Consider the following 57,438-nt stretch of genomic DNA (forward strand, 5'->3'; position numbering starts at 1 on the left):
CACTCCACCGTGGTGCCGAAGACCGCCGCAGCGGTCACTTTCGGCTGGAAGACCGGGCGCTGTGCTGTTGGCGTACTCATGGGACTCCCTTGTCACTTACGAGTGCCACCTAGTGGTACTCTTGTGCCGCTAGATGGTTCCGTGATGTTATGGGTAGGCCGACCCCCTGACAAGGGGGGTTGCGCCACCGCACCGAAAGGCGACTCATGCCCGAAACCGACTCCGCCGGCGTGCGGAGCGTGCGCCGCGCCCTGGAACTGCTGGGGATGTTCGACTCCGAACACCCCGCGCGCACCGTCCGCGAGCTGATCGACGCCACCGGGCTGGCGAAGTCCACGGTCGTCCGGCTGGTGCACACGCTCCAGCAGGAAGGTCTGCTGTGGACGCGCCCCGACGGGCTGCTGGCGCCGGGCCCGGGACTGCTGCGCTGGGCACACCTGGCGCGCGAAGCGTGGAAGCCGCCGGAGGAAGCGCTCACCTGTCTCAAGGAGCTGTCGGAGTCCAGCGGTGGCGAAACGGTGAACATCTACGTCCGCACCCACACCACCCGCATCTGCATCGCCCAGCACGAAGGCACCCAGAACCTGCGCCACGTAGTCCGGGTCGGCGACACGCTACCCCTCTGGGGTGGTGCCGCCAGCCATGTGCTGCTCTCCCGCAGCGAACGCGAGGACGTCGTGGCGGTGGCCGAGACGTCCCCTAGGGGCGCGGAGCACGCGGACGACCTCTGGAAGCGGAGCCGGGCAGCGGCCGAGTCCGGCTGGTCGGTCAGCCACGGGGAACGCGAGGCGGGTGTCTCCGGCATCGCCGCCCCGATCTTCGCCCGCACCGGGGAAGTAGCCGCGGCCGTGGCCCTCGGCGGCCCCACCACCCGCTTCACCGACGCGCAGGTGCGCGACTGGATCCCCGTGCTCACCGGCGCCGCCGCACGGCTGACATCCCTCGACTTCATCGGAGCCGCGCAATGACGACCGCGACCAGGAAGCTGCTGGACGGCGTGCGGGTCCTCGACCTGACCAACGTCCTCGCCGGCCCCTTCGCCAGCTACCAGCTCGCCCTGCACGGGGCCGACGTGATCAAGATCGAGATCCCGCACGTCGGAGATCTCGCCCGCAGGCTCGGCGCCGACCGCGACCTCTCCGATGAACTGCTCGGCGCATCGTTCCTCGCCCAGAACTCCGGCAAGCGGTCCATGACGCTCAACCTGAAACACGAGGCGGGCCGGAAGATCCTGCTGCGCGCGGTCACCCGCGCCGACGTCCTGGTGGAGAACTTCCGGCCCGGCGTCATGGAACGCCTCGGCGTCGGACCCGACCGGCTGCGCGAGGAGAACCCGCGGCTGATCTACTGCGCCATCTCCGGCTTCGGCCAGAGCGGACCGCTGCGCGACCGACCCGCCTACGACCAGATCATCCAGGGCCTTTCCGGCATGATGAGCGTGACCGGGAACGAGGATGACGCCCCGCTGCGCGCGGGATTCCCCGTCGCGGACACCCTCGGCGGGATGGCCGCCGCCTTCGCGATCAGCACCGCCCTCGTGCACCGCGAGCGCACCGGCGAAGGAGCCGTGCTGGACGTGTCCATGCTGGAGGCCGCCTTGACCGCGATGGGCTGGGTCACCTCCAACTACCTCGTCTCCGGCACCGATCCGCGCCCGATGGGCAACGAGAACTTCACCGCCGCCCCCTCCGGCACCTTCGCCACCGCCGATGGCCACCTCAACATCTCCGCAAACCAGCAGCACCAGTACGCCACCCTGTGCCTCCTGCTGGACCGCCCCGACCTCGTCGACGACCCGCGCTTCGCCCACCCCGCCGACCGCAAGAACAACCGCACCGGGCTCCGCGGCGAACTGGAGCGGTCGCTGCGGCTGCGAACGGCCAAGGAATGGGAGGAAGTGCTTTCGGCTGCCGGTGTTCCAGCCGCCCGGGTGCTTTCCGTGCCCGACGCGCTGGACCTGGAGCAGATCGCCGAACGCGGTTTCGTGCACCACCTGCCGTTCCCCGATGGACGCGATCGCCGGCTGTCCGTGCTCGGCAGTCCTGTGCGCGTGAACGGCAACGCCGCGGGCCCGGCCGGCACCGCGCCGCTGCTCGGCGAGCACACCCGTGACGTGCTGGCCGAACTCGGCTACGCGGACAGCGAGATCACCGAACTGCAGGAACGAGGCACCGTATGAGCACCCCCGACGCCGCCGACTGGTGGTCCACCGCGATCAGCCGCATCCGCCCCGGCGAAATCCTGCTGCGCGGCTACCCCGTCGAGCAACTCATCGGTCGGGTCACCTTCGCCGAGCAGATCTGGCTGCTGCTCCGCGGAGAACTTCCTTCCGCCGCCCAGGGTCGCCTGCTGGAGGCCGCCCTCGTCGCCGCCGTCGACCACGGCCCGCAGGCGCCGTCGATCGCCGCCGCTCGCATGGCCGCCACGTGCGGTGTCGGCCTCAACAGCGCCGTGGCCACCGGCGCCGGGCTCCTCGGCGACACCCACGGCGGCGCGGGCCAGCAGTGCATGGCGATCCTCGCCGACCTCGCCGAAGCCGACGATGTGCGCCGAGCCGCCCGCGATCTGGTCGCCTCCTACCGCGCCGAACGCCGCCACATCCCGGGATTCGGCCACCGCTTCCACCCCCGCGACCCGCGCCGCGATCCGCTCCTCGAACTCGTCGCGGAAGCGATCGAAGCCGGCGAAGTGCCGGGCCGCGCCTTGGAAGCAGGCCTCGCACTGGAAGCCGCGCTCGCGGAAGGCCGCTCCCGACCGGTACCCATGAACATCGACGGAGCAACCGCCATCGTCTATTCCGAACTCGGGTTTCCCCCGGAACTGGGCCGAGGGCTGTTCGTCCTCTCCCGCAGCGTCGGCATCCTCGCCCACGCCTGGGAGGAGACCCAAACCGGCGCCCGCATCAAGGGCCCGCTGCCGAAGTCCGTCCTCGCCGGATACCACGGGGAACAACCACGGCACCTGCACCGCTGATCCGGCCCGCCGGCGAACTTACAGTGAAGCTTGCGCATCACCCGGTCACTGGTCGGCCTGCTGCCGGTGACCTGCCCGAAGTGGCCGCCTAGAGCCGTGAGTACTTTTCGGTGCTATAACACCGAAAAGTACTCACGGGCCTGTTGAGGTGCCGGTCGGCGCACCGGGAGGGGGAGAAATGCGCCGACCGATCAGGATTCAAGCTTGGTGAGCCAGTCTCACCGCACAAACGGGTGGTGATCGTTGTGCCGACGAGGACGCGTTTGTACCTTTCGTCTTGCTAACTGCATGCCACGGCATCAGGAGGACGAATGTCCCTGCACGGACCGCGTCGACGTAGTAGGTGGTTGTTCGGTTCGACGGCGTTGGCGGCGGCACTCGTCGCCGGGCCCGCCGTGCAGCCTTCCCCCGCGACCGCGCAGGACGCGAGCGCCAGCCTGCGCTTCTGGGAGCGCGCGCTGCAGCAGGAGGTCGACGCGGACAGCGCGGCGCGCATGAGCGAAGCGATGTCCGCCTACACCGGCAGAGTCGGAACCGACGGCGCCACGCGCAGGGCGCAGTACTCGATGAACAAGCTGGCCGAGTGGGGCTTGCACCCGAGGCTGGAGAGCTACGGTGTCCACGCCTCGGTGCCGCGCGACATCTCGGCGACCATGACCGGGCCCGAACGGCGGGAACTGGAGGTGAAGGAACCTCCTTTCCCGTGGCACGAGGGATTCGACGACGTAGTCGTCGGGTACAACGCCTATTCCCCGCCTGGGGACGTCACCGCGGACGTGGTCTACGTGAACTACGGCCTGCCGGACGACTACGCCGAGCTGGCGAAGATGGGCGTCGACGTCCGGGGCAAGATCGTGCTGGCCCGCTACGGGCAGAGCTTTCGCGGCGTGAAGTCGAAGGTGGCCGAAGAACACGGCGCCGCAGGGGTAATCCTGTACTCCGACCCAGCGGACGACGGCTTCACCAAGGGCGCCGTCTACCCCGACGGGCCGTGGCGCAACGCCGACAGCATCCAGCGCGGCAGCGTGCAGTACATCTTCCAGTACCCGGGCGACCCGCTCACACCCGGAAAACCGGCCACCCCGGACACACCACGCATCGCTCCGTCCGAAGCGGACAACATGACGAGCGTGCCGACCACACCGATCTCCTACCGCCAAGCGCAGCACCTGTTGGCGGCGCTGCAAGGCCCACCTGCGCCCGAGGGGTGGCAGGGCGGTTTGGACCTGGACTACCGGGTGGGTCCCGGACCGACCCGCGTCGACCTCGACCTGGACATCGACTACCAGCAGATCCCGGTCAACGACGTGATCGTGGAGATCCCCGGTTCCAAGCACCCGGAGCAGAAGGTGGTCCTCGGGGCGCACTTCGACTCGTGGACCTACGGCACCGAGGACGACGTGGCCGGGTGGACCACCCTGATGGAAGCGGCTCGGGCGCTGGCCGAACTGCGCGATCGCGGTTGGCAGCCGGAGCGGACCATCGTGCTCGCCGGCTGGGACGGCGAGGAGTACGGGCTGCTGGGGTCCACCGAATGGGTCGAGCAGCACCGGGCCGATCTGTTCAAGAACGCGTTGGTGTACCTCAACATGGACGGCGCGGGCGGCGGCGAGAACTTCTCCGCCGGGTCCGTTCCGGCACTCGACCGCGTGCTGACCGACATCGCCAAGGACATCCGGGATCCCGAGCACGGCACGCTGTACCGCAACTGGCAACAGTCTTCGGGCGAGCAGAACCCGGTGCCGGAGCGGTTGGGCAGCGGATCGGACTACACGGCATTCCTGGACCACCTCGGCATCGCCTCGGCCGAGTTCGGCACGTCGACACCGGGCGGCGAGTACCACAGCGCCTATGACGACCTGCACCTCATGCGCAACTTCCTCGACCCGGGTTACCGCTACCACGAGGTGTCCGCCGCGTACGCGGGCACTTTCGCGCTGCGCCTGGCCGGTTCGGCGACCGCACCGCTGGTCTACTCCGACTACGCGGCCGCAGTCGCGGGTCACCTGCGGGATCTCGACGAGAAGCAGACCGGCCAGCAGATTGTCGATCTCACCCCCGCCTACGCCGCCGCTCGGGAATGGGAGAAGGCGGCCAAGCAGTTGGAGAACGGACGACACGTCCACGCCGATGCCGTCTACGACGCGCTGATCGCCCAGGAGCGTGCGTTGACCCAACAGGAAGGTCTGCCCGGCCGGGACTGGTACAAGCACATGGTCTACGCACCGGGCCTGTACACCGGTTATGCGGTGCAGCCGTTGCCGGCGATCGATGACGCCATCACCGACCGCGATACCGCAACGGCCGAGAAGTACCGCGATCTGCTGATCGATTCCCTGCACAAGGCCGCCGAAGCAGCCCGGGGAGCTGCGGGCTAGCACGGCCCGGATGTATTGAGGGTGCCGCCGATTTCGCGCGAAATCGGCACCCGGCAGGCGTGGGCAGTGGCGATTTCGCGCGAAATCGCCCGTCGGCACGCGTGGGGAACGGCGATTTCGCGCGAAATCGGCACCCGGCAGGCGGCCTGCGAAATTGGCGCCTCTCCACGGCGGCCTGGATGGTGGGGGCCTGGGAGCGAATGGTGATCAATAGGGCGATCAGAGTTCGTAGCCGCGGCACTACACGTCGTAGTAAAGCTCGAACTCGTACGGGTTCGGGCGCAGTCGCAGCGGGTCGATCTCGTGCTCACGCTTGAAGGCGATCCAGGTCTCGATCACGTCCGGGGTGAAGACGTCACCGCGCAGCAGGAAGTCCTGGTCGGCCACGAGGCTTTCCAGCACGGCGTCCAGCGAGGACGGAACCTGGACGACGTCGGCGGACTCCTCCGGCGGTAGCTCGTAGAGGTCCTTGTCGATCGGGTCGGGCGGCTCGGTCTTGTTCGCGACGCCGTCCAGGCCGGCGAGCATCATCGCCGCGAAGGCCAGGTACGGGTTCCCGGAGGAGTCCGGGCAGCGGAACTCGATGCGTTTGGCCTTCGGGCTGGCGCCGGTCACCGGGATGCGGATGCAGGCCGAGCGGTTGCGCTGGGAGTAGACCAGGTTCACCGGCGCCTCGAAGCCGGGCACCATGCGGTGGTACGAGTTCACCGTCGGGTTGGTGAACGCCAGCAGGCTCGGCGCGTGGTGCAGGATGCCGCCGATGTAGTGCCGCGCGAGGTCGGAGAGCCCCGCGTAGCCCGTCTCGTCGTAGAACAGCGGCTTGCCCTTCTTCCACAACGACTGGTGGGTGTGCATGCCGGAACCGTTGTCGCCGAACAGCGGCTTGGGCATGAACGTGGCCGTCTTGCCGTGCCGCCACGCGGTGTTCTTCACGATGTACTTGTAGAGCTGGAGGTCGTCCGCGGCGTGCAGCAGCGTGTTGAAGCGGTAGTTGATCTCGGCCTGACCCGCGGTGCCGACCTCGTGGTGGGCCTTCTCCACGGTGAAACCCGCATCGATCAGGTTCAGCACGATCTCGTCGCGCAGGTCCGCCAGGTGGTCGGTGGGCGGCACCGGGAAGTACCCCGCCTTGTACTTGATCTTGTATCCCTGGTTGCCCCCGTCCTCGGCGCGACCGGTGTTCCACCAGCCCTCGATGGCATCGATCTCGTGGAACGAGGTGTTCTCCGCATTCGCGAACCGCACTGAGTCGAAGAGGTAGAACTCGGCTTCCGGCCCGAAGTAGGCCAGGTCGGCGATGCCGGAGTCGGCGAGGTACTGCTCCGCCTTGCGCGCGATGTTGCGCGGATCGCGGCCGTAGGGCTGTAGCGTGAACGGATCGTGCACGAAGAAGTTGAGGCTCAACGTCTTCTTGGTGCGGAACGGGTCCAGTCGAGCGGTGTAGGGGTCGGGCAGCAGGAGCATGTCCGACTCGTGGATCGCCTGGAATCCGCGCACCGACGACCCGTCGAAGGCGATGCCCTCGTCGAAGATCTCGGCGGCGAACGACTTGGCGGGCACCGCGAAGTGCTGCATAATGCCCGGGAGATCGCAGAACCGGACATCGATGAACTTCACGTCCTCATCGGAGATGAACCGCAGGACCTCCTCCGGGCTGTTGAACATCGCTACCTCCAAAATTCTCGGTCTGGTTTCAGGAAGCGAGCGCCCGGCGCAGGAACTGCCCGGTGTAGCTGGTCTCGTCGTCGGCGACCGCTTCGGGAGTGCCCGTGGCGACCACCCGGCCACCGGCCGATCCGGCCTCGGGCCCCAGGTCGATGATCCAGTCGGCGGTCTTGACGACCTCGACGTTGTGCTCGATGACGATGACCGTGTTGCCGACGTCCACCAGCCGTTGCAGCACGTCGAGCAGCTTGTGGACGTCGTCGAAGTGCAGTCCCGTGGTGGGCTCGTCCAGGATGTACACGGTGCCGCCGTTCGAGCGCCGGGTGAGCTCCGTCGCGAGCTTCACCCGCTGCGCCTCACCACCGGACAACGTCGGCGCGGGCTGCCCCAGCCGCACGTACCCCAGCCCGACGTCGACCAGCGTGCGCAGGCGGCGGGCGATGCCCGGCAACGCCCCGAAGAACTCCAGCGCCTGTTCGATGGGCATGTCCAGGACCTCCGCGATCGTCTTCCCCTTGTAGCGCACGTCCAGGGTTTCGCGGTTGTAGCGGGCCCCGCCGCACTCCTCACACGGCACGTACACGTCGGGGAGGAACTGCATCTCGATCCGGATGGTTCCGGCGCCGGCACATGCTTCGCAGCGTCCACCCGGCACGTTGAAGGAGAACCGCCCCGGCCGGTAGCCGCGAACCTTGGCCGTGGTGGTGGCGGCGAACAGGTTGCGGATGGGATCGAACGCCCCGGTGTAGGTCGCGGGGTTGGAACGCGGCGTGCGGCCGATCGGCGACTGGTCGACGTGGACGACCTTGTCGATGCTGTCGATTCCGGTGATGGAGCCGTGCTTTCCCGGCACCGCGCGGGAGCCGTGCAGCTTCCGGGCCAGCCCGTTGTAGACGATGTCATTGACCAAAGTGGACTTCCCCGAACCGGAAACGCCGGTTACGGCGATCATGCAGCCCAGCGGGAAGGACACGTCGATGCCGCGCAGGTTGTGCTCCCGCGCCGCGTGGACCGTGAGGACGCGGTTGCGGTCGACCGCACGTCGCACGGCCGGTACCGGGATCTTGCGGCGACCCGTCAGGTATTCGGCGGTCAGCGACTTCTGGTTGGCCAGCAGGGTGTCCAGCGGACCGCTGTGCACGATCGTCCCGCCGTGCTCACCCGCGCCGGGCCCGATGTCCACGACCCAGTCGGCGGCGCGGATGGTGTCCTCGTCGTGTTCGACGACGATCAGCGTGTTGCCGAGGTCGCGCAGCCGGGTCAGCGTTGCGAGCAAGCGGTGGTTGTCGCGCGGGTGCAGGCCGATCGAAGGTTCGTCCAGCACGTAGAGGACCCCGGCCAGCCCGGAGCCGATCTGCGTGGCCAAGCGGATCCGCTGGGCCTCTCCCCCGGCGAGCGTGCCCGCCGCCCGATCCAGCGACAGGTAGTCCAGCCCGACATCCAGCAGGAAACCCAGGCGCGCCTGGGTTTCCGAGAGCACGCGGCCGACGATCGCGCGTTCGCGGCGGCCGAGCACCAGGCCGCGCAGGAACTCCGCGCAGCCCGCCACCGACAGCGCGGACACCTCGGCGATCGAGCGCTTTCCCAGCGTCTTGTGCTCCAGCGTGACGGCGAGGACTTCCGGTTTCAAGCGGGCGCCCGCGCATTCCGGGCAGGGCACTTCCCGCAGGTAGCCCTCGTACCGCTGGCGCAGGTAGTCCGACTCGGTCTGCTCCAGGCGGCGTTCCAGGAACGGAATCACTCCCTCGAAGCGGGCGTAGTAGGACCGCCGCCGGCCGTAGCGGTTGCGGTACTGCACGTGGATCTGGTCGTCGGAGCCGTAGAGCACCGCTTTCTGGACCCTCGCGGGCAGCCGTCGCCACGGGGTGTCCACCGAGAAGCCCCGGGCGTCGGCCAGAGAGCTCAGCAGGCGCTGGAAGTACTCGCTGGTCTGACCGCCCTGCCACGGCGCCACGACACCATCCGCCAGCGACAACTCGGGATTCGCGATCACCAGTTCCGGGTCGACCTCGCGGCGCACCCCGATCCCGGTGCACACCGGACATGCGCCGTACGGGGAGTTGAAGGAGAAGGACCGCGGCTCGAAGTCCTGCACGCCGATGGGGTGGCCGCGGGAGCACGCGAGGTTCTGCGAGAACGACCACTGCCGGTCCAGCGACCGCGGCGGCTGGTCGACGAACTCCATGATCACGACCCCGTCCGCCAGTCCCAGCGCCGCCTCCACCGACTCCGTCAAGCGCTGCCTCGCCTCCGGTTTGACCACGAGCCGGTCGACGACCACTTCGACGGAGTGCTTCTCCTGCTTCTTCAGCTTCGGCACGTCGTCGAGGTGGTGCACCTCGCCGTCCACCGACACCCGCGCGTAACCCTGCGATCGCAGGCGGGCGAAAAGTTCCGCGTACTCGCCCTTGCGCCCCCGCACCACCGGCGCCAGCACCTGGAACCGGGTGCGCTCGGGCAGGGCCAGCACCTGGTCGACGATCTGCTGCGGGGTCTGCCTGCTGATCCGCTCGCCGCAGACCGGGCAGTGCGGCTCGCCCACGCGGGCGTACAGCAGCCGCAGGTAGTCGTAGACCTCGGTGACGGTGCCCACCGTCGACCGTGGGTTGTGGCTGGTGGCCTTCTGATCGATCGACACCGCGGGCGAGAGTCCTTCGATGACTTCCACGTCCGGCTTGTCCATCTGGCCCAGGAACTGCCGCGCGTACGCCGACAGCGACTCCACGTACCGGCGCTGGCCTTCCGCGAAGATCGTGTCGAACGCCAGGGAAGACTTCCCGGAACCGGACAGACCCGTGAACACGATCAAGCTGTCCCGGGGCAGGTCGACACCCACGCCGCGCAAGTTGTGCTCACGCGCGCCACGCACGACCAATCGGTCAGCCACGGCTCAAGAACCAGACCACGTCAGGACAACACAGCCAGTTTGGCACAGGGCCGCGCCGTGGCGCACCGCAGCGGCGGGCCCCGACGGGGGGGCTCGCAGGCGCTCAGGCCGTGCCGGTGAAGACTCGCTCCAGATAGGGGTTGATCAGGATTCCTTTCGGATCGAGAGATTGGCGGATCCGCTGCACGTCGTTCCAGCGTGGATAGCGGGGCGCGAGGCTGCTTGCGGTGTGGGAATGCAGCTTCGCCCAGTGCGGGCGACCATCGAAATCGCTAAGAACCCTTCCGGCGACCTGATATATCTTGTCGTGCGGGCTGTGCGCATCGGTCGCCAAATTGACGTATCCCGTCGGGCGCCCGTAAGCCGGGCTGAGCGGGATGTCATTGCCGGACGCCACCCGTATCTCCAGGGGTAGCGAAACCACCTCGCCGGACGACGGTAGTACTCGACGCAACTCTTGCAACACCTGCCCCAACGCCTCGAGCGGCACGGCGTACTCCATCGACACCACGCGTACGCGTTGTGGAAACGTGAAAATGCGATGGCTCACGTCGACGAACGACCGAAGCGGGCGGCGCGTCAGGACTCTGGAGGCAAATGGCACGAGCGCAGCATCGCGCCGGTGGGCCCAGAGCACACCTTGCAGTCCGGCATGGCCCGCCAGGTAGTGATCTCGCCACGCCTGCCACCGGGACGGGGGCCGCAGCGGCGCCGTCGTGCGCGACATGGCCCGGATGTGTACCTGGTCGCTCCACATGGGCGAGAAGAAGACGGGGTGGTCAATGCTCTCGACGTGTTCGGGCAGGCGCTCAATGAACCGGGCGAATGGCTCTGTTCTCTCCTCGAGGCTGAGCGAAAATGCCGGTACGCAACGAAATGTGATCGTAGAGATCACTCCCAGAGCGCCCAAGCCCAGCCGAGCAGCCGAGAACACGTCTGGTTCGGACGTCGCCGAGCACTCCACGAGATCCCCGCGTCCCGTGACGAGCCGCATACTCGCGATCTGACTCGACAGGCAGCCATAGCGGTTGCCCGAACCGTGCGTCCCCGTCGAGACCAGGCCGGCCGCGGTTTGAACGTTGATGCTCCCCATGTTCTCGATCGCGAGTCCGTACCGGTCCAACTCGGCGTTGATGCGCCAGAGCGGTGTGCCGGCCTGGACCGTGACCGTCATGGCGGCGGGGTCCACCGCGATGACATCAGCGTACTCGTGCTGATCAACGAGGATGCTGTCCGTGCTGACCAGTGGCGCGAAGGAGTGCCCGTTTCCGGCGACGCGTAACGGCTGACCGGCGGAACATGCGTCCCGCACTTGCTGGACCAGCTCGTCCTCACTGCGCGGGCTGACGCGACGGGCCGGGTGGCACCGGGCGGACCCTGCCCAGTTCGTCCAGTCCCCGCTGGCACCAGCGTGCGCTGCGATACCGGTCATGGCAGGAACCTGTGCGAGGCGTAGCCGACTTCCTTGTAAATCCACTTGTACGTCTCGGAAATTCCGTCGCGCAGCGAGATGGATGGTGCCCAGCCGAGCTGCTTGCGGATGAGCGTGTTGTCGCTGTTTCGTCCCCGCACACCTTGAGCAGCGGATAGGTTGTGGTGCCGGGTTAGTGAGCAGCCAGCGAGTTCCTGGACCAGATCGACAAGTTGGTTGATGGTTACGAGCTCCTCGCTGCCCAGGTTGAGTGGCTGGTCGCAGTCGCTGCGCATGATGCGGCGAATACCCTCGACGCAGTCGTCGATGTAGGTGAAACTCCTGGTCTGCTCCCCGTCGCCCCAGATCTCGATCTTGTCGTCGCCGTTGATCACCGCAGCGGCGATTTTCCGGCAGCTCGCGGCCGGGGCTTTCTCGCGTCCGCCGTCCCACGTTCCATGCGGGCCGTAGATGTTATGGAAGCGGGCTACCCGGGTGCGCAGGCCGAAGTCCTCGGAGAAATGCCGGCACATGCGCTCGTCGAAGAGCTTCTCCCACCCGTAACCGTCTTCGGGCATCGCCGGATAAGCCATCTCTTCCCGCAACGCTTCAAGATCCGGGGCGGTCTGGTGGGCGGCGGCGTAGACACAGGCGGACGAGGAGAAGAAGAACCGGTCCACGCCGGCATCCCGGCTGGCCATCAGCAGGTGCGTGTTGATCAGCACTGACAACATGCAGCGGGCCTTGTTGCCTTCGATGAAACCAATGCCACCCATGTCGGCGGCCAGGTTATAAACCTCGTCCATCCCGTCGGCCGCCGCGTGTGCCGCGTCGAGAAGAGACAGATCGGCCACGACGTTCTCCGCGTCGGGGTGTACCTGGAACCACTCGTCAACCGGTTTGCAGTCGACCACTCGAACCCGGTAGCCCTCGCGCAGCAGGCGAGCGGCCAAGTGCCCGCCGATGAAGCCCCCACCGCCGGCGACGAGAGCTGAACTACTGTGGTCACTCACGGCAATCAACTCCTCTAGACATATACGATTGGACATATACAATTAGACATATACGATTAATCCGGAAAGCGTCGATTGTTCCGACGTTTTGCAACGCAATCCGCAGCCCTGGCCGTTAGGCCTTTCTCCTGATCGTCGATACGTCGCGTTGCACATCGACTACTGTGCGATCAGGTACTCCGGGGTGTCAGGGCACGAGGATCTCCTCGAAGCGGTCGGCTATCGGCTCGATCGCAAAGGCACGGCGGGCGTACTGCCGTCCCGCGCTTCCCATGCGCTGCCGACGTGCGGGGTCAGCGAGCAGGGCGAACGCCGCTTCCACGTATTCATCCGGGTCGTCTGGGCTGACTACTTGCCCCGCTCCGATTTCCGCAAGCAGCTGCGCGGCACGATTCGTCGAGGGGATAGCAGCGAGCACCGGGCGTCCGGCGCATAGATAGGCCAGCACCTTGGAGGGAACTGACATCTGACCCGCCTCTGTGCTCAGCCCAGCGAGTAGCACGTCAGCCGCCGCGAACATGCGCGGGACGTGGTCGTAGGGCTGAAAGTCGTATAACTGCATCCGACGTATTCCTAGTGCGCGTGCACTTTCCAGTGCACGGCGGCCGCTTCCCTCGCTGACGACGAACAGGACGCCGGTGTTCCGGGCATCGCAGGCCTTCGCCAACCGCACCAGCAGGTCTGCGCCGTGACGATCGTCCAGCGTGCCGGAGTAGAGGAGAATGGGCTCTCCGGAACTGCGGCAGGAGCTCGCCGGTGCCCAGTCGTCGCCGTCGCATTCCATTTCTGCTAGCGGCGCCCAGTTCTCTATCACCGTGATGTGCTCCGGCTGCACCCCCCACTGACGAACGAAAGCCGCGAACGGCTCTGCGATGGCAACAACCGCATCGCTGCTCAGCAAGGTGGCCTTCTCGCACCGTGCGGTGCGTTCCCAGTCGTAGGGGCGGGTTTTCGCGCTGGGTGCACGCGCGGAGTAGACATCCTGCAACCAGTACACGAACCGGATTCGCTGCTCAGCGCAGGTTCGCTGGATGTGCCGCTGAACCGGGACCGGGCTATTCCCCGAAATCACCACGTGGGGTTTGAAGTCTCTGATGAGGCTGCCGACGTCTTGGCCGTATGTGTCAGGGCCCGGACTCGGGTGTTGTTGCCGAGGCACACCAATGATCGACAGGCGGCCGGATTCTGGTTTTCCGGCCTGCAGATTCCCTTGTCCGACTGCGATGGCCGAGCAGTACACATGACGGACATCATGTCCTCGCCGTGCCAATTCGCGGCTGAGTTCGATTTGGAACGGATGCCCCAGGTAATCGTGGACAACTATGCGCGCGGGGCGTTGACTGGCAATGATGACCTCCGGATGCCGTTTCCAGCTACACCCGCGCGGCTTGCCGGATCGCCGCACAGCCGTGGACGCCGTGCTTGGCGCACTCCGATGGGTACCTTTGGCGCGTAGCTCGGTCCAGCATGAGAATGTTCGGGATGTGTGCGGAATGGGCGTTGAAATGCGGTGACGCTCCGGGAAAGCGGATCGCCCGGCGAGGCTGACCCAAGCTCGCGAGGTCGGTCCGCGCTCGACCAGCGAACTTGGCCTGCGGGATCCCATGCCGGAACCTCCTTTCGCTGCGCCAGAGCCCACCACGTTTTTTGTCTGAGCAGGCAGTACCCAAGGCGCCGTTGCCTTGGCCGTGCGCCCCGAGGTTGCTGCGGTTGGCGCCGTCACTTCTTATCCGAACGGCGCATCAGACTCAGCGATCCAGAGGAAGAAGTGCACTAAGGTTGCCCGTTCGGACCGCTGTTTGCCGCGTCTGGTTCAGGTCGCGCGATTCCCAGCCGACCATGGGGGGCCTTGAACGGACCGCGCAGTGTGATGCCACGGTCAGCTCCGAGGCTCGTGAGCGGATCGAGGCGTGGTGCGCGTTCGCTATTCCATAAATTCATGCCGTGAGGACAGCCATGATCGACGCGCGCCAGCGGAATACCGCGTTCCTGGTCGCCGGCTGCTTCTTCATGGAGAATTTGGACAGCACAATCGTCACCACGGCCGCCCCTAGCATCGGCGAGTCGTTCGGCGTGCCACCGACTGCGGTCGGCCTGGTGATGACGGCTTACCTCGTCACCTTCTCCGTGCTGATCCCACTTAGCGCCTGGCTGACCAGCAGGCTGGGTGTCCGGCCGGTGTTTCTGGCCGCGATCGTGATTTTCACCCTGGCCTCGCTCGGTTGTGCAGCCAGCGGCAGCCTTCCGGTGTTGGTGGCCATGCGTGTGCTGCAGGGCGTCGGAGCCGCGATGATGGTGCCCGTCGGGCGGATGGCAGTGCTGTCCAGGACGGCTAAGCCGGACCTGTTGCGGATGATGGCCTACATCGTGTGGCCCGGTCTGGTGGCACCCGTCGTCGCACCGCTAGCCGGTGCACTGATCACCACGTATGCGTCCTGGCAGTGGCTGTTCCTGATCAACGTGCCGCTCGGCGTGTTCGCCTCTGTTGTGGCGTGGAAACTGGTCGGGGAAGCCGACAGCGGGAAGGCCCAGCGACCACTGGACTGGCTCGGCCTGGTGCTCACCTGCGGCGGGCTCGGCGGGCTCACCTATACCGCGCACCTGATTTCGGACAGCGACACGGGCTGGCCGGTGACCACCACGCTGACCGCGCTGTGTCTCGCCGGCCTCGGCGTGGCAGGCTGGCACCTGCTGCGTACCCCTAACCCGCTGGTCACCCTGCACACGCTGCGCGTGCCGACCTTCCGTCTCTCCCAGTCCAGCGGGTTCCTGTTCTGGATCGTGGTCGGAGCCGCACCGTTCTTGTGCCCGCTGATGTGGCAGAACGTGTTCGGCTACAGCGCGATCACCTCGGGCACGATGGTGCTTTTCATCTTCGTCGGCAACCTGGCGATCAAGCCGGCGACCACCCCATTGCTCAACCACTTCGGCTTCCGGCCGGTGCTGCTCGCCGCCACGATCACCCTCGCGCTGTCCATGATCGGTCTCGGCTTTACCACCGCCTCCACCCCGTTACCCGTGCTCGCCGCGCTGGCCTTGCTGTCCGGGGTCGCCCGCTCGGTGGGGCTGACCGCGTACGCCACGATCGGGCTCAGCGATGTCCCGCCCGAGCAGATGCGCGACGCCAACACGCTGGCTGCCACCACGCAGCAGTTGTCCACCGGGCTGGCCATCGCGCTGGCCACGGTAGCTCTGCGGCTCGGCGCGCCCCTGGGTGAGATGGTGTTCGGTGCGCGCAGTGGGGCGGCCTATCCCGTGGCCTTCACCCTGCTCGGGCTGACCGCGCTGATCGCCACCGCCGGGGCGTTACGCCTCCACCCACAGGCCGGCGACGCCGTGCGCACGCAGGCGAGCGCCACCTCCACCCGGCAACCAGGCTGATGCGTTCCGCACGGGTCTCAGCCGTCCTGAACGACAGCCCATGCGGCCAAGCGCGCGAATTGATCGGCTCGTCGGCCACTCAGCCACCAGACACCAGCCACGCCACCAGCCACCAGCCACCACAACAAGATCAACTATTCGAGGCGTCGTGGGTGGTGACTGAAGGTCATTTACGGGCACAAAGCCGTGCGCGTCCGTGCTCAACCTGCGCACGAGGCTTGGGTTCCCGCTCGCATCATGCTTGGGTCCAGGGCGGGAGCCAATTCAGTGATCACCCTAGGAGAACGCGATGCCGGAGAAGCTGACCGTGGATCTTCACCCGATCTTCCGCAGCGACAGGGACATCGACAATGCGGTACGCAACGCGATCTTCCGTGCCGCCGGCCAGAACTTGCCGCTCGTCGAGATCATTCCAGGCAAGGGCTCCGGCAAGCTCAAGAACCGCGTTCTCGCGATGCTGAAGCAGCCCCACATCAAGAAGCTGTACCGGCGTGTGGAGGTGGCCCCCGGCAACGACGGGATGGTGCTGGTGCACTTGAGGTAGGCGAACACCGCCACATCCACAGCGGCATCCTGGAGACAGGCGAACGGTGTTCAAGATCAGTCTGTGCAGCTGCGCCGCGACGCAGCCGGGTTGCGCGAAACGGGACTAGAAGCTGATCCGCAGTTCGTCCCCGCCCCCTCCCCCGAAACACGCAATTCACCGCCGGTAGCCGAATCGTCGCTGTTTGGCGCCGGTTTTCGCCGCTGATCGCCACTCTCCGCACACGCTCAGATACTGGGCGCCGCTTCGAGGTCGTCACCGGCGACCTCGACGTCGCCGGCGTCGTGCCGCGTCGTCCTCGTCGACGGCGGGAAGATCGTCGCCGACCTCCCACCGGCGGACTTCTGCTCCGACAACAACACCAATCCCCGCATCCGCGCCTTCCTGGACAAGGTCCTCTGATGTGATGAAGGGGCGGGGCCTCGCTCCTGGTGGGTTTCCCCCGGCGGATGCCGGGGGTTTCTCACGTCCACCACGTTGAAGGAGACCCCTGTGAGCAAGTATGAGGTGCGGCGACTGGTCGCCGAGCACCGGTGGGATGGTCGGCCGAGCGCGCGGTGAACGTGACGGAGCTTAACGCCGCCGTCCACCAGGCCCGCTGACCCGGGGGTGCGCAATTTCGCGAGAAATTGACGTTCACCCGGGTGAACGTCAATTTCTCGCGAAATGGGTTATGAAGCAGCGGCCGATCTCGCGGCCTCTGCCGCATGATGTCATGATCAAAACAAACGCCCCAATCCACCTGTACGCACTGTAACGGCTGATGCGCCTGATCGTGCTGATGTGTGCAATGTGCACAACGGCCATGATGCGGCGATGCCCCGCACCAGGGGTGCGGGGCATCGTACAGGTGGCGGGGTCGCGACTAAGATCGGCTTCTCGTTTGTTCCCATTGTGGGCTCATGGCCTCAGTGATGAGATACTTTTTCATGCGCCTGGCAATAAGATCCGCTAAAGCTTCCATTTCTTTCATGTCTTGTTGGCAGACCGGAAGACATATGTGGGATGTATGGTCAATCGGCGAATCTTCCGCATTTCGGAATTGCTCGGAATATGACGGAGTGAGGATTCCGAGCTCGTATCCCAGAATCACAGCACCGACACGGTTGCGTAGATTAAACTTGCGGTAGATATTACCCAATCGGGACTTTACGGTATCTTTCGAGATGTACAACCGCATTGCAATTTCATCGTCGGTAAGTTCGCAGGCGACACAATATATAACGTCCCTCTCCGCCTTGGTGAGATTTATCAACTTGTCTTTGCTGAATCTTTGCGGGGACGTTCTCACTACATTAAAACCGTTCGTACTAGTTTGAAAATGAGGGAATCACGTGGATGCGGCCGGTTGGCGTGACAGGCCCAATGAACGCCAACCGGCCGCGAACGGACCATGCCGGGCCGGGGGGCGTACCGCGTCGTTGCGGTTGACCGGCACGGGCCGTGTCTGGGGTTAAGCGGTGCGCCTGTGGCGTCCGCTGATCACCTTGGCCGGTGACTCTTCCCGCAATGCCTCTTCAAGGCAGTCGGGGCAGGCTCTCGCGGCTGGTGGCGTGTTGGATTTGCCCATGTTGAGCCCGCATCGCGACGTCGCAATGGTTCCGGGCTCGCGTTCGTGTGCGAACCCGAGATGGTCAGTCCAGACCACACGGACCGTTGGCGGTCCCGCGTCCCCTTCCATGGCGGGCGCTGGTGCGAATAAGTCCAATCCGCTCATTGCGCCTCACCATCGCCCGGAGCATCACTCTTCGCCGCATAGGTCTGGTAGTGCAGGAGGGCCTTTACAGCGTTGATAAGACAGACTTCTACGTCTCGTAGCAGCGTTTCCGTGCACTTGCCCCGGGGGAGTTTCTCGGCTGCTTCGTCGCACGTGGCTTGAGTCACGCGTAGTACGCCTGCTAGCGCTGCTTCTGGCGAGTACCGCCGGACGGTCGGCGACGGGGCACAGGGCACAACCTGTTCGTCATCGTCCGTCCGGGAGCCCCTTGTTGGGTCGATCGGCGGTAGTGGAACGATGCCCCGACCTGCCATGACGGTCCCTCGCTTCCCGATCTCAAGTCTGCTTCCGTAAGCATCTGCTGTACTAGTAAGCACTATGGGTGCTTGCGCATCGGAAGCGGCAATGCTCAAATCGGGTGATCTACGTAAGCTATCATGACGATAGGATGTGTTTCATGCCTGTAAGCACTCGATCACCACGCGCTAGGGCGCTCTGCGCCGCGTTGCGCGAAGCTCGCCTTGCGAGTGGAATTGGTGTTCGCGAACTTGGGCGAATTCTCGGCCTATCTGATACAAGTATTTCATTGTGGGAAAACGGACATAGGGTGCCAAACGTCGAACAGGTCGCAATGATTTTGGCGGCCGTTCGTACGTCGCCAGAAGAACGCGAGCGGATTCTTTCGCTTGCTCGCCATGTACGCGAGCCCAACTGGCTCACAGTTGGAATGGAGGGAATCCCGCAACAACTAGCCGGTGTGGTTGAGTGCGAACGTAGCGCAGTCTCAATAATCGAATGGATACCTATTGGCATCCCCGGACTGTTGCAAACTTCGGACTACAAGCGCTCCATATATCAGGCTGATGATCAGCCGGAAAGAGATATTGAGCTACGCGTAATGGTCGCTGCCGGTAGGCGCGACGTGCTCACACGTGTAAATGAACCGGTACGGTTCGACGCCCTGATTGGTGAAGCTGCGCTATACGAGCCTATCGGGTCTGACCCGATAATGATAGACCAGCTACGACACCTAGCCGCCATGAGTGAGCGGAAAAATATCAGGGTTCAAATAGTACCGCAACGTATCGGCTGGCATCCGGGATGGGCCGGTCCTTTCATCATGTACGAATTTCCAGACGCCTCTCCGGTGGTTTACTTTGAACATTACAGCTCGGGGGCATTCATTCCCAACGAACATGAAGTGGCAGCCTATCATAAGTCAATAAATAAACTTAAAAGTATTGCCATGAGCCCCGGAGAATCAACCGATCTTATCTCTAAGATTGCAAATGATATGGAGGTTGCACCATGAGTACCGACCGCTGGATGAAATCCAGTTACAGTCAGTCAAACGGCGCGTGTGTCGAATTAACCACTCCCCTGGACCGTATCCGCGATTCAAAGGACCCGGACGGGCCGATCCTGAAAGTGGACGTGTCCGCGTTCGTTCAGGCGGTGAGGGCGGGTCGGTTCGACCGCTAAAAAAACAGTGGTGCCCCGGTACGTCGTACCGGGGCACCGTTGTGTCAGAAGGGTTGAATGCGTCGGTGTGGTTAACCGTCCCTCGGACGCGGCGAGCGTATCAGGTCTTACCGTTCTGTCTTCGGTGATCCTCGATGACTCCTTGCCAGGTGAGGTATCGCTGTTCAGGCACGCTGAACGTGCACGTGCGGCAAGTCCAGCAGTCGTTAATTCGGTGTAGGACGTGGCGGGTTGCACGGTCGCGGTAATCACGTCCGTTGTTGAACGGGTAGCGTTTGAATTGGAGTCGCACGTTGGCGCGGCGGTTCGCCACAGAGGTGCGCCGAGCATTCCCGGATGGTGTGCGGCTTGTCGACTTCACCTCAATCTGTGACGGTAGGTCGGTCGTGCCGACGGTGGTCGAGGCATTCGGGCTCCCTGAGTGCATCGGCGATACCGGAATCGATACGGTCGCGAAGGAGCTCGCTAACAAGCAGTCACTGCTTGTGCTCGACAACTGTGAGCACCTGGTGGAGGCGTGCGCCAAGTTCGCTGACGCGGCACTGCGCGCTGCGCCAGGGTTGCGGATCCTGGCGACGAGCCGGGAAACTCTGTCGATCCTCGGCGAGTGCGTCCTGCCGGTGCCGAGCCTGTCGGTGCCGCCCGTTGGTGTGACGCTGTCCCCAGCGGCGCTGGACGAGTACGACGCGGTGCGCTTGTTCGTGGATCGCGCCGATGCGATGGTCTCCGGGTTCGTACTCGACGACCGCAACGCCGCGGCTGTGGCGACGCTCTGCCGGCGATTGGACGGAATTCCGCTGGAGATCGAAATAACCGCGCTTCGGCTGCAGGCGCTGTCGGTGCACCAGATCGTAGAACGATTACCGAACAGGTTCCAGCTGTTGACGACCTCTTCCAGCGTTGCTCGATCACCGCTGCATCGCGATGCGCGTGCCTCGGCGCAGTGGAGTTCCGAACTCTGCTCGAAGCATGAGCGCGCGCTGTGGGCCCGCCTGTCGGTGTTCCCTGGCGAGTTCGATCTAGAGGCGGGCGAGAAGGTCGGCGCCGGCAGCGGGATGCGGGCTGACGACGTGGTCTATTACCTGACCCACCTGGTCAAGAAGTCGATCTTGGTCCGGATCGATCAGGACTCGCGCGCACGGTACTGGCTGCCGGAGACGTTCCGGTGTTATGGCCGCGAATTGCTGAGCGAGTCAGGGGACGAAGCCTCGGTCATGCTGCGGTATCGCGACTGGTGCAAGTCCTCGGTGCCGCCGGCGACCAGCGGGGGGCCTAACCCCATAAGCACCGCAGTGAGAGAGCCAGTCGCGGCGCCCACACTCACGGCTCGCCCGGCCGGGACCGATGCTCGAATCGTGTTGACTCGCCGGGAATTGCAAATCGCCGAGTTGGTCTCGCAGGGTTTGCGCGACAAAGAGATCGGAGCGAGATTGATGATCGCCCCCCCGAACGGTCGAATCACACGTCGAGCACATCCGGGTCAAGCTCGGTTTCCGCTCCCGCACACAGATCGCCGCGTGGGTGTCACGGCCGATCAAAAGTCCATTGTAGACTATTTCTATCCGCCGGTGTGCCTCAAGATCCGCGGCGCGGGTGCTCGAGAACGGCGCGGCCCCGGCCGTGGTGGCCGTGCGGCGGCGATGCGGCTCAGCGGGTCTGCGGCCCGGTTTCCTCGACGGCTCAAGTCACTGATGTGGCAGGTCGGACCCGTGGAACGCCTCCGCCGCTCGGTCGTGGTTGATCCACTACCGAACGGCGGAGGCTAGTTGGCAAGCGTCAGGCTCACGGAGTGTTCGAGTGCCGGCCGGGTGTGATCACGACCTTGAGCGCCTGGTTGGCCGCGGAGTTCTTGAACACGTCGTAGGCCTCGTCGATCTGGTCGAAAGTGAACGAGTGGGTGCCCATCTTCTCCGACGGGATGCGCCCGCTGGCGACCATCTTGAGCAGGGTCGGGATCGAGACGGTGTCGACCAGGCCCATCGTCATGGTCACGTTGCTGATCCACATGTCCTGCATCGGGATCTCGACCGGTGTCCCGTGCACGCCGACGTTGGCGAGGGTGCCGCCGGGCCGCACAATCGATGCGGCGGTGAGCAGGGTCTCCGGATAGCCGACGGCTTCGATCGCGACGTCGACGCCGAGCCCGTCGGTGAGCGCGATGACGTCACTGACGGTGCCGGGTCCGACTTCGACTGCGTCGGTGGCCCCGAACTCCAGCGCCTTCTCCAGGCGGAACTTGTTGGAGTCGATCGCGATCACCTTGGACGCGCCCCACAGACCGGTGGTGAGCACTGCGGACAGTCCGACCGCACCAGCGCCGACGACCGCGACCGTGTGGCCGGGTCGGACGTTGCCCGCGAGGACGCCGACCTCGTAGCCGGTCGGCAGGGAATCGGCGAGGAAGATCGCTTGCTCGTCGCTGACGGCCTCCGGAACGGCATAGAGCGACGTGTCCGCGTACGGGACACGAACGTACTCGGCCTGAGTACCGTCGATCAGGTGGCCCAAGATCCAGCCGATCCCGCCCACGGTCTGGCAGTGCGACGGCATGCCCCGCTGGCAGTACTCACAGCGACCGCACTTGGTGATTGCCGGGACCAGCACCCGGTCTCCCACGGAGAACCCGCGAACCGCGGCCCCGACCTCGGTGATCGTGCCGACCGCCTCGTGACCGAGGATCCGGCCGTCGGTCACCGCTGGAACATCGCCCTGCAGGATGTGCAGGTCCGTACCGCAGATCGTGGTCGTATCGACCTTGACCACGACGTCGGTGGGTTCCTGCACGGCCGCGTCCGGTACGTCCTCCCAGGCCTTGTTGTCCGGACCGTGGTAAACAAGTGCCTTCATCTGCTACCTCCGTTGGTCGCACGTCGCACGCCCGGCTCGTTGCTGGTTGGCCGGCACGTCGGCTTGACCGACGCTAGTGACGCCGTTGACACATGGCTGTCTCGTTATGGGACTGCTTCGACCCGGGCCGGACCGCAGAAGTGGATCATCGACCCGTTGGCGGGACACTCGATGTAGCCGATGTAGCCGATGTAGCTGATGTAGCTGATGCCGAAGGCGTCGATCTTGCACGTCGCCGCAAGGCCCAGCGGCAGGTCCGGCCGGGGTCCAGCGGATCTTGCCCGAGAGGTCCGATTTCCATTGAAATTGCGGAAGTTGTCCACAGCCACCGGTGTGTCGTGACCCGACACGCCGCCACCCCGCAAGTTCCATTGAAATTGCGGAAGTTGTCCACAGCCACCGGTGTGTCGTGACCCGACACGCCGCCACCCCGCAAGTTCCATTGAAATTGCGGAAGTTGTCCACAGCCACCGGTGTGTCGTGACCCGACACGCCGCCACCCCGCAAGTTCCATTGAAATTGCGGAAGTTGTCCACAGCCACCGGTGTGTCGTGACCCGACACGCCGCCACCCCGCAAGTTCCATTGAAATTGGGGCTTTTCGCGTTTCTCAAATCTCGTGAGACCGGCTGCTACCGGTGGCGCCGGTGGCGCCACAAACTCGAGACGCCCCAGCGCGGCAGAAGTCGCGAGCGGGCGGGGACCCGTGCAGGTTGCCCGGGCCCCCGCCCCGCGGCTAGCCAATCACGACCACTCGACCGCCGCGACCGCCCAGTACGGAACATGACGGCGTCATCTCCCCGGGACGAATCAGGGCGAGGTATGGCCGTTGCTCGACAGCGTTGAACCTCAGTAGATGTTGGACGGCCGGACCATGCCTTCGGCGAGATCGCCGAAGCCGGGAGCGACGATCGCGCCGGGGTTGCCGATGATCTCCTCCACGACGGCGGTCTCGGTCGTGATGAGCAGTGCCGCAATCGATGCGGCGCTTTCGAGCGCGGCGCGCGTGACCTTGAACGGGTCGATCACACCGTCGTCGAACATGTCGACATATTCACCGGTGAGGGCGTTGAACCCGTGCCCGAGCGGCAAGCCGGCGACCACCTCGACGACCTCGTCGCCGTCGAAGCCGGCGTTGATCGCGATCCAACGGAGGGGTTCGGCAAGAGCGCGTCGCACGACAGCCCACCCGATTGCCTCGTCCTCGGGGAGATCGACATCCTTGAGTGCCCGGTGTGATTGCACCAGTGCGGTTCCACCACCGGACACGATCCCCTCCTCCACCGCAGCGCGGGTGGCGGCCAGAGCGTCCTCGACGCGAAGCATCCGCTCCTTGAGCTCGACGCTGGTGGCGCCGCCCACTCGGATGACGGCGACCCGTCCGGTGAGCCGGGCAATGCGCAGTTCGAGGCTTTCCTGGTCGGCGTCGATCTTGGCACGCTCGCGCTGGGCCTCGAGCTGCGCGAGACGGGCGTCGAGGAGACGCTGGTCCCCGTGACCGCCGACGATTGTCGTCTCGTTCTCGGTTACCGTGATGCGGTCACACGAACCGAGATGGCCGACAGTCACCTCGGACAGCTCGATGCCGGTGTCCTTGGCGATTACATGTCCACCCAGCGCCACCGCGAGGTCTTCCAGTTCGGCGACGCGGCGGTGCCCGAAACCGGGTGCTCGCACGACCACCGACTGCATCGTCTTGTGCATGTTGCCGCCGACGAGGAGTTGCAGAGCCGGTCCGTCGACTTCCTCGGCCAGCACGACCAGCGGCCGGTCGGCGCGCTTGGCCACCTCGATGCTCGGCATGATTTCCTGCACCTGGGTGATCTTCTTGTTTGTCAGCAGAATCAGCGGATTGTTGTGCACCGCTTCCATCCGCTCTGGGTCGGTGACCATGTACCCGGAGGTGTAACCGTGGTCGAACTCGATGCCGTCGACGATGTCGACGGACAATCCGAGAGTGTCGCTCTCCTCGGTGGTGACCACTCCGGACTTGCCGACGTAGTCGACGGCCTGCGCGATGGCATGTCCGATCGTTTCGTCATCACTGGCGGCGAGGGTCGCGATCCGCTGCAGGTCGATCTGGCCACTGACCTGGGACGACTGATCGCGGAGCGAGTCGACGACCACGGACACGGCTCGCTCGATGCCGCGGCGCACTCGCATGGGGTTGGCGCCGGCTTCGACGGCCCGGAGCCCCTCGCGGACCATCGCCTGAGCCAGCACGGTCGCGGTGGTGGTTCCATCGCCGACCACACCATTGGTTTTCATCGCCACTTCCTTGACCAGCTGGGCGCCCATGTTGGCGAAGGGTTCGCGTAGCTGGATCTCGCGGGCGATGGTCACGCCGTCATTGGTGATCGTGGGGGGTCCGGTGAGCTTTTCGAGTACCGCGTTGCGTCCCTTGGGGCCGAGGGTCACCTTGACCGCGTCGGCGAGGGCGTTGACGCCGTGCTCGAGCCGCGACCGTGCTTCCTTGTTGTACCGCAGCTCTTTGGCCATGGCTGATATTCCCTTCGTGCTTTCTCGTACGGAGATTGCGGTCTTCTACGGGATGAGAATCGCCCGGCCGCGCACCCGCCCGCCATCGAGATCGTCAAGTGCCTGCTGGAAGTTCTCGAGGCGGTACTTGGTCGTGTGCAAAGCGACTTTGCCCTGGGCAGCAAGGGTCATGAGCTCCTGCAGGTCGTTGTAGGAGCCGACGAGGTTTCCGATGAAGTTGATTTCCGTGGAGATCACGTCGATCGTCGGGACGTCGATGTTCTCGCCGTATCCGACGACGTAGTAGTTTCCCGCGCGGCGCAGCATCGCGATTCCTTCCCGGGTCGCGCCGCCCTCGCCGACGAAGTCGACGACGGCTTCGGCGCCGTGCCCACCGGTCAGGTTCAGCACCTGCTGGATGTGGGTGCCGTCGGCGACGATGCCGTGATCGGCGCCGATCTGCACCGCGAGCTCGACCGCGGCGGGGTTGCGGTCGAGCACGACCACGGTGACTCCGGAGATCGCCTTGAGGACCTGGATGCCGATGTGGCCGAGCCCGCCGGCACCGATCACCACGCACACGTCCCCGGGCCGGGTCGTCTTCGCCACCTTCGCGACCGCGTGGTACGCCGTCAGGCCCGCGTCGGCGAGCGCAGCCACGTCGGCCGGCTCGAGCGAGTCGTCGATCCGTATCACGCTGCGGGCGGTGGTACGCAGGTATTCCGCGTAGCCGCCGTTGACGTCGATGCCGGGGAACTTGCTGTCCTGGCAGTGGACGTCGTCGCCGGAGCGGCAGGCGCGGCACAGCCCGCACGTGATGAGTGGATGCAGGATCACCTTGTCGCCGACCGCGACGTTCGTGACGGAACCGCCCACGGCGTGGACCCAACCCGCGTTTTCGTGGCCAATCGTGTAGGGCAGATCGACGCCGCTCTTTTCCTCCCACTGCCCTTCGAGGATGTGCAGATCGGTGCGGCAGACGCCGGCACCGCCGATTCGCACGATGACATCGAGCGGGCCCTCGACCGTGGGTTCGGGAATGTCGGTGAGCTGCAACTTGGTGTGGTATCCCACAACCTGCACGGCCTTCATCGCGGACTCCTGGTTGTTCTGAGGTTGGTGATCCGGGGCGCCGCGCCGACGGACTCGCTGTCGGTGTAGCGCGTGGCGAGCAGGCCACGGCAGAAGTGGGCGTTGCCTTCCATCGAGATACGCACCGACTTGGCGAGTCGCAGGCGCATGGGCACCGACTCGGGAGGTATGCGCTTGCCGTTGTCGTCGATGAACACCCGGCTGGCCGGGCAGCTGCTCAGTCCGATGCCGGCGCGGCGGCGCAGCAGCGCGTCTTTGTTCTCTCCTGGCGCGAGGTCGCCGAGGGTGATTCGGTAGATTTCGTTCGCTTGCAGGTCGGTTCGCTTCAGGTGCGCCTCAACGCACCGTTCCATCGCCGCTGCGTGCGCCTTGGAGAGGAACGTTCTGCGCAGCTCACGTAGGCTCTCCTCCGCCTCGGGGCCGAACGTCCCGACGTAGCCCGCGTCGGCGGCCAGACCGGCGTTGATCTTTTCGCTGTCGTGATGGTCGTCCAGCAGCACCCGTACCTGACCGATGTCCTCGACCAGGCGCAGGGCATCCAGTGTGTCGGAGGCCATGAGGTAGGCGAAATTCGGCGAGCAGAAGGCGGTGGGGAGCCGCAGGTGGACGGTGACTCCGTCGTCGTCGAGGGTAACCGACCGGACGAAGCCCAGATCGATGATCGGCGCGTCCAACTCCGGGTCCATGACCGTCGACAGCGCTTCGATGACGTCCTCTTCCGTGCAGACAGCGGTGGCGGTCATGACGCCACGGTCTCCCGCGCCCCGGCAGCGACCTCGACGCCTTCCTGTCCGGCCGGCTCGGCCAACTGCAGGTTTGCGGGAACGTCGATGCCGTAGAGGGCTGCCGCGTTGAGCCCGAGGATCTTTTTCTTCTGGTCGACGGTGATCTGCCCGTATTCGGTGAGCATGTCCTCGGGGATCTGGAAGTCGACGAAGCGCTCGATGAGCCATCGAGGTGTCCACAGGGCGTAATCGCTGGAGAACTGGATGCGGTTTTCGTCGAGCCAATAGAGCAGCTCGCCGATGATCTGGGCGAAGTACCGTGGTCTGGTGTGGATGAACGGCATTGCGACGGCGAGGCCGGCGTGCACGTTCGGTTCCTGGGTTGCGATCCAGCAGAAGTCTTCCAGCCGAGGGAGACCGCAGTGCTCGACGACGAAGTTCAGTTCCGGGAAGTCCGATGCCGCCTTGTCGACGTCCGCGACGTCGAAGGCGTCGCGGTCCAGCGGCCGGATGGTGGGTCCCTTGTGGATGTGGATGTTGGTGATCCCCAGTTCCTGGCAGGTCTCCAGGTAGCGATAGCTCCAGGGGTCGTCCAATTTGTACCCGCGTGAATCGCCTTGCCACTCGGCCGTGTAGAGCTTCACACCCTTGAGCTTGAACCGCTCGGCGTCGCGCCGGAGCTGGTCCAGCCCGGCCTGCCCGAATCGGGGATCCCAGCAGTGGTTGTAGGTCAGCTTGTCGGGATACCGCTGGGCGAGCGCGAAAGCTTCCTCGGTCTGCCCGAACCCGTTGCGGTAGAAGGCCCCGAGGCGGGCGGGCTGGAAGATCGCGTGGTCGACGTACCCGTCGGTGAACAGGTCGCGCATCAGGCGCTCGCCGCCGTAGTAGAGGTACTCCTCGTACGACCACAGCTCCGACTCCGGGCTCAGGTTGCGGTGGTAGTCGTAGAAGCAGTCGATGAACTGCTTGCCGTGGACGTTGAGCTGGTTTTCGGGACGAGCATCCCACAGTGCGATGTGCGCATCGACGATGAAGTAATTCTCGCCATCCTTCTGGTACATCGAGTCCTCGCTTGGTCCTGGTTCGGATAGATGGTGGGTGGTCCGTCTGGGGCCACCGCAGTGGCCCCAGACGGGCACGGTCACTTCGCCGTGAGATCGAACCCGATGTACTCGGCGGCATCCTCGGGGCTGGCGAACAGCAGGGTCTTGTCGTCGAGGTGGACCATGCGCCCGTAGTGGGTGGAGCTGATCTCCTCGAAGATGGAGCCGTCGAACTCTTCGCCCAAAGCCTCGGTGAGCTCGTCGTAGTCGAAGGTGAGCAGACGCTGGCCGTCGACGCGGATCATCGACGGGTACTCCGTTAGCTCCACGCCGTCCTTCGCGCCCATCACTTCCGCAACGACCCGGCCGACGGGGGTGTTCATCAAGGTGACGCCACACATGTTGGAGAACTCGGTGGACGAACCGAATTGCATGTTCACTTGTCCAACTCCTCGGGGATGTCGAGCCCGATGTCATCGAGCAGGGAACGGAACTTGGCCGTGGCGGCGTCGAGACTGGTTGCGAAGGTGACCGCCTTGTCTGCCGGCTGCGACCAGATCGGCTGCAGCGCCCGCGCCGCCGCGAGACACCGCGGCACCCAGGCCACCAGCCAGGTGCGGAACAGCTCCTTGTTCGACTCCCCGTGCTCGCTGTCGCGGACGAGCAACCGGAAGAGGTTGCGGGTATAGGCGAGGTCCCGGTCGTAGTCGTGCTCACCGGTGCCCACGATCGTGGGCGTGATGTAGTCGCCGTTGCCGGCGGCGATCTGCATGACCAGTTCGCTGCGGAACAGAGAACCCACCAGTTGCTCGAAGACGATGTTGGAGCCGAACAGCAGCTCACACCAATCCGGTACCGCGGTCAGCCGCTCGACGACCTCACGGGTGGGCTGCCATTCGGGCGCGGACTGCCAGACCTCCTTGTGCGCCGCCCCGTCGAAGTCCTCAGCAGCCTCCGACAGGTCAAGATTGAACAGCGCCAGGTCCTGAGCGAACCGCATCTTGTGGGCGGCGTTCACCGCGACAGCGGTGTTGATCATGTTCGTCGGACAGGAACGCTGGATGGAGGTGAACACGTGTAGCGCCAGCCCGTTCTCGGCATGCATCCACGCGCCCAGGTTGCGGGCGATGAACGTCAACCACGGGGTGCCCCATGCGTCGTAGACCCGGGCGCGCTTGGCGTTGAACAGGCACAACTCCACCTGGTGGACGACCTTGGAGTTGTTGCGGTAGATGGTCTGGTCCCACTCCTCGTTCGGGTCGCGGAAGGCATGCCAGTTCGCCGACTGCGCGGCCGTCCAGTCCTGCGGGTATCCGCCGGGGCCGTTGCCGAAGCCGTAGATCCACCCCTGGGTCAGGTGCCGGTCGGGGTCGGGCTGTACGTCGACGGTCACGTCCTCGTACATCGTCGAGCGCAACTTGGCCGGCTTGTAGTAGTTGAAGGTGCGGCTTCGGGAGCTGGGGAACTCCAGCGCGCCGGCCTCGGAGTCGGTGAATTCGATCTTGGGGAAGCTGCGTTGCCTGGTTCCGGTGGTTTCAGTCATCTCGTTTCTCAGTTCTTGTCGGCGAAGAAAGTAAGATGGGTTCCCGCTGCGACTACTCGAAGGCTGGTGGGTTCCTGCTGCGACTACTCGAAGGCTGGGCTGGTGAACTTGTCGTAGAAGACCTGATCCTTCGGGGTGTTGTTCGCCTCGAGCAGTTCGAGCGCCGCATCCACCATCGGCGGCGGCCCACACAGGTAGACCTCGGACTTGCCGATGTCCGGTTCACGGCGACTGACGACGTCGGTGACATTGCCTTCCTCGACGGCGATCTGGCCCGAGGGCCAGGGGTCCGTCGATTCCGAGAGGCAGGCCACGAACGTGAAGCCCGTCAGGTTCTTCCCGAGCTCGAGGATCTCGTCGAGGTAGAACAGGTCTCGTGGGGTGCGGGCTCCGTAGTAGAAGTGCACCTGCCGGGTGTTGCCTGTTTCGCTCATGTGCCGCAGCAGCGACAGAATCGGCGCCATCCCTGCTCCGCCTCCGATGAAGACAATCGGCAGGACGTGCCCCTCTTTGAGGGTGAACGACCCGTAGGGGCCGGTCAGGGAGATCTCGTCACCCACCGAGATCCCGTCCTCGAGCAGGCGGGCGAACTTGCCTCCCGGGTACTTCTTGATGAGGAATTCGACCTGTCCCGGCGTCGATTGTGTCGTCGCCATGGAGAAGGACCGGTGTTCCCCCGTTCCCGGGATCTGCAGGTCGGCGTACTGTCCCGGTTTGAACTCGTACGCCGCGGGATCGACGGGCTGCAGACGCAGCGACACGATGTCCTTGGTCATCGGCTCGAGCGCAACCACCTGTGTGCGCACATCCTGGATGGCAACACCGCTGAGTAGTTCGTCCTCGTCGAAGTTCAGCAGTTCGATGGTGCAATCGCTGAAGGCATGTGAGCGGCACAGCAGCACGAATCCCTCTTCGACCTCGGCGTCGTTACACGCGAAGGTCGAGTAGTTCTCCATCTGAATCTCGCCGTCGAGGACATAGGACTTGCAGGCCGAGCACCGCCCCTCGCGGCAGCCGTGCATCAGGTGAATTCCCTGCCGGAATGCGGCATCGAGGATGTTCTCCTCCTCGCCGACTTCCATCTCGATGTCAACAGGCTCGAAGTTGATACGGTGCATGTCGGCCACGGGTTTGTCTCCTTGGCTCGGAAAATGTGGTGATGCGGGTGGCGCCGGAGTGGACACGACGCCACCCGCCGACCCGGGTCAGGCCGGAACTGCGCCTGCGCGATATGCGGCGATGTGGGCTTCGCGTTCGGCGTCGGACATCTCGTTCAAGAGCACGTTCGGGCTCTGGAACGTGTTGCCCCGCACGTCGTCGAGAGTCCACAGCTTCTTCGGGTCGTCCAGATCGAGATGCGGCTGGCCCACGAGTGTCTTCCCGTCGTCGCGGACGTACCCGAGATCGGAGACGATGTCGGCGAGATCCTTACCGTGGTGCAGGGTTTCCCACTCACGGAATCCGGTCAGCCGGCCCATGTTCGGCGTCGGCCTGCCCTGGTACTCGCCACGGAAAGCGACGGCGTCGGTCCAGTAGCAGGTTTCCGAGCAGTAGGTCCGCCACTGGTCGTCGACCTTCTCCACGACCATGTCCTCGCGGATGAGTGCGGGCACCATGCAGGTCCAGCACCGGTGCGGGTACTGGTACCCGACCTCCTCGAACGCGATCGGCTTGTTCCGGCCGGGGTAGGCAAGCCGGTTGTACTCTTCCCACCACTTGCCGTACTTCGAGTACCAGCCGGGGTACTTGTGCTCGAACCACTCGAAGTCGGCGTCGGTCATCGCGTCGATCCGCCAGTAGTTGACCGGCCACCCGGTGGCGAAGAACCGGGCCACCTCGTGGACGTAGCCCTTGTCGACGATGCGCTTCCACGCCTCCTCGACCAGGTCGTGCGGAATCGTCAGCCCGTACTTCTCGAGCGGGATGAGGTAACTGCGGTAGTAGTCGTCGTAGATCCACCGACGCCACATCTCGGCATAGCTCTCCCGATCCTTGCGGCGGTCCTTCGTGCCGTACTCGATGAACGTGCCGATCGCGGCGTCGACCACGCAGTGGTTGTTCCACCACGCGTACCGCAGGTCCCGCTCGAGCAGCGGACGGTTCCGTTCGTCGGCGAGCGCCATGAGCAGGATCGAGTAGCCGTTGGAGATGTGCCGCGACTCGTCCGACTGCACCGAATGGAACACGGTCGGCAACAGGTAGTCACCGTTGGCCGCGGCCTCGTCGGGCATAGCCACGAACAGCGTGTTCGTGAACGCGGTCTCCGCGACCACGGTCAGGTAGATGTTCGCCGCGGTGATGGCGTCACCGGTAATGAACCCTTCACCGAACTGCCGGCCGATGGTGCCCGCGTAGTTATTCGCGAACGCCTTCTCCGTCATGTCGAACCCGGCGGGGTCGATGTAGTTGTTCATGTACAACTTCTTGAGGTTCATCTGAATCGTCGAGTGGCGAACCTCGTCGATCATCTGCACCGCGAGCCCGTTGTGGATCTCCGGGTTGGGTACGGCATCGATGGCCATCGGCATTGCCCGCGCAGCCGAGATCTCCGGGAACGGGATGATCGACAGGAACAACTTCTGCCACTCGAGCCACCGCTGCTGCACCTGACGGAACATGTTGCCGCGGATGGCCCCGTCCATGGCGCCGTACACGCGGTTGTCCTTCTCCTCCTCCATCGGGAAGTAGGACCGCATGATCTGCTTGAGCGGGTCCTTCTTCGGGGCCTTCTCGAAGGTGTAGTCGGTGCCGAACCTGGTCGCCGGAGTGGCGAACGTCGGCTCCCACGAGAGCTCGGTGATCTTCTTGTGAGCTTTGCTCAGGCTCTGCCTGCTCAACGCCTGCCTCCCGGGTGGGATGGGTTCTTGGTCCGACGACGGTCCGCAGCTGAGGGGCGATTCGATGCCGTGTTCGACACTTGGCATCGCCGCGTTCGACACTTGTCATCGCCGTGTTCGACGCCCGTCATCTCCTTGTACGACGCCCGTCATCGCGGTGAAATGGAACCCCGCAGCAGGCTGTGGCGAGCGTCTCAATCTGAGACTTATCTCACGTTGAGACGTGGCTACCGTGCCCGGTGAACCGGGCAGGGCGGCCCGCGGTGCGCGAAAACCGCGCCTGCCGGCGGCCGGAATCGAGAGGACAGACATGCCACGTCGCCTACCGATCAATACCCGAGAGGTGCAGGAAGCGCGCGAGCGGTTCCTGAGCACACACGAACCCGATAGCACCGTCGTGCGAGAGAGCATCCTGACCTCGTGGCGCCGCTCGCAAGCGTTGCGCGTGCAGGTCGACTCGCCACACCTGCCCTTCGTGCGGGAACCGAACCTCGACTGCCCGCTCGCCACGGCCGCCGCGCCGGTGCTCCGGCAGCTGGCCGACGGGCTGGCCGATGAGGCGGTAAGCGTTATCTTGACCTCGGCCGATGGAGTCGTACTGACCAGGATCGGCGCGAGCAGGGGCCTCAGTCGCCACCTCGACGCCGTCCAGCTGGCTCCCGGATACAGCTACGCCGAGGAATTCGTCGGCACCAACGGGATCGGCACCGCCCTCGAAACCCGTGCGCCGACGTTGGTGATGGGTTCCGAACACTACGCCGAGCAGCTCGGCCGCCTGGCCTGCGCCGGCGTCCCGATCACCCACCCGATATCCGGCATCCTCATCGGCGCGCTCGACCTGACGGGCTGGGTCGACGACGGCGGCGGCTCCCTGCTGGCCACGCTCGCCAAAACCGCCACCAATCAGATCGAGGGGCGACTACTCGCGCAGGCCAGCAAGCAAGAGACCGCGCTGCTCAACGCCTACATGAGGGCCTGCCGCCGCTCCCCACAGCACGGTGTGCTGGCCTTCGGTCACGACCTCGTCCTGATGAACGGGCACCTACGCCAGGAGCTGGACGCCCGGGACCAGGCCGCCCTGCTCGAGCACGCGGTGGACTCGACCGCGACCACCGCTCCCCGCCTCGTCGCCACCCTGCCGAGTGGGCAAACCGTCCGGCTCTGCAGCGCCGAAGATTTTCCCCAGGTAAGCCGCGCCACGATGGCCCTGTTCCACGTGCACCTGATCGTCGAAGCGTCCCCGGCCTTCGTTTCCGCCGCCGTGCAGACCCACCCGCTGCCGGGCGTCGTCGGCTCCAGCGTCTCGTGGCGCCGCAGCTGCCAGCAGATCGCGCGTTGCGTGCGTGAGGGGCGGTGGGTCGTGGTCTCCGGGGAGCCCGGTGCCGGTCGCTGCGAAACGCTCAAAGCAGCGGCAGCACAATACAACCCGTCCGCAATTACGCGGGTTCTCTCGGCGGCCGATCTCCGTGGTCCCGCCGGCGACCGAATCCTTGCCCAAGAACTCGACAGGGAGCGCTTCAGCATCATCCTGCGCGACCTCGACACGCTGGGGCAGGCTCGGCTGGCCGTCCTCGCCGACCTGTTCCAAGGACGCGAGCACGCCGGTTGGGTCGGCGCAACCATCAGCACCGCAAGCCACGACACCACCCTCGACGCGCTGATCTTGCCTTTCTTCGGCGAGACCGTGCCCGTGCCCGCGCTGCGCCACCGCATCGAGGACCTCCACGAACTGGTGCCGCACCTGCTCCGTCGGCTCGGTCACGGCGCCGACCTGACCGTCTCACCTCAGACGATGCGGCAACTGTCGAAGTACAGCTGGCCCGGCAACGTCGCGCAGCTGGGTCAGGTGCTGCATGAGGTGATCCAGCGGCAACGTTCCGGAACCATCGGCGTCGATCAGCTGCCACCGGTGTGTCGCGCCCTGTCACGCCGCACGCTCACCCAGATCGAGGCCCTCGAACGAGACGCCATCGTTCGCAGCCTCGCGGAGAACCGGGGCAACAAGAAAGACGCGGCCGCCGCGCTCGGCGTCTCCCGCGCGACGATCTACCGCAAGATCAAAGAATTCGGCATCGACCTCTGACCGGACTTCCGTGGGGCAGATGTAGGTGGCCGTGACGCGGCAAAATTGCGAGGATTGTCTCATATTGAGATATACAAAAGCTCTTGGCCGGTGTTTGATTCCCGTCATCCCGGGCTCCGCGACAACCTCGGGAACGTCCCGGCACACACGGCTGCAGGCGCCGCGTTATCGCACGACCACGAAATCTCAGGCGGTGTGGGCAATCGCCAGCCAACGCCGGGGAGGAGCTCCGTTGAGGATGAACGCTGAAATGAACAGCAGTCTGCTTCGGCAGGTGTGGGATGTCCTGGGGGGGAATCCATCCACCGGGTGAGCAGCATTCCCTGACCGAACTTGGCTTTGTCACGGCGGTTTCCACTAACGGTTTGGATGTGCGAATCCTCCTGCGCGTCCCCAAAGCCATGTGCTGGACGGAAGGGCAAAGTCAGTTGCTGGCCGACCTCGAAAAGGCCGTACGCGGGATGCTGACGCTTGGTAAAGTCGAACTGACGGTGAAACCATACAAAGGCGTTCTGGACATCTCAGACCCGAATCCGCGAGTATGGGTGTGATTTGGGGCGGGATATGGTGATGGGTGTCGCTCTGACCTGGGATGATGTTGATTGTGAAGTCAATTTCATCTGGTCGGAGAGGACACCCATCTGGTGGGCAGTGTAGTTGATGGTCGGCGCACGCTAGCGAAGGTGCGGGTCGGTGTGCCGGATTTGTCGTTGACCCAGGTGTCGGGGATGGCGGCGGTGACCGAGCTGGTGGACCGGCTGGGTGTGATCGCGGAGCTGGATGAGGCGGTCGGGCCGATTAAGGAACGGGACCGAGGCTTCGGGCCGGGTGAGCTGATGGTGGGGCTGGCGTGCGCGCAGCTGGCCGGGCAGGATTTCCTGGTCGGTCTGGACCGGGTACGTGAGGATGCCGCCGGCCAGAAGATCTCGCCGGTGCCGGGATTGCCCTCAACGACCGCAGCCGGTCTGGCACGGCGGTTCACTGATCCACAATGGACGGCGGTGGAGGCCGGGATCGCCGCGGTCACCGAACGCGCGTATGAGCTCTCGCCCGCGGCGCGGCGGGCGCGGCTGGCCGCCTCCGTGACGATCGACCTGGACACCTCCGATGTCGAAGTCTACGGGCGTAAGAAACGCGGCGTGGCCTATAACCATGAGGGCCGGCGTGTGGGGCGTCCGCATGTGGCGTGTTGGGCGGAGACCGAAGCAGTGCTGGCTGCGGAGTTGTTCTCCGGCAACGACGACGCTCGTGCGAGCGCACCGGCGATGTTACGGCGGGCGCTGAAAGGCCTGCCGCGTGCGGTGCGGGGCGCCCGGATACGGCTACGGGCCGACACCGGTTATTTCGACGGTGCCCTCGCGCGGGCGGCGCTGGCCGAGGGTGCGGAGTTCGCGATCGGCGCGAAACGCATCGCACCTCTGTGGCGGCTACTGGACGGGCTCTCGGAGGACGACTGGACCGACGCCCGGGACATGACCGGCGCGCAGGTCGCGGTCGCCTCCTACAGGCCGAACTGGTGGCCCACCGGCACCGAGATCCTCATCCGCCGTGTGAAACTGGACATCTCCCAGGTCTCGGCCGATCCCCGTTCCCGGCGGCGCCGCACCCTGCACCCCAACCAGCGCACCCTGCCGCTGGATGAACTCGGAAGTGCTGACTGGATCTACGCCTACTCGTTCATCTGCACCAACATTGACGTGTCCACCCCAGCCAAGGCGGTCGCGGTCGAGTACTGGTACCGCCACCGCACCACGATCGAAAACCTGTTTCGCGACAGCAAACATGGCGCCGCGCTACGACATCTGCCCAGCGGCTACAAGGAAGTCAACACCGCCTGGATGCACGGCGCGCTGCTGGCGGTGAACATTGCCGCCTGGCTACACGAACTCACCGGCAAGCCCGATGGCGAAACCGTGACAGGACACGGGATCCGTGGCGGCAAAGCCATGATCGCAACCCTACGGCACCGGCTCATCTGCGTCCCCGCGCGCCTGATTTCCCATGCGGGACAAGCCATCCTGCGTCTCCCACCCGGACATCACCTGCTCGCCGGGATCCTCACCACACTGAGAACACTCCCCGCGATCCCCTGACCACCCGGCCCACCGGCCCCGACCAAGGACCCGGACAACGCGAACCCGGCGCGACAACCGGGCCACCACCATGCCCACAACCCAAAAACACCGCAGCGGAGATCAACACCAAATACAACATGATCAACCCAACCCACTATTCACGGATTCGGGTCAGATCCTCTTCCATGCACGACCATGATCAGTGACCACGGGAGTGACGCGTCCGCTTTCCACCCGGCCGCACCGGCCACAGGGCCCGTTGATCACTACGGTTGCCTCGCCGATGCCGTCGACTCTGGCTGGATCATCGACGACGTCGAACAAACCAAGGCCCGGTGCGGGTCGCCCAACCATGAGCTCCGCACTGCCAGCGTGCGCGTCGTCATCCGCGCACGCGTTGAACAGCACAACTGCAGCCCGGCTTGGGCCCGGGACTGACGGCGCTGCGTCGTGCGACGAGCAAAGCCCGTAACTGCCCTGCGGGGCCCGTGCGCGCTTCGCGAGTGGCGGTCGCATCACCGGGAAGTACCGCGCTATAGGCGGGCTATAGGGAGGCTACAGGGGCTACAGGGGCACTTTCCGCGTCCACCGGAACGGATTTGCCCCTGCGGCTCCCTCGTGCCGGTCTGTTTCCCGGCGCGGCTTACGGCAGCCCGCAGGCGTGCAGGCTGCCGCCCGTGCTGGGCAGGAGCGTCCCGAGCGGATGCAGCCCCACGGCCTGCAGATCCAGCCCAGCCCGTTCGGCGACTGTCCGCGCCGCGGAGAGAATGCGGGACTCGGCCGGATCCTCCACGCATATCAGCAATCGCCCAGATCGTCCGTGCAGCTCTGGGCAACCGGCTCGCAGGACTTGCACCACATAGGCCAACCGGACCAGCTCGGAGTAACTGGTGACCTGCTCGGTCGCAGCGATGCGGCGCCAGACCGGATCGGCATCGGCTAGAAACCGCAGCGCCTGGCGGGGCGTGGTACCTGGCAACCGGCCGCGGGCAATGTCCGCAATACCGGCCAGCCCCTCGACGCCGACGGCGTGCAGGCCCTCGGCGAGACATCGCCGCTCCACCAACGCGTGGACCTGGGCGTTGCGCTGACGCACCAAATCCTGCCAGTATTGCCACAATTCCGGTGGCAGCATTGGCGCACCCTGCTCGTCCAGCAAGGCGGCCAAGTAGTGCAGCCGGGGTATGTCCCAGTCCATTGTGGAAGGCACTCGTATCGCCGCCCACCGCGCTAACGCGCCCGCGAGTCCGGCCAGTGCCGCTGAGGTCGTGGTCTCATATGCGGAAAGCTCCGAGTCGGCCCGCAGAGTGTGCAGGGTGCGCACCTGCTCAGGTTGCGGTGCCCGCGTCAATTCCACCGCTCCCGCCGCTCCCACCGCAAACAATGCTCCGGTCCCCCACAGACACAGTCCGGAGGACAGCACCACCTCGTCGACCGCGACCTGACGCGCACGCAACTGCGACAGCCCGGCCGCACGCACCCAGTGCCGGTCATCCTCCCCGCCAAGAGCCACGAACCAGCTGCCGCCCGCTGGTGACGACTCCTCCACCGCTGCTCCGCCCAGCGCCACATCCCGCGCGCCAAGCAAGCTAAGCAGGTGCTCCAATCCGCGCCGCGCCCGCCTCAATGACTTGCACTCCGGTGCGCTGGAGTGCAAAGTGAACCGCTCGGTCAATTGCACCTTCCCAACGGCGGTCGCGCACCACGGCACCGGGACACCAGCCGTCTGCGGAGACGGCTCGAGTCGCAGCATGTGAAACCTCCTGGCGAGAGGAACTCGGGGAAACGGAAAGCGCCTGACATCACCACCACCGAGCCGGGATGCCGTCGCCTGTCGTCTCTAAAAGAACGCGTGCTACTAGTACAAGTTGGCGATGTGCGATGTGGTCCGACCGAGCTAACGGTGCCTATATGAACAGCTGTTCGTGCACTTTTTTCCGTCGGTCGATGGCCGCATGCATTGCCGGGTGACCTGGTGTCTTTCACGACGCCCGCGCAAAGACGTCGGCGCACCGCATTAGCAGACTCCACATAGCGTCCGCGAGTTTCATTGAGTGTTCCCCGACCTCTTCTTGCATTGCGGTGCGGGCTCGCGGTATCTCAGCGGTGTTCTCGGCTCCGGGAGATCCCGGACTTGTGTGACCGAGTTGCGCGCAGGAAAGGTGCGCAATGCGAACGATGCGTACTCTCGTCGCGGGTGTCGTTGCGGGAGACGAGCAAAGCTCAATCCGTGCGATTTCCGGCAGCAAAAAACGAGAAGCAGACTCGCGACCCGCCGCGGCGAAGGCCGCCACCTGGCCGTGAGTGATTTTGGGTGCCATAGCACCAAAAAACGCTCACGGGCCTTGGGCTGGGCGGATCCGCGAGGCCTGCAAGTTCTGCAGGCGACGGTCACCGGAATGTCCACGATGGATCGCAGTTCGGCGGCGATGCGGGACGCCGTCGCCCCCGGCAGGCGAGCAGCGCGCCCCGGTTACGGTCGGGCGAGGTCAGCAGGTCAGTGAGCAGCTCGCCGCGCACCTCGTCCTCCGCTTTCGGGCCGTGAGTGATTTTGGGCGCCATAGCACCGAAAACCGCTCACGGGCCTTGGTCCTGCACCGCGCACACCCTGGTGGCGGCGAGGTTGTTGATGCCCGGTCCACCCCGATGAAGTCGCGAGGCTCGAACTGTGCCTCCTCAGGTACCTCGCAGGTGGCGAGGAGGAGCCACTTACCGTCCCCGGAAAATCAGGGCCGATTCGCCCTGCCTACACCCGGCGAGCTTCGTGAGTGCTTCGGGTGCGCCGCAGGTCTTGCCCGGCAGGTGCCGGCTTCGACGTGCTGACCGAGGATCTCGTCGCGTTGGCTGAGCCGCCGACGGAAAAACTTTCGTCACGGCCCGGAAACCGGAGTGTGCTCATCGCGCACGCGATGCTACGGAATTGTCGGCCTACCGTCGATTCGCCATCTTGAATGGTGCCCGAAATTCCGGTAACCGTGCCCGGAAAGCAAACCCGATTGCCGGTTTTTGTCTGGTGGACAATGCTTTCAGCGGCTTGACAATGATCACGACTGCCCGCAATCTGACGGAGGCTCTGATCTAGAATGTGGTGACAGGCGTTGGAAATACCGTGTGCGGCAACGGAAAGGCCTTCATTCACGTGACTCAGATCATTCATCAGCTGTCCCTGAACGAAAACACTTCCCGACCATTGCCCGGCGTGCTCGAAGCGGCCGAAAGCAGCCTCGGCCGCATGCACCTCACGCTCGACGCGCTGGCCACCGGACTCACCAACGCGATCGCGGAGCGGTTCGCGATCGCGCCGAAGCGGGTGGTCGCCGGCGCCGGTTCGGGGGCCCTGCTCCAGCAGTTCCTCACCGCGCACTCCGGTGCCGGCACTTCTGTCGTGCACGCCTGGCCGTCGTTCGAGCTTTACCCGCTGCTGATCCGCAACGCGCTGGCCGAACCGGTCGCGGTGCCCTCGGACGGAGACTGCCAGGACCTGGCAGCGCTGGCCGCCGCCGTCACTCCGCAGACGAAGATCGTGCTGCTGTGCAACCCGAACAACCCGACCGGCGAGGTGCTCGGCCGCGCCGAGCTGGCGGACTTCCTCGCCGCGCTGCCCCCGCACGTGCTGGTGCTGATCGACGAGGCGTACCGCGAGTTCGCCGACCCGGCGCACATCGCCGACGGGCTCGCCCTCGCGGCGGCCGACGACCGGGTCGCGGTCGTGCGCACGTTCTCCAAGTCGCACGGCCTGCTCGGCCTCCGCGTCGGATACCTGGTGGCGGCCGAACCGGTGGCCACGGCGTTGCGTCCGATGCTGCCGTTCTACCGGGTGCCGACCGTCGCGCAGGCCGCGGCGCTGGCGGCGCTCGACGCGGAGGACGCGATGCGCGAACGCTGTCGGGTGGTGGCGGCCGAGCGCGACCGCGTGCGGACCGGGCTCCTCGACCTGGGCTGGGACGTGCCGCCCAGCGGCGGGAACTTCCTGTGGCTGCGGCTCGGCGACCGGAACAAGTCCTTTGTGGACTACCTTGCCGCGCGCGGCGTCGTGGTGCGCGAGATCGCCGGTGCCGGGGTGCGCGTGAGCACCGGGACGCCGGAGGCAAACGACGCGTTGCTGGTGCTGGCCAAGGAGTTCGCCAGATGACTGCTCCCGACGCCTTGAGCCAAAAGGTCACCTCGTCCCAGGTCGCGGCGGACATCCGGCGCACGCTCACCGCGCGTTGGCCCGCCACCGATGATCGTCTCGACGAAGTCTCCCGCTACGCGCTGCTGTCGCCGGGCAAGCTGCTGCGGCCGCTGATGCTGGCGGCCTCGGCCGAAGCCGTCGGCGGCGATCGCGAAGCGGTGATGCCCGCAGCGCTGGCCGTGGAATACCTGCACGCGGCGTCGCTGGTGCACGACGACATCATCGACGGCGACGACACCCGCCGTGGCCGGGCATCGGTGCACGCCCGCTACAGCGTGTCCGACGCGATCGTCACCGGGGATGCGTTGATCATCAAGCTGTTCGGCGCGCTTGCCGAATGCGCGGTGCCGGAGGCGAACATCCTGTCCGCAGTGCGCATACTCGCGCGAGCCGGCGAAGACCTGTGCCGCGGGCAGGTGCAGGAGGCGCTGCTGGTGCCGCCTGCGCACGACACGCCGGGCAGCGGTCTCGCGGCCTACCTCCAGGTGGCCGCGCTCAAGACCGGTGCGCTATTCCGCGGCTCCTGCCGGGCCGGTGCGGTGCTCGGCGGCGGATCGCCCGGTGCGGTCGACGCCGTCACGGAGTTCGCCGAGCACACGGGCCTCGCCTTCCAGATGTACGACGACCTGCTGCCGTTCCTCGGTGATCCCGCGGTCACCGGGAAACCGGGCACGAGTGACGTGGCGAACCTCCGCCCGACCTTCCCGGTGTTGCTGGCCCACCGCGAGGGAGGACCGGCCGAGCGGTCCCGGATCGTGCAGGTGCTGGCCGGCGGGCTCCGGCCGGATGCGGCGCTGGCCGCCTTGCGCGAGGTGGTGGTGGCGACGGGCGCGCTTGACCTCGCACTGGCGCAGGCGCGAGAGGAGGTGCGGCTGGCCAAGTCCGGGCTCGGCGTGCTCCCCGTCGCCGAGGCGGCCGGTCTGCTCGGCGCGGTGGCCGAGCTCGCGGTGCGGAGGGACCGCTGACCGTGGCGCCGGCGATCACGCGACTGTGCCGGCGAATCGGCTGGTCGGTTCTCGCTCACGTGCAGACCTGGCGCCCCTACACCTCGTGCTACCCCGCGCTGCTCGGCCTCGCGGGGACCGCGGTGGCCGGGGGCGCGGGCCGTGCGGACGCGCTGGTCGTGGCGGCGCTGGCCCCGACGCTGGGTTGGCTGTCCGGGCACTACCTCGGCGACTACTTCGACCGCAATCTCGACGCGATCGGCAAGCCGCATCGGCCGATCCCGTCGGGACGGCTGTCCACCGAGGCCGCGCTGTGCGGTGGCCTGGCGTGCGCGGCGCTTTCGGCCGTGCTGGTGGTGTGGGCGAACTGGCGGATCGTGCCGCTGTTCGTCGTCGCGGTGGCCGGGATCGTCGGCTACAGCAAGGTGTTCAAGAGCCGCGGCATCGCCGGCAACGTCACGCGCGGCGCGCTCACCGCGCTCGCCCTCGTGATCGGCGCAATGGTGGCTGCGCCATGGCCCCCGTGGCCGCTGCTGCCGGTGGCGGCGGGTTTCCTCCTGCACGACACCGCGTCGAATCTGGTGGGAACGATCCGCGACGTCGACGGCGACCGCGCCGGTGGTTACCGCTCGGTGCCGGTGCGCCGCGGCGTCCGGCACGCGGTCCGGCTCGCCCTGCGCCTGTACAGCGGTGGTGTCGCGGTGGTCGTGCTCGGCGCGGTTTGGGCGACAACGGATCCGGCCGCCCAGCTCGCTATCACCGCCGTCGCCGCCATCATCGGGGCCCGCGCGTTCACGCCGTTGGTGCGCGCGGGCGACGTCGTGGGCGCGCGGACCGCGTTGCGCGCCCACGAACTGCTGGTGGCCGAACGCCTCGCGCTCGCCGCCGCGGTCATCGCAGGTGCCACCGGCAGCCGCTTCGCGCTCGCACTCGTGCTGCCCGTACTGCTGTTCTCGCTGCTCACCCAAGCGCTGATGCGCGCCCGCCACGAGTTCCCGCCCGCCCCTACGGTGGCCGGGAGAAAGGACCCGGCGTGACGTTCCCGCGTTCCGACCAGATCACCGAGGCGATCACCGAGGGCGCCGAGGCGCTGTTCGCCGCACAACGCGCGGACGGGGTGTTCGACTACGGAGGAACAGGCCTGACCTCGACGCTCGGCACGGTTGGCGCGGTGTGCGCGCTGCACTTCGCCGATCCCGGAGGGGCCGCGGACCTGATCGAGGCAGGCGTCGGCTGGCTCAATCGCACGCAGGCCGCCGAAGGCGGCTGGGCGATGGTGCCCGGCGAGGCGTCCGAGGCCGGGCCGACGGCAGTGGCGTCGGCCGTGCTGCACCTGACAGATCCGCGCGGCAACGCCGCCGCGGTCGAGGCCGGTCAGGAATGGATGCGGGAATTCGGTGGCCTGGAAGCGATCCCGCACGCGGAGGTCGTCGCGTGGTGCCGGCAGTTCTACGGCTTCGCGGGCTGGCTCGACGCGCGCGAGATGCGGCGGTTCCCACTTGAGCTGGCGCTGCTGCCCGGGCTGTACCGGCGGCTGTTCGACCTGCGCGCGCCGATGGTCTCCGCGCTCGGCCTCGCCCAGGCGCGGCACAAACCGCTGACCCGGCTGCAGCGGTCGTTGGCGAAACTCGCGGAGCCGAACGCGCTCGCGGTGATCCGGCAGGTCTACGAGCACGAGGGCAGCACCGGCGGCTGGTGCGAGGACGCCTGGGTGACCGGGCTGATCTGCGCCGGGCTCGCGCGCGCCGGGCTGGGCGGTGACATGGTCGACGGCGCCGTCGGCTGGTTCCGCCGGATGGCCGCGCCCGACGGCTCGTGGTCGAGCGGGCCGCTGGACCTGACCTGGTCGATGTACGCCACCGCCGGCCTGCTCGAAGCGGGGTACGCAGCGGATCCCCGGCTGACCGCCGTCAAGGAGCTCTTCCTTCGCCTGCAACAGGATCAGCCTTTCACCGCATTCGGCTGCGCGCCCGGGTTCTGGGGCTGGTCGGGCACTCGCGGCTGGCCCGCGACGTTGGAGACCGGCGAAATCTTGTCCGCGCTGAACCACTTGCCCGGCACGGACCAGGCCGACGCCGTGCGCCGCGGCGTCACCTGGCTGACGCTGCAGCAGGACACCCGCGGCTCGTGGGGCTTGTGCGTGCGAAACACGAAGGTCGCCAACAGCGGACCGTGCCCGCACATGACCGCGCAGGCCGTGGACGGGCTGCTGGACTCGGGCGTACCCGCCGAAGACCGCCGCGTCCGCCGCGCGCTGCGCTGGCTGGGAAAGGCGCAGAAGCCGGACGGAAGTTTCGAGTCCGTCTGGTACCGCATGCACACCGCGGGCACCTCGGCCGTGCTCCAGACTTTCGCCAAAGCCGGTGCGGCAAAGGGGGAACCGGCACGACGCGCGCGGGCGTGGCTCGAACGCACGCGGCTGGCCGACGGCTCGTGGGGCACCGGCGACGGCGAGCCCGGGACCGTCGAGGAGACCGGCTGGGCGGTGTCGGCGCTGCTGGCCGCCGGGGCCGAACCGGATTCCGCGCGGTCCGGTGTGGACTGGCTGCTGGCGCACCGGCTGCCCGCCGGCGGCTGGCCCGCCGCGAACGTCAACGAATACGTGCGGCACGTCTGCCGGTACCCGAATCCCGCGTTAGCCCACGGTCTCGCGCTGAAAGCCCTTGCCCGCTACCGGAAGGCGGTGGCGGGATGAGCTACGACGTCGTGGTGTGCGGCGCCGGCGTCGCCGGGCTGGCGGCGGCGTGCGCGCTGGGCCGGCTGGGCCGGCGCGTGCTGCTGGTGGACAAGCAGGAGCGGGTGCGGCCGGTCGCCAAGGGCGAGGTCTTCCAGCCGGGGGCACTGGCGATCCTGCACGAGTGGGGCGTCGCGCTGCGACTGGAAGCGGCCGGGGCACTGCGGCTCGGGAAGCTGGTCGCCCGCGACGCCGAAGGCCGCGCGCAGATGGCTCTCGACTACGCGCGCCTGCCCGTGCAGCGCAACTGGCTGCTCGCCCACGATTACCCGGCGATCCTCGAAGCGCTTGCGAAATCCCTGCCGGACAACGTCGAGTTCTGCCGTGGAGAACTGGTGACCGGCCTGATTTTCACCGGCGGCCGGGTCACCGGCGTCCGGATCGGCGACGATGTCGTCGAGGCAGCGCTCGTGGTGGCTGCCGATGGCGTGTCGTCCCGCCTGCGCCGCGAGGCCGGCATCGAGATCCGCCGCGACGACTACCCGCACCGGCTGGTCGCGCTGGAGCTGCACGACGCACCGGAGGTCGAACCCGACTTCTCCGCCTACGTCACACCACGCGGGCTACGCCTGCGCTACCCGTTGCCGGAGGGCCGGATCCGGCTCTACGCGCAGACCGGGGCGCACGAGATGCGCGGTCTCGACGCCGACGGACTGGATCGCTGGGCCACCGACCTGGTCCGGGAGACTCCCGCGCTCGCACCGCTGGAGGCATCGATCCGCACGCACCTCGCCGCCCGGCAGTTGCTGCCGGTGTCCCGATTCCTCGCGCCATCGCTCGCCGTCCCGGGCCTGGCGCTGGTCGGGGAAAGCGGGCACACCGTGCACCCGATGGCCGCGCAGGGCATGAACAGCGCGATCGCCGACGCTCACGAGCTCGCCACGATGCTGCGGCAGGGCGGCTCGCTCGCCCCGGCCGCCGTCGACCACGCGCTGGCGCGGTATTCGGCCGCACGCCGGGAGAATCTGGCGCACATCGGCAGAACGAGCCACAACGCGGCGCGGATGATCACGGACCTGTCGTGGGTGGGCCGGTTCGCCGGCCGCCGGGCGCTGCGCGGCACCGGGGGCAACGACCGCATCCGCTACACCGTGATGCACACGATGTCCGGGCTGGGCGTGCACTCGCTGACCCCGCTGGACCGGCTGCACCAGCTGGGGTTGCTGCCGGACCCGCGGGCCCGGCGGCTCCCGTCCTGGGCGTGAGCGCGGTGTCAGCCCGTGCACTCCACGACGACCAGCCCGCTCGGCCAGCGGTGCGTGGCGTGCACCGACAGGCCCGCAGCGGCGGCCAGCGCGTGGAAGTCGTTGACGCTGCGCTCACGACCGCCCAGCAGCGTCAGCGACTGCAGGTCGAACGAGGAGTTGTTCTTCGCGTGCTCCTCACCGGCGAGCACCTCGACGATCGCGACGCGTCCGTCCGGCCCCGCGGCCTCGCCGCAGCGGCGCAGGATCTTCGTGGCGTTCTCGTCGTTCCAGTCGGTCAGCACCCGCGACACCAGCAGCACGTCGTAGCCGGCCGGCAGCGGATCGAAGAAGCTGCCGCCGACGAACTCCGCGCGTTCGGACAACCCCGCCTCGGCGAACGCCTGCTCGGCTTCGGGACGCACCGGTGGCAGGTCCAGCACGGCGCCCGTCAGGTGCTGGTGCTTGAGCAGCACCTCCGAGAGCAGTGCCCCCGTGCCACCACCGACGTCGAGCACCCGCCGCACCCCGGACCAGTCGTACTCCGCGGCCACGGCCGGGCCGGTCTGCCAGGCGTGCGCGGCCATGATCGCGCCGAAGAACAGCCGCAGCCGTTCGTCGCGCTGGTAGTCCGCCCAGAACTCGACGTCGTGCACCCGGCCGTACGCGGATTCGCCGGTGCGCACCGAATGCAGCATCCCGGTGTAGGCGAGGTCCATCTTCGTGCCCGGGCCGCCGATGTCGAGCCAGCCGCGCTGCCAGCGGTGGTTCTCGCCGAGCAGTTCGCGCGACAGCGGTGTGAGCCCGTAGGCGCCCGGCGCCGTTTCGGCGAACAGGCCGACGGACACCAGGTGCCGCAGCAGCCGCGCGAGCGAGTCCTCATCGCACTCGCTCGCGGCGGCCAGCTCCGCCAGGCCGGTGGTGCCGGCCTCGACCAACTCCGGCAGCCGCAGGGCGACCGCGGTGCGGATCGCGAACGGGGTCGCCAGGTCCACGAGGCGGGCGAGCTCGGCAGCGGCATCGTGCGGCATGAGCGTCCTTTCGACGAAGGTGTTCGGGGGCCGCCGGAAACGACGTCCGGCACGACCAGAGTGCCAATTCAGAACAATTCACGTCAACCATCGCCCGAATGTTTTTCCCGGGCGACGAAAGGGCATTTCGCCCTGCCCGAAAACGTCAGAGAAAGGCGGAGAAAAATGACCGAGAACCGTTTCGACGTGCGCCCGGTGTCCGGGGCCCTCGGCGCGGAAGTGCGCGGCGTTCCGCTCGACGCGCTGACCGACTCCGATTTCACCGTGCTGCGGGAACTGCTGCTGAACCACCTCGTGCTGTTCTTCCCGGACGCGGCCGCCCTCGAACCGGAAGCGCACAAGGCGTTCGGCCGCCGGTTCGGCGAACTGGAGGTGCACCCGTTCCTGCCGAAGCTTCCCGGGCACGACGAGCTGGTGGTGCTGGACTCCGATCAGGGCGCGCGCGCCGACGTCTGGCACACCGACGTCACGTTCAGCCCCTCGCCGCCGATCGCGTCGGTGCTGCAGCTCGTGGAATGCCCGCCGGCAGGCGGCGACACGATGTGGAGCAACCAGTACCTGGCCTTCGAAGCGCTGTCCGCGCCGGTGCGCGACCTGCTCGAAGGGCTCACCGCGGTGCACGTCTTCAAGCACCCGAACGGGTCGTTCCGCAGCGAGACCGAGCACCCCGTGGTGCGCACGCACCCGGAAACCGGCCGCCGCTCGCTGTACGTCAACCGCATGTTCACCCGCCGAATCCCGCAGCTGACCTCGGGTGAGAGCGACGCGCTGCTGAACCACCTGTTCGAAGTTTCCGAGAGCCCGCAACGGGTTTGCCGCTACCGCTGGATCCCCGGCGCGGTCGCGGTCTGGGACAACCGAGCGACCCAGCACTACGCCGTGAACGACTACACCGGCCGCCGGGTCGGCCGCCGCGTCACGGTGCTCGGCGACAAGCCCGTCGGCGAACCGGCCCGCTGGCCCCACCACGAGGAGGGCGTGCTCAGCGCGTCGACCAGTAATTAAGCCCGCCGACCGCGTTTCCCAGCCCCGTCGGCTCAGGAAGACACGATTTGGAGCTGCGCGCCGCGATCTTGCACTGTCCACAAGAGAGCGACCAGTGCCCGCCCGGTCGTGAGTGACAATCCCCGGACACGCCTAGCCCACGGAAGAAGCAGAAGAGCCCAAAAGGGCCGCGGGCGCAACCGATGTCGCGCCCGCGGCCGTGCCCTACTGGCCGGATCACCACTTCGCCATCGTGGGCCTGCTAACGGTGCCCTGCGCACCGAGACCCAGGCCGTCCTTACTGTTGTACGACGCGGCACCGACGTGGAACGTCGACCCGTCGGGGCGAATGCCCCACACGTCGACCGGGGCGTCCACGCCGTGGGTGCTGAGCTTGTGAATCCAGCAGTTGCCCGGCCGCTGAACGGTACTGGACATGCCGACCGTGGTCATGCCGCCGCCGAGTTCGGCCGGGTGAACTTCCACGTAGGCGGAGTAGTTACCCTGGGCACAGATCTGGATATGCCCGTTCGGAATGGTCGAGGCCGAGGCGCTCGCCACCGTGCCCGTCAGCAGCGCACTGCTGAGTAGACCGGTCGCGCCGAGCCCCACCACGACCCGCTTCACTGCATTCTTCACACCCATGAAGATTCCTTTCAAGAAATATCGGGGCGCCCTGTTCAAGCGCGTTGCCCAGTAGCCAACCAGCCGCCTCGGGCACTCTCAACCGAGAAACTCCATAGCAGGACGAACGGGTATCAGAGAATGCCCGAAAATCTAATTCGACCCACCGTCTCCGCACGACATCGGACCCGTATTCAGAGCGTGTGCCATTTCCAGAACCGGCTTTTGTGACTGATCTGCGGGCGGCGCGACCTGCTATTTGGTCCCAAATGCAGGGGCACTCAGTTGCTTCGTCCCACCGAGACCGTCCGGTCAAGCGGACAGCTGCTCGGTGAAGCGGTTGAGATCAGCCGAGACAGCATCCGCCAGCGGCATCACGTCTTCCTCCCAACCCCTTTTCCTGCCAGCCAACTGGGTTTCCGGCCGGAATCCGTTGACCACACCACCCGGGTCGAACGCGATCGCAACACCGCTGTAGCGCAGCTGCGGCGGGAACAGTTCCGTGAGCAGCGAGCCCGCGGCCCGGTGCTCGTCGGCTTGCTGGCATCGCTGCTCGGGTCGGCGGCTTCTTACCGCCGCATCTCGGCGCGGTGACGTCCGCCAAGCCAAGCCAAGCGCTGGCGGCGGATCACGCTGACGACGCAGACTGCCGCTCCGCGATGCGGCCGGAGCGGCAGTAGCTGTTTCAGGAGTCTCGGGTCAGCGGAGGATTAGTGTTCACTCCGGTCGAACGCCCTTGGACTCGCGGACGGGCTCAGCACAGGATGATGCGGTCCAGGTACGGGCTAATGCCACGGGACGTGTGGCTGCGGGTTTGACCGGGCGTGATGGAGAAACAGCGACTGTCCGCACCTCGTGCCATGATCAGTTGGACCCGGTAGTTGCGCTTGCACGAGTTGGTGACCCACACCGTGGTGTAGATTTTCCCCTTCTTCTCCTTGTCCAGCATGCACTTGGGTGCCGTGGTTTCCATCGGAGCAATCCCGGAATCGGCTACCGGATTCGCGGCCGCGGCAGGGCCGAGAGCCGTGATGGCCGAGAACGCCATCAGGAAGACGGCGGCGGTCGCGCGCCAGTTAGCGGTGATGCGCATGTATTTTCCCTTCGCATTCTGTTGCGATTTCCTTCATTCCCGCCGAGAAACGGGCAGGCGGAACGTCGAAATCTTGCTGGCGCGACCGAGTCCACGTCAACACAAGCGCCCTGTCCCGGAAGGTCCGATTCGATAACGGCTGATCAGCGCCTTGTCCGGAAGCCGGTCCGGCCTCGCGCCGCCGATCTCGAACAGCTCGAATGGACGATGCCGAGTGATGCGCGACCGACGAAGATGGCAGGTATGGAAATCCTGGGGGCAAAGCCGCGCGACGCCGTGGAGTTCGTAGCGCTGATGCGACGGCTCAAGCAAGAATCACAGCTGACCTACCGGCAATTGGAGGAGCGTGCGGCCGCGCGTGGTGAGATTTTGGCGCGCAGCACGTTGGCCGACGTTCTAGGCGGAAAGAGGCTACCGCGTCCGGAATTGCTGACTGCCTTCGTGCACGCCTGCGGGCGCGGAAGCGAAGCGACGGCATGGCTTGATGCGTTGGACGTGATCGCTCGCGGGGAAGCACTCGAACATGGGCTGGACAAAGCCGACCCCGCACCCACAGAACCGGCCGAAGCAGCGCCAACAGAACCGGTCAGGCACGGACAGCCGAGCCACAGGAGGTTCAAAGGGTATCTCCTGCCACTGACAATGGCCGCCGCGTTCGGAGCCGTTACCGCGTCGATCGCCTGGATGCTGATCCCATTCGGCCGGCCAGCCGGGGACGTCCAGCACACGGAGTCCACCACTTCGGGTATCTGGTCAACACTGCCGCGTGGGTGGGTACGACTGCGCCCCGTTACGGCTCCTCACCTGTGCCTGACCGATGGGCGCGTCCAGAACCACCGGTATGTCCCACTGGTGGCGGTGCAGCGCCCGTGCGACGAAGTGGCGCCGCAAACTACCCTGCTGGAGCCCACGGGTGAAGGTAATTACCGCATCCAGTGGCACCACCCCGACTACGGCAGGGGATGCCTGAAGGCACTGCCCGAGGGGCCCGGGGCCGGACTGCTGGAACCAAGGGACGACTGCGAACAAGGCAGTTCTTTCGAGATCGAACCCAGCGGACTGTATGGGAGTGGACAGTACGTGCTCCGGGTGAAGGGCCAGGGGTGCGTAGGCATCGTCGGCTCGAGCACCGCCGAAGGCACCGAAGCAGAAATGGAACCGTGCGTGGGAAAAGGTGGTCAGGTGTTCGTCATCGATCTCCTACCATGAATCCGCAACGAAGTCGTGAGTGCGAAAGCGGCCTCCAGTCCGTTTTCGCACTCACGACCGGAGCGGACCGCGTGCCACGGCATTCGCCCGGTTGCGCAACTTCAGCCTGCCGAGGATCACCGGCCCCGAGTCGGGCGCTCCGACTACCCGCCGGGCGTCGAGGTCCGACAGCGCGGAGTTCTCGACGCTCGAGGCGAAATTGCTGGCGGACGACATTCCCGTCCGGGAGGTGCGCTACGATCGCTGCGAGAATGGTCCAGCGCCACCGGAATTCTCTTCGATGTGCACTGGATTACTTGCTAGGATTGCCTCACAGCGGTTACTGTCCGTTGGTGGCCACTGACCGCCGCCGTACGCGGGCGGTACGTGACCCGCCCGTCGGTTATCGGCTGGGCATCCGGCTGCTCTATGGTTGAGTACGAGACAACGGCGCTGCCGCGTGCTACGGCATGGTCTGGTCAAGGCTCGCAGTAGTCTTACCTGCAAGTGTCGCGGATCGAGGCGGGGCACGCTCCCGAGACAGGTGATCATGGCCGAACGGATTCAGGTCGAACTCGTCGATGACATCGACGGGTCCCTAGCCAACCACACCGTCACCTTCGCGCTGGATGGTGTGACGTATGAAATCGACCTGAACGACGAGCACGCCCAAAGACTCCGGGCCGTCCTCGACCGCTACATCAAGGCCGCGCGCTCCCCGAAGCCCGAGCCGGCGCGCAGCACGCGCCAGCAGGAGCGCGAGGAGGAGCAGGTCCGGCAGGCCAACAAGCAGCTGACCGAGCAGATCCGCGGCGCCGCGCAGCGCACCCGCGAACACCTCAGCAAGAAGGCCGCCGAGCCGGTCGAGCCGGAGCCGGTCAAGCCCGAGCAGCCCGAGCCTGTCGAGGAAACGCTTTTCGACACGACTCCGGCCGAAGAGCCGAAGCCGGGAGCGGCCCGCGTCCGGGCAGTCTCGATGCCGCAGTTCTCTTCCGCAGTCGACTGAGCTCGAGGACACCCTCGCGGCTGATAAACACCCTCGCAGCTTGCCGATCAACGGGTCCAGCGCATCCCCAAGCGCTTTCGGCGGTTCCTTCGTTGGGTGAGAACGGCACCGACCACCGCCTGCGGCTCGGGTAGCACCGGCATAACGTCGAAGAGATGGGCACGGCCGGAAAAGCTTCGCGCGGCGGCTACGTTCCGCCGGGGCTCGGGCTCGTCACGCTGGGCTGGAAGGTGCACGTTTCGGCCACGCTGGACAACGCGGAGAGGGTGCTGTCGACCGTCCACGAGTACTGCCTGCGGGAGCGTGTCGCGTTCAAACACTTGCGCAGCCCCAAGGTTCTCCTGTCCCGCAACGCCAAATATGCGCCGCGGTCCGCGAGCGGCAAGTTCGCTACAATTTATCCACTCGACGAGCATCAGCTGGAACTGGTGCTGGAAGAATTGTCTCAGCAATTGCGGGGCGAGGCGGGCCCGTACATCCTCAGCGACCTTCGCTATGGGCCGGGACCATTGTACGTCCGTTACGGCGGGTTCGTGGAGCGTTCGGTGGAGTTGGACGGAACTCGCGTGCTCGCCATACAGGGCCCGGACGGAGCGCTGGTTCCCGACAAACGCGGGACGAGTTTCTCCGTCCCCGACTGGGTTAATCGTTCGCAGCTACACGAACAGGCACGGGAGATTCCAAATACGAGATTCATTATTGGTCGGTCCGGGCGGATTCATTCAGCTGCACACCACATGGCACGAAACGCCGCAAGGCTTGAAGATTTCAACCATCATACCGTTTCGAGGGAAGAAATGAACGACGCGTTGCAGGTTCCCGACGACCAAGAATTTCTGGACGAGTTCGGGGAAGCTCCAAGTGAACTGGATGAACCATGGATAAGAAAACTCACCGTTCAGACAGAGAACGGCGAGCTGCTGCTCAGCTACGACGAAAATGAGCGGTCGATCCGATTTGTTTGGAAGCAAGACGGAAACATTCTGTGGGATTTCTTCAGGGAATCCGCGCTCTCGCTGGCCATCCGATCCGAACACGGAGAAACCCGCTTCATTGCCGAGTTCGATTCCGGTGAACTTTCTGGTGAGCTGAACGTCAGAGTTTTCCCTGCGGTTGCGGTCAAAGATTCCTTGATGCGCGGCTAGACATCGTCGGCTGCTTCTACCGCTTCAGGGCTTGGGATTTCTTTCCAAAGTCACCGCGTCCGGAACGCATTACGGACGCGGTGACACCGAACTCATATCTTCATTCTGCCGCCGTCGGCGAATGTGAGGTCGACGTGTTTATCCGGGGAGTCCGAGCCAACCGGCGAAGTTGGTGAGATCGGGGTTTGACCTGCGGTGATCGTGTACCAGCAATGCGGCGGTTTGGCGGACCATCGGATGCAGCCTTTTCCGGACTAACCCTGACTTTTCATGGCGGTCGGTGAGCGGGTGAGGGGGTTGGGTTTTGCTGTGGTGGGGCTGGTTTTCGCGGCCTGGGCGTGATGGTTGCCCGGCTGTCGGGCCGGGTGGCCGGGGGTTCCACGGGCCCCGGGGTCTTTCTTGGGTCGTAGGGGCGGGTTGGCGCTGGTTAGGGTGCTTGTGGCAGGGCGGTGATGCGCTGCCAGGCGCTCTCGATCTGGGTGGCCCAGGGCCAGGTGCGGGGAATTTTGAGTCGTCGTCGGCGGCCGCCGCGGACGAGGCGGGCCGCGGTGTGCAGGATGCGGTAGCGCAACGTTTTCGGCTCGGCTTTGGCCAAAGCGCCGTCGAGGGCGAGGAGTTTGAGCCAGGAGAGCAGGATGGCGGCGGTCATGGAGGTGGTCAGCCAGGCGGTGTTGATCGCGAAGTCGCGGGAGGGGAATCGGCCCAGGCCGGTGTCCTTGCCGGTGCGGATGCAGTCCTCCACCCGGGCGTGCACCCGGTGCGCGGCGTCGATGTACTGCGACTGCCCCAGCCACCCCTTCGTGGTCTCGGGACGGTTGGTGACCCACAGCGTGTAGCGCCACCCGTCTTGGGTTTCGAACAGGGTCAGCTGCGCCCCAGGATGGGGACGTTCGCGACGCACGAACACCCGCATCTTCTCCGGCCAGGCGGAGAGTTGGTCGCCGCCTGGTCCCTGCCGCAGCAGCCCGGTCAGCTCGGCCACGTGGGCCTGCTCGACCCAGCAGCGGGCGTGTGTGCACCGGGGGTTGTCGCAGGCGTCCTCGGCGCGTCGCTCACGCAGCTGCCCGCGCGGCCCGATCGCCTGCACCCACGCCCGCTCGGGCACCAGCCGGATCGCGGTCTTCTCCCGCTCGGTCAGCGCCCACCCCACCGAGTAGATGAGCTGGTATCCGCGCCGGGACGCGAGCTTGTCCAGATGTGCGATGAGCTCGTGACTGGCGCCGGCACCGTCCACAGTGACCATCAACCGCCTCCGAAACTGTTGTGGCAGCGCGGCAATCGCACTATCGGTGATGGCGATGTGGTCCTCGGCTGTGTTGCTGCCGGCCGAACCGCGGCGCAGCATCCACGCCAGCGGCTCACCCCCGGTGTTGTCGCAGTAGGCCTGCAGCGGGTGATGGCCGAACCCCTTGAAGTTCGCCTCCGCCCACTCCTTGTCCGAATGCGCGTCAGTGACCGTCGCGTCGATGCGGACGCAGGTCACCCCCTCCAGGGTCTTGTCCGCGATGCGCACCCCGGGAAGCGTGCCGTGGCGTGTCACGATCTGGTCCCACGCATACCGGCGGGCAGTGTTCACTGCGGCGGTGATCTTCTTCGCCGTGCGGGTTCCGCCGTCGGCGATCTCTTCCAACGTCCGCCACGCGGTGGGCACCGACGCCACCGGCCCGAACAGCTCCCGCTGGTCACCCATCACCCGGAAATCGCTGATCGCCCGCGCCCCGTCGGCGATCGCGCACGCCACATCCGCTACCACCCGGCCCCGGTTATGCACCAGCAACCGGGTGCCGGCCAGCGCCTTCGACAAGCCTGCGGTCAAACCCGTCTTATCGGTCAACCCGCGCAGCAGCGCAAGCCCGGCGTGCGACACGATCCCCTCACCATCAGCGGTGACTTCCAAACCCCGCGACCACCCAGTAGCCTGCACCTCGAAAGTGCTCCTCACCTTGGTTGCGATACGGACGTCAGACACCCGTATCCTCCCAGGTCAGGAGCACTTTCTGTGTTCAGGCACGCCGCAACACAACCGACCCACATGAAAAGTCAGGGCTAATGATCGACGGGCAGGGTTCAGCACCTTGTGGGTATCGACATCGCGGCACCAGTGTGATGTTGGGGCCGTGTTGGCGAGGTCGGTCATTGTGGGTCGCGGATGATGGGGATGCCGAGGTTGACTGGGCCGGTGGGCTGTCGATCACGCATGCGATCCAGGCGGACGAGCTTCTTTGTGGCCTCGTTCAGGCTGACTTCGAGTCCTTGGACCTCGCCGAGCCACCCGTTCAGCTTCGCTTCTTGGATGCGATCTTTGAGATTGCCGATGATTTCGACCAGGCGGGGCCGTTCTTTGGGAGAAATCCGAAGCATGGCGCACCGCAAACACGCGTGCTCGTGCTGACACGGCGTCCCATATGGACGGCCGCAGTCTCCCAACGCCACCTTGCGAAGCTGGAAGTGCTGCTGGAACTCGCGCCACTCTTCTGCGGTCGGTTCGCGGTACTCGGCCTGCGGCCGCATGGCTCGCCGCTTGTCGAGGAAGGCGCGGTAAGAGCGCACCAAGTCCTCTTGGAAAACAGCCAGGTAGGTTTCCGTTGTGGCCACGGTCTTGTGACCAAGCAACCTTGCTGCGATGTGAACCGGAAGCCCGCCGGTCACCGCGTCCGTGGTGAACATCCTGCGGAAGTCGTGCGGCGTGTAGATCAGCGGCTGGCCTGTTGCATCCCGCAGACCGGTAGCGGCCAGCACTGTGTTGATGAGCTTGTAGACCGTGGTGACGCTGATAGTCATGTGGCGGGAGCCCAACGCTCGCTGGAAGAGGTGCGGCAGGGGCGGGCCAGTGACTCGCTCATACGGGTCGTAGCGGGCGACGAGCGGGACCGCTCCATCATTGTCCTTGCGCAGCCGGGTGATGACGGTGGCCAGGACACTGGCCAACTCGGGACTGACTAGCAGCAGCCGTTCCTCATTTCCTTTGGACGGCACGATTTGCAGCAGGGGAACGATTTCACCGGTATCCGGCAGCTGGTAGGACACCAACGCTAGATGGGTGATCTCCAGTAGTTCCTCGAGGCGGATGCCGGTATGGCGGAGCGTTTCGACGACCGCCCAGGCCCAGAACGCCTCGTCTTCGCGGCGGGTCAGGTTGGTCGTCTCATCGGTGGCCAGGTTCTGCGCTTCGATAGGAAGGTTCGCCTGTTGGCGGGCTGTCCTGGTCAGCGCTTTGGGGGCTGTCCGGCGGTAGCGAGTGCCTGCGTGGTCGAACACTTCACCCGGATCGTGCTCGCCGGCGGCTTCCAGCAACGCCGCTGTCTCGGCCCGGAGGCGTTCGGCGACGTCGGCCAACAGCGGAAGATGAGGAAGTCGCTCTCGGACGCGCTGGTGCATCTCGGAGATAATCCTCTTGCGGGACTTGATATATCCCTGGGTATCGATCTTGCGCACTGGGCTGGGAACCGCCCATGGCGCCCAGCTGGGGTCCTCCAGCGCCCATTCCTGGATGTCGAGATAGAAGGCCCTCACTCGCATGAAGAGGCGGTGGAAGTCCTTGCTCTCCCTGGTTTGTCCGTCCTTGGTGACGAACAATCGCGCCCGTTCTTTCCATGCCTGGGCCGCCTCGTCTGGCAGGTGCAGGGTGTCGATACCCGGATGGTGCTGCTCGATGTTGGCCCAGAAACGCCCGGCCAGGTGGCTGGCCAGGCTGCGGAACGAGCCGTAGTCCATCGCCGGCCGACGCTCGTCGAGATAGCGGACGAGGACATCGCGGACAGGCCGGCACTGGATATCGAAGTCGTCGACCAACTCCCCGGTGCGAAGTTGCCCTCGTTTCAGGGCCGCCCGCAGAGTGACGCCTTCCGGGGTGATTCCGAGCACGCTGAGCAGATCCCAAGCCAGGTGCAGCCCCCGGACCGCTCTGCCGCAGTGGCGATGGCTCCAGGCGTGCAACTCCAGCACGTCCTCCGCGGTCACCTGGTCGAGGTCCTTGCCGGTGCGCAGCACGATCTTGCTGCACACGCTCAACGCCTCACCGCGCTCGCGGGCGCTGAGTCCCCGTTCGATCGCGGCGCGCTCGACGCGGGCGAACGACTTCGGCGAGATGACCATCCGTGTCCGGTCGAACAGGTTGTTGGACCGGTAGCGGGTAAGAAAGTCGTAGTTAGGCACGATCACTCGACACAGCACCAAGGCAGCCAGCCCGACAAGGTGTTGATACCGCTTGGTGTGAGGCTGACGTGTGTCCTCCGGCGCGAGCCCGTCAAGCCAATCCGGGCCGCCGTCGGCCCCGGCCGATACCCATCTGTCCTGCCAGCCTGAACCGGGGTGTTCAAGCAGCCAGTTCAAGATCACACGGGCACCCTTGGTGATCCGGTTCTGGTGCTCGGCGCGGCCTGGCCAGTCCGGTAGCTGGCGCAGCAACCGCAGGACATCCTCGATTGGCAGATGGTCGGCGGAGCCGGTTCGCCGCTGATCGAGCAGATGGAAGTGGTCGTTGGTGATGCGTCGGCCTTGGCGGCTGCGGAGGTTCAGCTGGACTGTCGCGGTGGTCATTGTGGGTTCCTCCCGAACAACACCGAGAGGTCTGCGTCGTCATATCCGACCGCCACCGGCGGTGGTTGCTGCGGCTGCTGCCGGTCGGTCAGATGCTGCTGGACCCGACGGACCACCTGTGCCTCGTCCTCCACGAGATACACATCCGACGTGGTACTCAGGTGCGCGTGGCCTAGGATTGTCTGCACGTCCCGCATGGACAGTGACTCATCCCGGCTCATCCGGATCGCCGCAGTGTGCCTGAGATCGTGCATGGACCAGTTCGTTCCCAAGACGGCGTTAACGCGACGGAAAACCGCACGCAGAGCCTCGTAGTTCATCGGCTGACGCCGCAGTCCGGTGCCCCGGTCACGGCGGCGGAGGGTCAGCCAAAGCGGCTCGTCTCGATCCAGCAGGTCGCCGATATCGGCCAAATACAGGCGAATCCACACAAACGCCTCTGAACTGGCGGGCAGCCACTGCTCTGTGCGGGTGCCCTTACGGATCACGCGGACCAGTTGATCTCCCCAGTCCAAATCGACGCCTCGAACGCCGAGCAGTTCCGACGCTCGGGCGCCGTTGCTGACCGCCACCGCAAGGATCGCCCGGTCCCGATTGGAGCGCATAGCCGAGAACAGCT

The 57,438-nt window shown here is 65.9% G+C and carries 48 protein-coding genes and 1 pseudogene (2 of these 49 cut by a window edge); 21 read left to right on the forward strand and 28 right to left on the reverse strand.

Going from position 1 to position 57,438, the window contains the following annotated elements:
• Window positions 1–80 carry the 5' end (the start) of an MFS transporter gene (locus ACRXBZ_RS04810; RefSeq protein ID WP_433877972.1) on the reverse strand. The gene continues 1,300 nt to the left of window position 1, outside the view, so 80 of the gene's 1,380 nt are visible here — the first part of the coding sequence; its start codon is at window positions 78–80; its stop codon lies beyond the left edge, outside the window.
• 126 nt (window positions 81–206) lie between these two features.
• Between ACRXBZ_RS04810 and ACRXBZ_RS04815 the strand changes: the two genes are divergently transcribed.
• The 4 genes from ACRXBZ_RS04815 (at window position 207) to ACRXBZ_RS04830 (ending at window position 5,351) form a co-directional block, all read left to right on the forward strand.
• Entirely contained in the window at window positions 207–968 is a 762-nt protein-coding gene (locus ACRXBZ_RS04815) for an IclR family transcriptional regulator (protein ID WP_433877973.1), read from the forward strand.
• Entirely contained in the window at window positions 965–2,179 is a 1,215-nt protein-coding gene (locus tag ACRXBZ_RS04820; RefSeq protein WP_433877974.1) for a CaiB/BaiF CoA transferase family protein, read from the forward strand. The genes ACRXBZ_RS04815 and ACRXBZ_RS04820 overlap by 4 nt, the downstream gene beginning before the upstream one ends.
• Window positions 2,176–2,973 carry a citryl-CoA lyase gene (locus tag ACRXBZ_RS04825; RefSeq protein ID WP_433877975.1) on the forward strand — a complete coding sequence of 266 codons (798 nt, stop codon included), beginning with the start codon at window positions 2,176–2,178 and terminating at the stop codon, window positions 2,971–2,973. Before ACRXBZ_RS04820 ends, ACRXBZ_RS04825 begins: the two co-directional genes overlap by 4 nt.
• Before the next feature lie 311 nt (window positions 2,974–3,284).
• Window positions 3,285–5,351 (forward strand): M28 family peptidase, encoded by a 2,067-nt coding sequence (locus ACRXBZ_RS04830; protein ID WP_433877976.1) that lies wholly within the window; start codon window positions 3,285–3,287, stop codon window positions 5,349–5,351.
• 240 nt (window positions 5,352–5,591) lie between these two features.
• Here ACRXBZ_RS04830 and glnA read toward each other — a convergent pair whose 3' ends face one another.
• The 5 genes from glnA to ACRXBZ_RS04855 form a co-directional block, all read right to left on the reverse strand.
• Window positions 5,592–7,016 (reverse strand): type I glutamate--ammonia ligase, encoded by a 1,425-nt coding sequence (gene glnA, locus ACRXBZ_RS04835; protein ID WP_433877977.1) that lies wholly within the window; start codon window positions 7,014–7,016, stop codon window positions 5,592–5,594.
• 28 nt (window positions 7,017–7,044) lie between these two features.
• Window positions 7,045–9,903 (reverse strand): excinuclease ABC subunit UvrA, encoded by a 2,859-nt coding sequence (uvrA, locus tag ACRXBZ_RS04840; RefSeq protein ID WP_433877978.1) that lies wholly within the window; start codon window positions 9,901–9,903, stop codon window positions 7,045–7,047.
• A gap of 103 nt (window positions 9,904–10,006) precedes the next feature.
• Complete coding sequence (locus ACRXBZ_RS04845; RefSeq protein ID WP_433877979.1) at window positions 10,007–11,335, reverse strand: D-arabinono-1,4-lactone oxidase; 1,329 nt, start codon at window positions 11,333–11,335, stop codon at window positions 10,007–10,009.
• Complete coding sequence (locus ACRXBZ_RS04850; RefSeq protein WP_433877980.1) at window positions 11,332–12,327, reverse strand: NAD-dependent epimerase/dehydratase family protein; 996 nt, start codon at window positions 12,325–12,327, stop codon at window positions 11,332–11,334. Before ACRXBZ_RS04850 ends, ACRXBZ_RS04845 begins: the two co-directional genes overlap by 4 nt.
• Before the next feature lie 187 nt (window positions 12,328–12,514).
• Window positions 12,515–13,933: a glycosyltransferase family 4 protein gene (locus ACRXBZ_RS04855; protein WP_433877981.1), complete on the reverse strand. Its 1,419-nt coding sequence runs from the start codon at window positions 13,931–13,933 to the stop codon at window positions 12,515–12,517.
• A gap of 350 nt (window positions 13,934–14,283) precedes the next feature.
• Between ACRXBZ_RS04855 and ACRXBZ_RS04860 the strand changes: the two genes are divergently transcribed.
• Together ACRXBZ_RS04860 and ACRXBZ_RS04865 are read left to right on the forward strand one after the other, a co-directional pair.
• The gene (locus ACRXBZ_RS04860; protein WP_433877982.1) at window positions 14,284–15,708 is read left to right on the forward strand and encodes an MFS transporter; all 1,425 of its coding nucleotides are present in this window, start codon (window positions 14,284–14,286) and stop codon (window positions 15,706–15,708) included.
• Window positions 15,709–15,997: 289 nt separating this feature from the next.
• Entirely contained in the window at window positions 15,998–16,252 is a 255-nt protein-coding gene (locus ACRXBZ_RS04865; protein WP_433877983.1) for a Smr/MutS family protein, read from the forward strand.
• Between the two features lie 227 nt (window positions 16,253–16,479).
• Here ACRXBZ_RS04865 and ACRXBZ_RS04870 read toward each other — a convergent pair whose 3' ends face one another.
• Together ACRXBZ_RS04870 and ACRXBZ_RS04875 are read right to left on the reverse strand one after the other, a co-directional pair.
• Window positions 16,480–16,626, reverse strand: a complete 147-nt coding sequence (locus ACRXBZ_RS04870) for a hypothetical protein (protein WP_433877984.1) — start codon at window positions 16,624–16,626, stop codon at window positions 16,480–16,482.
• Window positions 16,627–17,117: 491 nt separating this feature from the next.
• Entirely contained in the window at window positions 17,118–17,543 is a 426-nt protein-coding gene (locus ACRXBZ_RS04875) for a response regulator transcription factor (protein WP_433877985.1), read from the reverse strand.
• Window positions 17,544–18,426: 883 nt separating this feature from the next.
• Between ACRXBZ_RS04875 and ACRXBZ_RS04880 the strand changes: the two genes are divergently transcribed.
• The 3 genes from ACRXBZ_RS04880 (at window position 18,427) to ACRXBZ_RS04890 (ending at window position 21,217) form a co-directional block, all read left to right on the forward strand.
• Complete coding sequence (locus tag ACRXBZ_RS04880) at window positions 18,427–19,281, forward strand: helix-turn-helix domain-containing protein (protein ID WP_433877986.1); 855 nt, start codon at window positions 18,427–18,429, stop codon at window positions 19,279–19,281.
• Window positions 19,278–19,451: a DUF397 domain-containing protein gene (locus ACRXBZ_RS04885; RefSeq protein WP_433877987.1), complete on the forward strand. Its 174-nt coding sequence runs from the start codon at window positions 19,278–19,280 to the stop codon at window positions 19,449–19,451. Before ACRXBZ_RS04880 ends, ACRXBZ_RS04885 begins: the two co-directional genes overlap by 4 nt.
• 293 nt (window positions 19,452–19,744) lie before the next feature.
• Window positions 19,745–21,217 carry an ATP-binding protein gene (locus tag ACRXBZ_RS04890; protein ID WP_433877988.1) on the forward strand — a complete coding sequence of 491 codons (1,473 nt, stop codon included), beginning with the start codon at window positions 19,745–19,747 and terminating at the stop codon, window positions 21,215–21,217.
• A 16-nt stretch (window positions 21,218–21,233) separates the two neighbouring features.
• Here ACRXBZ_RS04890 and ACRXBZ_RS04895 read toward each other — a convergent pair whose 3' ends face one another.
• From ACRXBZ_RS04895 to ACRXBZ_RS04940, 10 genes are all read right to left on the reverse strand, one after another.
• Complete coding sequence (locus ACRXBZ_RS04895) at window positions 21,234–22,298, reverse strand: alcohol dehydrogenase catalytic domain-containing protein (protein ID WP_433877989.1); 1,065 nt, start codon at window positions 22,296–22,298, stop codon at window positions 21,234–21,236.
• A 104-nt stretch (window positions 22,299–22,402) separates the two neighbouring features.
• Window positions 22,403–22,648 (reverse strand): hypothetical protein, encoded by a 246-nt coding sequence (locus tag ACRXBZ_RS04900; RefSeq protein ID WP_433877990.1) that lies wholly within the window; start codon window positions 22,646–22,648, stop codon window positions 22,403–22,405.
• Between the two features lie 498 nt (window positions 22,649–23,146).
• Window positions 23,147–24,796 carry a chaperonin GroEL gene (gene groL, locus ACRXBZ_RS04905; protein ID WP_433877991.1) on the reverse strand — a complete coding sequence of 550 codons (1,650 nt, stop codon included), beginning with the start codon at window positions 24,794–24,796 and terminating at the stop codon, window positions 23,147–23,149.
• A 45-nt stretch (window positions 24,797–24,841) separates the two neighbouring features.
• A complete protein-coding gene (locus ACRXBZ_RS04910) occupies window positions 24,842–25,867 on the reverse strand; it encodes an NAD(P)-dependent alcohol dehydrogenase (protein ID WP_433877992.1) in 1,026 nt (341 codons plus the stop codon).
• A complete protein-coding gene (locus ACRXBZ_RS04915) occupies window positions 25,864–26,610 on the reverse strand; it encodes a metal-sulfur cluster assembly factor (RefSeq protein ID WP_433877993.1) in 747 nt (248 codons plus the stop codon). Before ACRXBZ_RS04915 ends, ACRXBZ_RS04910 begins: the two co-directional genes overlap by 4 nt.
• Window positions 26,607–27,653: an amidohydrolase family protein gene (locus ACRXBZ_RS04920; protein ID WP_168589637.1), complete on the reverse strand. Its 1,047-nt coding sequence runs from the start codon at window positions 27,651–27,653 to the stop codon at window positions 26,607–26,609. The genes ACRXBZ_RS04915 and ACRXBZ_RS04920 overlap by 4 nt, the downstream gene beginning before the upstream one ends.
• 80 nt (window positions 27,654–27,733) lie before the next feature.
• Entirely contained in the window at window positions 27,734–28,069 is a 336-nt protein-coding gene (mimD, locus tag ACRXBZ_RS04925; protein ID WP_210435820.1) for a propane 2-monooxygenase effector subunit MimD, read from the reverse strand.
• 2 nt (window positions 28,070–28,071) lie between these two features.
• Complete coding sequence (locus ACRXBZ_RS04930; RefSeq protein WP_433877994.1) at window positions 28,072–29,178, reverse strand: aromatic/alkene monooxygenase hydroxylase subunit beta; 1,107 nt, start codon at window positions 29,176–29,178, stop codon at window positions 28,072–28,074.
• An 83-nt stretch (window positions 29,179–29,261) separates the two neighbouring features.
• Window positions 29,262–30,305, reverse strand: a complete 1,044-nt coding sequence (locus ACRXBZ_RS04935; RefSeq protein ID WP_433877995.1) for a 2Fe-2S iron-sulfur cluster-binding protein — start codon at window positions 30,303–30,305, stop codon at window positions 29,262–29,264.
• 78 nt (window positions 30,306–30,383) lie between these two features.
• Window positions 30,384–32,015, reverse strand: coding sequence for a ferritin family protein (locus tag ACRXBZ_RS04940; protein ID WP_168589640.1), 1,632 nt, complete (start codon window positions 32,013–32,015; stop codon window positions 30,384–30,386).
• 310 nt (window positions 32,016–32,325) lie between these two features.
• On the opposite strand from ACRXBZ_RS04940, the gene ACRXBZ_RS04945 reads away from it, so the two are divergent.
• The 3 genes from ACRXBZ_RS04945 (at window position 32,326) to ACRXBZ_RS04955 (ending at window position 36,191) form a co-directional block, all read left to right on the forward strand.
• Complete coding sequence (locus ACRXBZ_RS04945) at window positions 32,326–34,098, forward strand: sigma-54-dependent Fis family transcriptional regulator (protein ID WP_433877996.1); 1,773 nt, start codon at window positions 32,326–32,328, stop codon at window positions 34,096–34,098.
• A gap of 281 nt (window positions 34,099–34,379) precedes the next feature.
• The gene (locus ACRXBZ_RS04950; protein ID WP_433877997.1) at window positions 34,380–34,649 is read left to right on the forward strand and encodes a hypothetical protein; all 270 of its coding nucleotides are present in this window, start codon (window positions 34,380–34,382) and stop codon (window positions 34,647–34,649) included.
• 93 nt (window positions 34,650–34,742) lie between these two features.
• Window positions 34,743–36,191 carry an IS1380 family transposase gene (locus tag ACRXBZ_RS04955; RefSeq protein ID WP_433877998.1) on the forward strand — a complete coding sequence of 483 codons (1,449 nt, stop codon included), beginning with the start codon at window positions 34,743–34,745 and terminating at the stop codon, window positions 36,189–36,191.
• A gap of 625 nt (window positions 36,192–36,816) precedes the next feature.
• Here ACRXBZ_RS04955 and ACRXBZ_RS04960 read toward each other — a convergent pair.
• The 3 genes from ACRXBZ_RS04960 to ACRXBZ_RS04970 all read right to left on the reverse strand — a co-directional run bounded on the left by ACRXBZ_RS04960 (window position 36,817) and on the right by ACRXBZ_RS04970 (window position 39,411).
• The gene (locus ACRXBZ_RS04960; RefSeq protein WP_433877999.1) at window positions 36,817–37,926 is read right to left on the reverse strand and encodes a hypothetical protein; all 1,110 of its coding nucleotides are present in this window, start codon (window positions 37,924–37,926) and stop codon (window positions 36,817–36,819) included.
• A gap of 638 nt (window positions 37,927–38,564) precedes the next feature.
• A complete protein-coding gene (locus ACRXBZ_RS04965) occupies window positions 38,565–38,735 on the reverse strand; it encodes a hypothetical protein (RefSeq protein WP_433884133.1) in 171 nt (56 codons plus the stop codon).
• A gap of 184 nt (window positions 38,736–38,919) precedes the next feature.
• Window positions 38,920–39,411, reverse strand: a complete 492-nt coding sequence (locus ACRXBZ_RS04970) for a hypothetical protein (protein ID WP_433884134.1) — start codon at window positions 39,409–39,411, stop codon at window positions 38,920–38,922.
• Here ACRXBZ_RS04970 and ACRXBZ_RS04975 point away from each other — a divergent pair.
• From ACRXBZ_RS04975 to ACRXBZ_RS04995, 5 genes are read left to right on the forward strand one after another with little or no spacing between them, the layout of a single operon-like run.
• Window positions 39,373–40,305, forward strand: a complete 933-nt coding sequence (locus ACRXBZ_RS04975; RefSeq protein ID WP_433878000.1) for an aminotransferase class I/II-fold pyridoxal phosphate-dependent enzyme — start codon at window positions 39,373–39,375, stop codon at window positions 40,303–40,305. The two genes, ACRXBZ_RS04970 and ACRXBZ_RS04975, sit on opposite strands and share 39 nt — an antisense overlap.
• Window positions 40,302–41,312, forward strand: a complete 1,011-nt coding sequence (locus tag ACRXBZ_RS04980; RefSeq protein WP_433878001.1) for a polyprenyl synthetase family protein — start codon at window positions 40,302–40,304, stop codon at window positions 41,310–41,312. Before ACRXBZ_RS04975 ends, ACRXBZ_RS04980 begins: the two co-directional genes overlap by 4 nt.
• A 2-nt stretch (window positions 41,313–41,314) precedes the next feature.
• Window positions 41,315–42,328 carry a UbiA family prenyltransferase gene (locus ACRXBZ_RS04985; RefSeq protein WP_433878002.1) on the forward strand — a complete coding sequence of 338 codons (1,014 nt, stop codon included), beginning with the start codon at window positions 41,315–41,317 and terminating at the stop codon, window positions 42,326–42,328.
• Window positions 42,325–43,986 carry a prenyltransferase/squalene oxidase repeat-containing protein gene (locus ACRXBZ_RS04990; protein WP_433878003.1) on the forward strand — a complete coding sequence of 554 codons (1,662 nt, stop codon included), beginning with the start codon at window positions 42,325–42,327 and terminating at the stop codon, window positions 43,984–43,986. Before ACRXBZ_RS04985 ends, ACRXBZ_RS04990 begins: the two co-directional genes overlap by 4 nt.
• Window positions 43,983–45,230: an FAD-dependent oxidoreductase gene (locus ACRXBZ_RS04995; protein WP_433878004.1), complete on the forward strand. Its 1,248-nt coding sequence runs from the start codon at window positions 43,983–43,985 to the stop codon at window positions 45,228–45,230. The genes ACRXBZ_RS04990 and ACRXBZ_RS04995 overlap by 4 nt, the downstream gene beginning before the upstream one ends.
• Before the next feature lie 8 nt (window positions 45,231–45,238).
• On the opposite strand, the gene ACRXBZ_RS05000 is transcribed toward ACRXBZ_RS04995, so the two are convergent.
• Window positions 45,239–46,240, reverse strand: a complete 1,002-nt coding sequence (locus ACRXBZ_RS05000) for a methyltransferase (protein ID WP_433878005.1) — start codon at window positions 46,238–46,240, stop codon at window positions 45,239–45,241.
• A 165-nt stretch (window positions 46,241–46,405) separates the two neighbouring features.
• Here ACRXBZ_RS05000 and ACRXBZ_RS05005 point away from each other — a divergent pair, with 165 nt between their 5' ends.
• Complete coding sequence (locus tag ACRXBZ_RS05005) at window positions 46,406–47,245, forward strand: TauD/TfdA dioxygenase family protein (RefSeq protein ID WP_433878006.1); 840 nt, start codon at window positions 46,406–46,408, stop codon at window positions 47,243–47,245.
• 216 nt (window positions 47,246–47,461) lie between these two features.
• On the opposite strand, the gene ACRXBZ_RS05010 is transcribed toward ACRXBZ_RS05005, so the two are convergent.
• From ACRXBZ_RS05010 to ACRXBZ_RS05020, 3 genes are all read right to left on the reverse strand, one after another.
• Window positions 47,462–47,869 carry a hypothetical protein gene (locus ACRXBZ_RS05010; RefSeq protein ID WP_433878007.1) on the reverse strand — a complete coding sequence of 136 codons (408 nt, stop codon included), beginning with the start codon at window positions 47,867–47,869 and terminating at the stop codon, window positions 47,462–47,464.
• Between the two features lie 291 nt (window positions 47,870–48,160).
• On the reverse strand, window positions 48,161–48,457 hold the full coding sequence (locus ACRXBZ_RS05015) for a hypothetical protein (protein WP_433878008.1): 297 nt from the start codon (window positions 48,455–48,457) through the stop codon (window positions 48,161–48,163).
• Window positions 48,458–48,602: 145 nt separating this feature from the next.
• Window positions 48,603–48,941, reverse strand: a complete 339-nt coding sequence (locus ACRXBZ_RS05020; protein ID WP_433878009.1) for an alpha-amylase inhibitor — start codon at window positions 48,939–48,941, stop codon at window positions 48,603–48,605.
• A gap of 243 nt (window positions 48,942–49,184) precedes the next feature.
• Between ACRXBZ_RS05020 and ACRXBZ_RS05025 the strand changes: the two genes are divergently transcribed.
• The 3 genes and pseudogenes from ACRXBZ_RS05025 to ACRXBZ_RS42140 form a co-directional block, all read left to right on the forward strand.
• Window positions 49,185–50,150, forward strand: coding sequence for an RICIN domain-containing protein (locus tag ACRXBZ_RS05025; protein WP_433878010.1), 966 nt, complete (start codon window positions 49,185–49,187; stop codon window positions 50,148–50,150).
• A 529-nt stretch (window positions 50,151–50,679) separates the two neighbouring features.
• Window positions 50,680–51,135 (forward strand): histone-like nucleoid-structuring protein Lsr2, encoded by a 456-nt coding sequence (locus ACRXBZ_RS05030; protein ID WP_433878011.1) that lies wholly within the window; start codon window positions 50,680–50,682, stop codon window positions 51,133–51,135.
• A 194-nt stretch (window positions 51,136–51,329) separates the two neighbouring features.
• A pseudogene (locus ACRXBZ_RS42140) lies at window positions 51,330–52,280 on the forward strand (class III lanthionine synthetase LanKC N-terminal domain-containing protein); the annotation flags it as partial.
• 427 nt (window positions 52,281–52,707) lie between these two features.
• On the opposite strand, the gene ACRXBZ_RS05040 reads toward ACRXBZ_RS42140, so the two are convergent.
• From ACRXBZ_RS05040 to ACRXBZ_RS05050, 3 genes are all read right to left on the reverse strand, one after another.
• Complete coding sequence (locus tag ACRXBZ_RS05040; protein WP_433878012.1) at window positions 52,708–54,249, reverse strand: IS1380 family transposase; 1,542 nt, start codon at window positions 54,247–54,249, stop codon at window positions 52,708–52,710.
• Between the two features lie 164 nt (window positions 54,250–54,413).
• Complete coding sequence (locus tag ACRXBZ_RS05045) at window positions 54,414–56,819, reverse strand: tyrosine-type recombinase/integrase (RefSeq protein WP_433877551.1); 2,406 nt, start codon at window positions 56,817–56,819, stop codon at window positions 54,414–54,416.
• Window positions 56,816–57,438, reverse strand: partial view of a tyrosine-type recombinase/integrase gene (locus ACRXBZ_RS05050; protein ID WP_433877550.1) — the 3' portion only. Its footprint extends 622 nt past the window's final position; only the last 623 of its 1,245 coding nucleotides appear in the window; its start codon lies beyond the right edge, outside the window; its stop codon occupies window positions 56,816–56,818. Before ACRXBZ_RS05050 ends, ACRXBZ_RS05045 begins: the two co-directional genes overlap by 4 nt.

Origin of the sequence: Saccharopolyspora hattusasensis (assembly GCF_050972075.1) — a bacterium.
Classification (GTDB): Bacteria; Actinomycetota; Actinomycetes; order Mycobacteriales; family Pseudonocardiaceae; genus Saccharopolyspora; species Saccharopolyspora hattusasensis.

Bases quoted from the DNA above. Each gene is read 5' to 3' on its own strand.
- ACRXBZ_RS04910 (WP_433877992.1), bottom strand. From the start codon at position 25,867: ATGAAGGCCGTGCAGGTTGTGGGATACCACACCAAGTTGCAGCTCACC.
- ACRXBZ_RS04830 (WP_433877976.1), top strand. From the start codon at position 3,285: ATGTCCCTGCACGGACCGCGTCGACGTAGTAGGTGGTTGTTCGGTTCG.
- ACRXBZ_RS05025 (WP_433878010.1), top strand. From the start codon at position 49,185: ATGGAAATCCTGGGGGCAAAGCCGCGCGACGCCGTGGAGTTCGTAGCG.
- ACRXBZ_RS04870 (WP_433877984.1), bottom strand. From the start codon at position 16,626: ATGCGGGGATTGGTGTTGTTGTCGGAGCAGAAGTCCGCCGGTGGGAGG.
- ACRXBZ_RS04965 (WP_433884133.1), bottom strand. From the start codon at position 38,735: ATGGCGCCCAAAATCACTCACGGCCCGAAAGCGGAGGACGAGGTGCGC.
- ACRXBZ_RS04865 (WP_433877983.1), top strand. From the start codon at position 15,998: ATGCCGGAGAAGCTGACCGTGGATCTTCACCCGATCTTCCGCAGCGAC.
- ACRXBZ_RS04825 (WP_433877975.1), top strand. From the start codon at position 2,176: ATGAGCACCCCCGACGCCGCCGACTGGTGGTCCACCGCGATCAGCCGC.
- ACRXBZ_RS04950 (WP_433877997.1), top strand. From the start codon at position 34,380: ATGTCCTGGGGGGGAATCCATCCACCGGGTGAGCAGCATTCCCTGACC.
- ACRXBZ_RS04815 (WP_433877973.1), top strand. From the start codon at position 207: ATGCCCGAAACCGACTCCGCCGGCGTGCGGAGCGTGCGCCGCGCCCTG.
- ACRXBZ_RS04995 (WP_433878004.1), top strand. From the start codon at position 43,983: ATGAGCTACGACGTCGTGGTGTGCGGCGCCGGCGTCGCCGGGCTGGCG.
- groL (WP_433877991.1), bottom strand. From the start codon at position 24,796: ATGGCCAAAGAGCTGCGGTACAACAAGGAAGCACGGTCGCGGCTCGAG.
- ACRXBZ_RS04895 (WP_433877989.1), bottom strand. From the start codon at position 22,298: ATGAAGGCACTTGTTTACCACGGTCCGGACAACAAGGCCTGGGAGGAC.
- ACRXBZ_RS05020 (WP_433878009.1), bottom strand. From the start codon at position 48,941: ATGCGCATCACCGCTAACTGGCGCGCGACCGCCGCCGTCTTCCTGATG.
- ACRXBZ_RS04980 (WP_433878001.1), top strand. From the start codon at position 40,302: ATGACTGCTCCCGACGCCTTGAGCCAAAAGGTCACCTCGTCCCAGGTC.
- ACRXBZ_RS05000 (WP_433878005.1), bottom strand. From the start codon at position 46,240: ATGCCGCACGATGCCGCTGCCGAGCTCGCCCGCCTCGTGGACCTGGCG.
- ACRXBZ_RS04945 (WP_433877996.1), top strand. From the start codon at position 32,326: ATGCCACGTCGCCTACCGATCAATACCCGAGAGGTGCAGGAAGCGCGC.
- ACRXBZ_RS04915 (WP_433877993.1), bottom strand. From the start codon at position 26,610: ATGACCGCCACCGCTGTCTGCACGGAAGAGGACGTCATCGAAGCGCTG.
- ACRXBZ_RS04860 (WP_433877982.1), top strand. From the start codon at position 14,284: ATGATCGACGCGCGCCAGCGGAATACCGCGTTCCTGGTCGCCGGCTGC.
- ACRXBZ_RS04920 (WP_168589637.1), bottom strand. From the start codon at position 27,653: ATGTACCAGAAGGATGGCGAGAATTACTTCATCGTCGATGCGCACATC.
- ACRXBZ_RS04855 (WP_433877981.1), bottom strand. From the start codon at position 13,933: ATGGGATCCCGCAGGCCAAGTTCGCTGGTCGAGCGCGGACCGACCTCG.
- ACRXBZ_RS04820 (WP_433877974.1), top strand. From the start codon at position 965: ATGACGACCGCGACCAGGAAGCTGCTGGACGGCGTGCGGGTCCTCGAC.
- ACRXBZ_RS05030 (WP_433878011.1), top strand. From the start codon at position 50,680: ATGGCCGAACGGATTCAGGTCGAACTCGTCGATGACATCGACGGGTCC.
- ACRXBZ_RS04930 (WP_433877994.1), bottom strand. From the start codon at position 29,178: ATGACTGAAACCACCGGAACCAGGCAACGCAGCTTCCCCAAGATCGAA.
- ACRXBZ_RS05045 (WP_433877551.1), bottom strand. From the start codon at position 56,819: ATGACCACCGCGACAGTCCAGCTGAACCTCCGCAGCCGCCAAGGCCGA.
- ACRXBZ_RS04960 (WP_433877999.1), bottom strand. From the start codon at position 37,926: ATGCTGCGACTCGAGCCGTCTCCGCAGACGGCTGGTGTCCCGGTGCCG.
- mimD (WP_210435820.1), bottom strand. From the start codon at position 28,069: ATGCAATTCGGTTCGTCCACCGAGTTCTCCAACATGTGTGGCGTCACC.
- ACRXBZ_RS04845 (WP_433877979.1), bottom strand. From the start codon at position 11,335: ATGACCGGTATCGCAGCGCACGCTGGTGCCAGCGGGGACTGGACGAAC.
- ACRXBZ_RS04880 (WP_433877986.1), top strand. From the start codon at position 18,427: ATGCCTGTAAGCACTCGATCACCACGCGCTAGGGCGCTCTGCGCCGCG.
- glnA (WP_433877977.1), bottom strand. From the start codon at position 7,016: ATGTTCAACAGCCCGGAGGAGGTCCTGCGGTTCATCTCCGATGAGGAC.
- ACRXBZ_RS05005 (WP_433878006.1), top strand. From the start codon at position 46,406: ATGACCGAGAACCGTTTCGACGTGCGCCCGGTGTCCGGGGCCCTCGGC.
- ACRXBZ_RS05010 (WP_433878007.1), bottom strand. From the start codon at position 47,869: ATGGGTGTGAAGAATGCAGTGAAGCGGGTCGTGGTGGGGCTCGGCGCG.
- ACRXBZ_RS04885 (WP_433877987.1), top strand. From the start codon at position 19,278: ATGAGTACCGACCGCTGGATGAAATCCAGTTACAGTCAGTCAAACGGC.